Here is a 55,059-nt window from a genome sequence, read left to right on the forward strand (position 1 = left end):
GCCGACCCGACGAAGGGCAGCCCGGTGCTCAGCAGAGCACCGGGCTGCTGGTGGTTCGGTGAACGGATTGGACTACCTGGCCGGGGCGACCGACGACGGGATCTGGCTGGGGCCGGGGGCGCCGGGGGTCGCCGACGCGGGTCCGCCCTGCTGGACGCCGGCCGGTCCGCCGGCGCCCGGGCCGCCCGGACCGCCCATGCGGTGCGGGTGCATGAACGCCGCGTGGTGCTTGTGGTGGTGGTGACCGTGGTGGCCGCCGCGGTGGCCGAGGATGAAGCCGGTGAAAAAGACGACCGCGACGATGAACACGATCCCGGCGACGATGGCGACCCATGCGGCGAACTGGAAGACCCGCGGGGCGCGGTATGCCGCCGCGGCTTCCGCGGCGACCGGTGCAGTTGCGGTGGCGGACCGCACAGTGGGGGTTTCAGGTGTTTCACTCATGAGACAAATGATGAAGCCGTTAACACTAGTTGCGGCTATGCGCTCCTTATGTAGCAGCTGTGAGGTCAAACCCGGTCTTCAGCTGGTCAAACGCGCCGATCTCACACCCGGATACGCGGTTACCCACCCGCGCCGGCCCGAGCGGGCTCGGACAACATGAAGCGGTGCCCTTCGGGGGACCTCAGCCCCATCTCCCGCCTGCCCCACGGCTCGGTCCGCGGGGGTTTGATGACCTCGGCGCGCTCCGCCAGGGCGCGCCGGTGGTAGTCGTCCACACCGACGACGGTCAGGTACGCCAGGTAACTGTGGTCGCCGAGCTCGCACGCGGGTAGGGCATCTGGGCATCGGCCGAGCCGGAAGGTCACGGGTCCCGCGGTGCAGAAGATCCAATTGCCGGGGTCCGGCTCGGTGATCGTGCACCCGAGCACCTTGCGGAACCACCGGGCGGCCTTGTCGAGGTCGTGCACGGCCAGGACCGGGTCGGCGCTGACGAATTCCATGGCAGCAGTGTGACCCCACGATTGGCGTTCCGCGCCGCGGACCCACTAATTTCCCTGACGTGATGTTCTCAGCTGCCGGCGCGGTCGCGCGGTGGATCGGCCCCCTGCTCACAGTTGCCGCCATCGGCCTTCTCGCCGGCCCGCCGCACGCCGGCCCCGCGCCGGCGGTGCGCCTGGCCGACGATGCGAACCCGTTGGCCGGCATGCCGTTCTACGTCAACCCCAACTCGGCGGCGATGCGCGCCGCGCAGCACACCGACCCGCCGAGCCCGGAGTTGACCGCGATCGCCAACACGCCGCAGGCGTACTGGATCGTCCCCGGCTCCTCCGCGGCCACGATCGCGAAGTACACCGGCGACGCGCAGGCCGCCGGCGCGATCCCGGTGCTGGCGATCTACGGGATCCCGCACCGCGACTGCGGCAGCTTCGCCGCGGGTGGGCTCGCGACCGCCGACGACTACCGCGGGTGGATCAGCGGCATCGCCAACGACGTCGGCGGCACCCGAACGGCGATCATCCTGGAACCCGACGCGCTCGCCATGGCCGACTGCCTGTCCGCCGACCAGCGCCAGGAACGCTACGACCTGATCCGCTACGCCGTCGACACCCTGACGCGCAACCCGGCCACGGCCGTCTACGTCGACGCCGGCCACCTGCGCTGGCACAGCCCCGAAGACATGGCGGCCAGGCTCAACCAGGTCGACGTCGGCCACGCGCGGGGTTTCAGCGTCAACACCGCGAACTTCTACACCACTGCGGATGAAATCGGTTACGGCGAAGCGATTTCCGGGCTGACGAACGGTTCGCACTACGTGATCGACACGTCGCGCAACGGCGCCGGACCGGCGCCCGACTCCAGGCTCAACTGGTGCAACCCCAGCGGCCGAGCACTGGGCACCCCGCCCACCACGGCGACCGCGGGCGCGCACGCCGACGCCTACCTGTGGATCAAGCGTCCCGGTGAATCCGACGGAACATGCGACAACGGTGACCCGCCGGCGGGCACCTTCGTCAGTCAGTACGCCATCGACCTGGCCCAGAACTCGGGCCACTGATCACGGCTGGAACGGGTTGACCGCGAACCCGCGTTGAACGGGTAGCACTTCGTGGCACTGAGACGCGCGGGCGCAGCGCCGCCGGCGGCTCCGGCAGCATTTGAAATTGGCGCGCAGCACCCCCCGGTCGGTGACTTAGGATGGCACTTGGTAGCGGCCGGCGCGCCACTGCACCGCCCGCATGACCGGCACGACGAGAGGGATGGTCAGTGGCTGCACTGTGTTTGGCCGCTGGTTGCCGGAGGGTCGTGTCCACCCGCGAACATCGATACTTCGCGGCGTCACCGGTTGCCGACCCGCCAGATTGCTGTGCCGCTTCCACCAGCCGCGGAAATGCCCACGAACAGTCGCCCCCCTGGACATGACGCAACCCGCGAGAGTCGCTTCAGCACAAGGAGATTGAGCCGATATGACGCAGACGCTGAACGTCGAATATCAGGAACTCATCGCGCGCGCTGACGAACTCGAGCAACCGCTGCCGACCGTCCCGTCCACCAACCCTTCAGGGCCGTGCAACCTTTCGTTCATCCACGATACTGCTGCACGACTCGCACTCACCGCCGACACCTTTCGGACGTACCTCAAAGGGTGCGAACGGGAATGGAAGGCTTTGGCGAAATCGCTGAGGAACGCGGCAAAGGCGTATGAGGAGGTCGACACCGGGGCCGCGGAGGACATCAACAAGATCCTGACCGACGGCGCTCCCGCCGCGGGCATTGCGCCGGCGAAGCTGGCCGCGGAGGAGGAGCCCTGGACGCCGCCGGGGCCAGCGGCAGCGGCGGCGCCATTCGAGTACCCCTATTACGAAGTCAGGCAGGCGGCGGCCGACATCGAGGCCGGTGATCAGGGAACCTCGTTCAGGGCGTTCGCACAGGAATGGGAAACGTTTCAACGGGCGTTTCGGGAGGAAACCAATCGGTTCCGGCTCTTCAACACCTGGGAGGGCGAAGCGACTGCGCAGGTCGAACAGAATTTCCAGCGGCAAAAAGAGTGGATCTATTCGATGGCGAAATTGTGCGGTGACCTGGCGCAGCAGGCCAACAGGGTTGTCGACGTGCACAAGAAAGCCACCGCGACCACCGGGTACAACAAGCGCGCAGTGGACGGTGCGCATCCCAGCTCGTACGAAGTGTCGCAATGCGACTATTGGTATAGGCGCTACGTGGAATCCAACAACCAATACTACGTTTCCGTCGCCATTCAGTGGTATGAAAGGCTGCAGGCTCAGTCGGAATCGGCGTTGAAATACTACGTGCAGTATGCCAATTTGCCGCTGAAGGTGCTTACTCCGGATGCGCCGCCCAAGGCGATGGTCATCAAGCCGCCAGACACAACGCCGAAGCCCAACCCGGATGATCCCAACGCGGGGACTCCCAACCCGGACGGTCCCGACGCGAGTCCCAAGCCGGAGCCGACGCCCACACCGGGCGGGACGACGCCGGCGCCCATCCCGACCCCGGCGCAGATCGGTCAGCTCGCGGGAAACCTGTCGGACGGTGTGCAGGGTCTGTCACAAGGCATGCAGGGGGTGCAGGGCATGATGCAGGGCGTCCAGGGCTTCGCGCAGGGCGGCGGCTCGATGCCGGCTTCACTCGCCTCGGACACCACCGCGATCGACCCGCAAGTGGACGAGGAAAAGAAGGACGACGACAAGAAGGACGATGAGGAGACGCAGGACCCGGCGACACTCGTCGACGGCGCGGCCGCGGGCGATCAGGCGTCGGGAAGCGCCCCCACCGGGCCGCCGGCCGCCGGCGGCCAAGCGGGCGCGGCGCCTTCAGAAGTGGTGCTCTGACAAGGTCGCGACACCCGCGCGCCGGTTCGTCGAGCCGGCAGCGTCAGGGTTTGAACGGGTTCACCGCGAACTGGATCACCCGGTACGGCGCCGTGACCCGGGCCCGAGTGTCCCACTGGCTCACGAAGATTCGCAGCTCGTCGAGGGTGGAGCCGGGCGAGATGTACCCGCCGTACGGTTGCGCGAGCCGGTTGTCGTAGGGCGGCGGCAGGCTCTCCGCGGGATCCGGCCACTCGTCGTGCTGCACCACCGTGGTCACCGGCGCGTCGCCGAGCCCGGTCGGATCGTCGGCGACGCGGACCTCCATGTTGCCGGTGACGGCGTTGAAGTACGACAGCACGGCCTTGCCGTCGATCTGCCGGATGCACAGCTCGCCGACGGCGTCCGGCCACAGCGGGGTGGGCGGCTTGCCCCAGCCACCGTGCGGGCCGGCCGCCCAGCCCTGCCAGCGGGACCGGTCGGTGAACGTCTGCGGGGTGGCCCGGTACAGCACGACGGGGTCCCTGCGGGTGAAGCTGTCCGCGACGATGTACACCCACCCGGTGGGCGAGTCCGGGGTCGGGATCGGGTCGTAGTAGCCGCTGATCTGCGTCTGCGAGCCGCCCTGATACGAGGCGGCCCGTCGCGATCCGGCGATGGTCTGCCACCCCGCCCGCGCGGGCTCGGCCGTCACCAGCCGTGAGCTTTGCGGCTCAAGGTTTTTCGTCGTCGTCACCATGACGTAGTTGCGCCGGTTGATCTGGACCACCCCGGCGGGCAGCTGCGAGGCGCCCGGCGGGGTGGGGTCGGCGAGCAGCGGATTGCCGATCCCGGTGACGCCGGTGTAGCGCACGCCGGCCGGGTCGTCGACGGACGCGGTGTCCACGTGCAGCGCCACCGGCGCGTACCAGCCGCCGAACCCGACGCCCTGGCCGGCGAAACTGTCGCCGCAGACCTGCAACAGTTCGGTGGGGAACTCGACGAACTCACAGAGGTCGGTCGCCCCGATGCCGTAGTCGCCGGTGGGCGTGCCGGTGCCCGCCGTGGGGCCGATCCGCAACACCTGACCGGGTGCCAGCGGACCCACGATGGGCTCGGGGGCCGGTGCCGGCGGGTCGGCGCGGGCAACCGAAAACCATTGCGGCGCAAACAGAGTCAGTGCAAGCGAGCACCGCGCGACCAGCCGGGTATGCGCGGTCCTCACCCGCGGATCACAGCTGGGCGGCCAGCAGCTCGGCGATCTGGATGGTGTTCAGCGCCGCCCCCTTGCGCAGATTGTCCCCCGACACGAACAGGGCCAGGCCGCGCCCGTCGGGCACGCCCGGGTCGTGCCGGATGCGGCCGACCAGCGACTCGTCGACGCCGGCGGCCGCCAGCGGGGTCGGCACGTCGACCACCTTCACGCCGGGCGCGCCGTCAAGCAGTTCCCGCGCGCGCTCGGGCGACAGCGGCCGGGCGAATTCGGCGTTGATCGACAGCGAGTGGCCGGTGAACACCGGCACCCGCACGCAGGTCCCGCTGACCGCCAGCTCGGGGATGCCGAGGATCTTGCGGCTCTCGTGCCGCAGCTTCTGGTCCTCGTCGGTCTCGCCGGATCCGTCGTCCACCAGCGAGCCGGCCAGCGGCACCACGTTGAACGCGATCGGCGCGACATACGTTGTGGGAGCGGGGAACTCGACCGCGGAGCCGTCGTGCACCAACCGCTCGGCGTCGTCGATGACCGCGCGCGCCTGCGTCGCCAGCTCCGCGACCCCGGCCAGGCCGCTGCCCGACACCGCCTGATAGCTCGACACCACCAGGCGCACCAGCCCGGCCTCGTCGTGCAGCACCTTGAGCACCGGCATGGCAGCCATCGTGGTGCAGTTGGGGTTCGCGATGATGCCCTTGGGCCTGCGGTGCGCGTCCCGCTCGAAATTGACCTCGGACACCACCAGCGGCACGTCCGGGTCCTTGCGCCAGGCCGACGAATTGTCGATCACCGTCACCCCGGCCGCGGCGAACCGCGGCGCCTGCACCAGCGACATCGTCTTGCCCGCGGAGAACAACGCGATATCCAGCCCGGTCGGGTCCGCCGTCGCCGCGTCCTCGACCTCGATCTCCTGACCGCGGAACTCCAGCTTGCGCCCCTGCGAGCGCGCGGACGCGAAGAACCGCACCGACGTGGCGGGGAAGTCCCGCTCGTCGAGCAATTTGCGCATCACCTGGCCCACCTGGCCCGTGGCGCCTACAACGCCTATTGACACCCGATTAGCGCCCATATCTACCTACCGGTCCCCGCATACACCGTCGCCTTCTCGTCCCCGCCGAGCCCGAACGCCTCATGCAACGCCACGACGGCCTTGTCTAGTTCGGTGTCGCGGCACAGCACCGAGATGCGGATCTCGGAGGTGGAGATCAGTTCGATGTTCACGCCGACGGCGGCCAGGGCCTCACAGAACGTCGCGGTGACGCCCGGGTGGCTCCGCATCCCCGCGCCGATCAGCGACACCTTTCCGATGTGGTCGTCGTAGAGCAGCTGGGTGAAGCCGATCTCGTCCTTGAGCGCGTCCAGCTTGGCCACCGCGGTGGGCCCGCTGTCCCGCGAGCAGGTGAAGGTGATGTCGGTCTTGCCGTCCTCGACCTTGGAGACGTTCTGCAGCACCATGTCGATGTTCACGTCGGCGTCCGCGACGGCCCTGAACACCCGGGCCGCGTAGCCAGGGATGTCGGGGATGCCGACGACGGTCACCTTCGCCTCGCTGCGGTCGTGCGCGACTCCGGTCAGGATGGGGTCTTCCATGGCTATGTCCTTGATCGATCCGACGACGACGGTGCCCGGCTTGTCCGAGTACGACGAGCGGACGTGCACCGGAATGTTGTAGCGGCGGGCGTATTCCACGCAGCGCAGCATCAGCACCTTGGCGCCGCACGCCGCCATTTCGAGCATTTCCTCGAAGGTCACCCTGTCCAGCCGGCGCGCGTTGTGCACGATCCGCGGGTCCGCGGTGAAGATGCCGTCCACGTCGGTGTAGATCTCGCAGACGTCGGCGTGCAGCGCGGCGGCCAGGGCCACGGCGGTGGTGTCCGAGCCGCCGCGGCCCAGCGTGGTGACGTCGCGGGTGTCCTGGCTGACGCCCTGGAATCCGGCGACCAGCACGATGCGCCCCTCGTCGAGCGCCTCCTGCAACCGGCCCGGCGTGACCTCGATGATCTTGGCGTTGCCGTGGGTGCCGGTGGTGATGACGCCGGCCTGTGAACCGGTGAACGACCGCGCCTGCGCGCCCAGCGATTCGATCGCCATGGCCACCAACGCGTTGGAGATGCGCTCCCCGGCGGTCAGCAGCATGTCGAGTTCCCGCGGCGGCGGGGCCGGGCACACCTGCTGGGCGAGGTCCATCAGGTCGTCGGTGGTGTCGCCCATCGCGGAGACCACCACGACGACGTCGTTGCCCTGCTTCTTGGTCGCGACGATGCGCTCGGCGACGCGGCGGATCCGGTCGGCGTCGGCCACCGAGGATCCGCCGTACTTTTGCACGACGAGCGCCACGTTATTGTTCCCGCATTCTTCCCGCCCTTGGGCACGTTCTGGGTCCAGAACAGAATACGTGGCTGCACATAGCGGTTTACGCCGCGATACCGGCCGCCCCGACCTGCGGTTTTCGCCGAGTTGTCGCGCAATTTTCGCTCGGGGTGCCGAGCGCGGTAGAGTTTTCGGCGTGCAGCGGGTGCTCCTCCTCGGACGCCGCGACGGGGTCTGATCCAGACCGGCTTCCCGTCGCGGGTGTTCGCGATGCGCCGGTCTGAGGTTCCTTCTGACACCCCCGGAGCAACTACCGTGACTTCCAACCCCGACGCCTACACCTCGGCGCGAACCATCACCCAACCCGCGGGACCGCCCCGGCCGGGCCAGCCCGCCTGGAATCCCCAGCGGGGCTCGGCGATGCCGGTCAACCGGTACCGGTCCTTCGCCGAAGAGGTCGAACCCATCCGGCTGCCCGACCGCACCTGGCCAGACCGCGTCATCGACCGCGCGCCACTGTGGTGCGCGGTGGACCTGCGCGACGGCAACCAGGCGCTGATCGACCCGATGAGCCCGACCCGCAAGCGGCGCATGTTCGACCTGCTGGTGCGGATGGGCTACAAGGAGATCGAGGTCGGCTTCCCGTCGGCCAGCCAGACCGACTTCGATTTCGTCCGCGAGATCATCACCGACGGCGCCATCCCCGACGACGTCACCATCCAAGTGCTGACGCAGTGCCGCCCCGAACTCATCGAGCGCACCTTCGCAGCGTGCGAGGGCGCGCCGCGGGCGATCGTGCACTTCTACAATTCGACGTCAATCCTGCAGCGCCGCGTGGTGTTTCGCGCGGACCGGGCCGCGGTGCAGGCGATCGCCACCGAGGGCGCGCGCAAGTGCGTCGAGGAAGCCGCCAAATACCCTGGCACACAATGGCGTTTCGAATATTCGCCGGAGTCCTACACCGGAACCGAGCTGGAATACGCCAGGCAGGTGTGTGACGCCGTCGGCGAGATCATCGCGCCGACCCCGGACAACCCGATCATCTTCAACCTGCCCGCCACGGTGGAGATGGCCACCCCCAACGTCTACGCCGACTCGATCGAGTGGATGAGCCGCAACCTGGCCAACCGGGAATCGGTCATCCTGAGCCTGCATCCGCACAACGACCGCGGAACGGCCGTCGCCGCAGCCGAATTGGGCTACGCCGCCGGCGCCGATCGCATCGAGGGTTGCCTGTTCGGCAACGGCGAGCGCACCGGCAACGTGTGCCTGGTGACGCTGGGGCTCAACCTGTTCTCCCGCGGCGTGGACCCGCAGATCGACTTCTCCAACATCGACGAGATCCGCCGCACCGTGGAGTACTGCAACCAGCTGCCGGTGCACGAGCGTCACCCCTACGGCGGGGACCTGGTCTACACCGCGTTCTCCGGCAGCCACCAGGACGCCATCAACAAGGGCCTGGATCAGATGAAGATCGACGCGGACGCCGCGGACTCCGACGTCGAGGACATGCTCTGGCAGGTCCCGTATCTGCCGATCGACCCCAAGGACGTCGGGCGCACCTACGAGGCGGTGATCCGGGTCAATTCGCAGTCCGGCAAGGGCGGGGTGGCCTACATCATGAAGTCCGACCACGGCCTGGCCCTGCCGCGGCGGCTGCAGATCGAGTTCTCCCAGGTGGTCCAGAAGATCACCGAGGGCGAGGGCGGCGAGGTGTCGCCCAAGGAGATGTGGGACGCGTTCTACGAGGAGTACCTGGCCCCGGTGTGGCCGCTGGAGCGGATGAAACAGCGGGTCGAGGCGTCGGAAGAGGACAGCGGCAGCACCACGATCGTGGCGACGGTGAAGGTCAACGGGGTCGAGTCCGAGATCAGCGGCACCGGCAACGGCCCGCTGGCGGCGTTCGTCCACGCGCTGGGTGACGTGGGGTTCGACGTCGCGGTCCTGGACTACTCCGAGCACGCGATGAGCGCCGGCGACGACGCGCAGGCGGCGGCTTACGTCGAGGCCTCCGTCGACGGCAAGACGGTGTGGGGCGTCGGCATCGCGCCGTCGATCACCACCGCGTCGTTGCGGGCGGTCGTGTCCGCGGTCAACCGCGCGTCGCGTTAGACCTCCGCGCCCGACGCCTGGCGCTTCCGCGGCGCGGCGGAGCGGGGCGGCCGGGCCCGCATGTGGTCGCGGGTGCGGCTCATGATGTCGCCCAGCGTGCGCACGTCCCGGTCGGACAGCGGGTCGAACAGCAGGCCGCGCACGACCTCGATGTGCCCGGGCAGGACCGCAGCGAGCCGGGCCCGGCCCGCCTCGGTGATGCTGACGACGGTGGCCCGCTGGTCGTGGGGGCTGGCCGCGCGGGTGATGAGCCCGGCCCTTTCCAACAGCCCGGCCTGATGGGTGAGGCCGCTGCGGCTGTAGACCACGCCGTCGGCCAGGTCGGTCATAGTCAGCTGGCCGTCGGCGTCGGCGAGTTGGGCCAGGATCTCGAACTGCACGTAGCTGAGATCGCCCTCGGCCTGTAGCTGCTGTTGCACGGCGTACTGCAGCAGGCTGACCGCCTCGGTGAGCGCGAAGTACGTGCGCATCTGCTCGGGCTTGAGCGCTTCGGCCATGCCCCGATCCTACTGCTTCGAAATCGAAGCAATGCGACGACGGTCACGCCCCGTTTCGGGATTGCTTCGATATCGAAGCAGGTTACTCCTCGCGTAACCGCTTCGACATCGAAGCAAAAACGGATGGAGGACATCATGAAGACAGTGCACTATCACCGGTACGGCGGCAGCGAGGTGCTTGTGTACACGGACGTCGAGCGCCCGACGCCGGGCCCGGGACAGGTCCTGGTGAAGGTGGCCGCGACCTCGTTCAACCCGGTCGACGCGGGCATCCGCGGGGGCTACCTGGCCGAGGTGTACGCGATCACTTTTCCCCACACACCCGGCATCGACGTCGCGGGCACGGTCGCCGAACTCGGCGACGGCGTGACGGGCTGGAGCGTCGGCGACGCCGTGGTGGCGTTGCTCCCGCTGGATGCCGACGGCGCCGCCGCCGAATACGTGCTCGCGCCGGTCGGGGCGCTGGCCGCCGCACCGCGGTCGGTGGCACTGGCCGACGCGGCCGCGCTGCCGGAGGCGGGATTGACCGCGTGGCAGGCCCTGTTCGAGATCGCCGGGTTGGCGGCGGGCCAGACGATCCTGATCAACGGCGCGGGCGGGGCGGTCGGCGGGTACGCCGTTCAGCTGGCCAAGCAGGCCGGCGCCATCGTCACCGCGACCGCCTCGGCGCGCAGCGCGGACCGCCTGCGCGACTACGGCGCCGACCGGCTCATCGACCACATCGACTACGCGACGACGCCGCTCGCCGTTGCGGGACAGCCTTTCGACGTCGTGTTCAACCTGCTGAGCACCTCACCCGAGGAAACCGAAGCCCTCGTCGGCGTGGTCGCCGACGGCGGTTTCCACGTGGGCACGATGACGCCGGGAACTCAGGACGCCGCGCGCGGGGTGCGCACGCAACGGGTGTTCGTCCGCAGCGATGCCGAGCAGCTGACCGGCCTGGTGGGCCGCATCGACTCCGGGCAGCTGCGCATCGACGTCGCCGATCGCCGCCCGCTGAGCGAGGCGGCCGCGGTGCACGACGCCGCCGACGCCGGCCGGCTGCCCGGCAAGACGATCCTGATCCCCGCCGATTAACGGTCCGCAATGTCTTCCCGCCGGGCGACGTCCGGCGGGAAGACGCTGTCGGTCAGAACAGCGCGAGCTGCTGATCCACCGCGGTGGTGTCGGTGAATTCCTCCATGCTGGTGCCGCCGACGACCGCGCGGATGGAGTCCATGAACTGGGTGTCGGAGATCACCGGGATGCCCAGCTGGCGGGCCAGGTAGCCCTTGCCCTGGTCGGGGGCCGGGTCGTTGCAGATCACCAGCGACGTCTCCCCGTCGACGGCGTCGCTGTAGGCCAGCCCGGCGTGCAGGATCCGCTCGACGAGCTCCTCGTGGGTCCGCCCGACCTCGGCCGCCAGGGCCACCCGCATGCCCTGCACCAGCGGCCTGCCACAGACGTAGTGGCCGGGGTTGAGATACGGGCAGGGCATCCGCGAGGCCAGCACCTTCAGCGGGCGCAGCTCGTCATGGGTGACGCGGCCGTTCGGCCACCGGCGCCGGGTCACCGGATGCACCGGCAGCCAGATGTCGCGCTCACGCGCCCGCTCGAGCGCCGACGCCAGCACCCCGGTGAGCACCAGTGCGTCGTCGAAGGCGTCGTGCGGCCGTTCCTGGGTGACACCCCAGTGCGCGGCGAGGGTCTCCAGCCGCAGGTTGTCGGTGCCCAGGTCCAGCCGCCGGGCCAGCTCGACCGTGCACATCACCGAGTCGACGGGGAGTTCGGCCTCAGCGAGCTCGGCCTCCGCGGCCAGGAACGCGTAGTCGAACGCGACGTTGTGGGCCACCAGCGTGCGGCCGTCCAGCACCTTGACCACGTCGTCGACGACGTCGGCGAACTGCGGTTGGTCTTCCAGCATGGCGACGGTCAGACCGTGCACGTGGGTGGGGCCCGGGTCCACGCCGGGGTTGAGCAGGCTGACGACCGACTGCTCGACGCGGCCGTCGGAATCGAGGCCCAGCACCGCCAGGCTGATCACCCGCGCCTGACCCGGCCGGAAGCCCGACGTCTCGACGTCGATGACGGCCCACCCCCCGACCGGCTCGGCGGCCGGCCGACCCCAGGACATGCCGTTCATGACTTGAGAATGGCACGTCCGACCGACATCGCCGGGTCGCTTCGCGGCCGTGTCGGTCGATGAATTCGATGAGGGCGACCCGCAGCGCCCGGCGCTCTGCGCCGCGCTTGCGATCGCCCTTATTCGATGAGGGTGACCCGCAGCGCCCGGCGCTCTGCGCCGCGCTTGCGATCGCCCTTAAACTGCGCGGGTGATCACCACCCGCGCACGCCTGGCCCTCGCCGCGGGAGCGAGCGCGCGCTGGGCGTCGCGGGTGACCGGACGCGGAGCCGGGGCAATGATCGGCGGACTGATCGCCATGACCCTGGACCGATCGGTGCTGCGCCAGCTCGCTGCCGGACGGCGCACCGTCGTCGTCACCGGCACCAACGGCAAGTCCACCACCACCCGGATGACCGCGGCCGCGCTCGGCACAATGGGCCCGGTGGCCACCAACGCCGAGGGCGCCAACATGGACGCCGGCCTGGTCGCGGCGCTGGCCGCCAATCGCGAGGCGGCGCTGGCGGCCCTCGAGGTCGATGAGATGCACGTGCCGCACGTGTCAGATGCCGTCGACCCCGCGGTCGTCGTGCTGCTGAACCTGTCGCGCGACCAGCTGGACCGCGTCGGCGAGATCAACGTCATCGAGCGCACGCTGCGGGCGGGGCTGGCGCGGCACCCGAAGGCGGTCGTCGTCGCCAACTGTGACGACGTGCTCATGACGTCGGCGGCCTACGACAGCCCGAACGTGGTGTGGGTGGCCGCGGGCGGCTCGTGGGCCAACGACTCGGTCAGCTGCCCGCGCAGCGGCGAGGTGATCGTCCGCGAGAAGGGCCACTGGTATTCCACCGGCGCGGACTTCAAGCGGCCCAGCCCGCAGTGGTGGTTCGACGACGAGACGCTGTACGGGCCCGACGGGCTGGCCCTGCCGATGCGGTTGGCGCTGCCCGGCGCGGTGAACCGCGGCAACGCCGCCCAGGCCGTCGCCGCGGCCGTCGCGCTGGGCGCCGACCCGGCCCGGGCCGTCGCGGCCGTCAGCCGGGTCGACGAGGTCGCCGGGCGCTACCGGACCGTCCGCATCGGCGACCACGAAGCGCGCATCCTGCTGGCCAAGAACCCCGCCGGATGGCAGGAGGCGCTGTCGATGGTGGACAAGCACGCGGCCGGGGTGGTCATCTCGGTCAACGGCCAGGTGCCCGACGGGGAGGACCTGTCCTGGCTGTGGGACGTGCGGTTCGAGCACTTCGAGAAGACCGCGGTCGTCGCCGCCGGGGAACGCGGCACCGACCTCGCGGTGCGCCTGGGGTATGCGGGCGTCGACCACACCCTGGTGCACGACACCCTGGCCGCCATCGCGTCCTGCCCGCCCGGGCGGGTCGAGGTCGTCGCCAACTACACCGCGTTCCTGCAGCTGCAACGAGCGTTGGGGCGTCATGGCTGACACATCGTCTTTTTCCAAGGTGCGCATCGGCCTGGTGCTGCCCGACGTGATGGGCACCTACGGTGACGGCGGCAACGCGCTGGTGCTGCGCCAGCGGCTGCGGTTGCGGGGCATCGCCGCCGACATCGTCGAGATCACGCTGGCCGACCCGGTGCCGGACTCGCTGGACCTCTACACCCTGGGCGGCGCCGAGGACTACGCGCAGCGGCTGGCCACCAGGCACCTGATCAAGCATCCGGGGCTGCAGCGGGCCGCGGAACGCGGCGCGCCCGTGCTGGCGATCTGCGCCGCGGTCCAGGTGCTGGGCCAGTGGTATGAGACGTCGGCGGGCGAACGGGTCGACGGCGTCGGCCTGCTCGACGCGACCACGTCGCCGCAGGAGGCCCGCACCATCGGCGAACTGATCACCAAGCCGCTGCTGCCCGGCCTGACCCACCGGCTCACCGGTTTCGAGAACCACCGGGGCGGCACCGTGCTCGGCCCCGCCGCGTCGCCGCTAGGCGCGGTGACCAAGGGCGCCGGCAACCGGGCGGGCGACGGCTTCGACGGCGCGGTGCAGGGAAGCGTGGTCGCGACCTACATGCACGGCCCATGCCTGGCCCGCAACCCGGAGCTGGCCGACCTGTTGCTCGGCAAGGTGGTGGGCGATCTCGCGCCGCTGCAGCTCCCGGAGGTCGACCTGCTGCGCCGGGAGCGACTGGCCGCCCGCTGACGGCCGGCCACTCGTTCCCGTTGCTCCACGACGGTCCCCCGACCCCAAGGATCCTTTGAGGGCCGTCGCTCAGCCTTGGCCCATGGCAGACACCAGCACCAAGATCGCCATGGCGCTCGGCGCGGCCGCCGCGGTGGCCGTCGCGCTCGCCGGCCCCGCCCACGCCGCCCGCGACGGGATGCACGGCGACCCGGCCGCCGCCGCGCCCTACTGGCGCTACCAGCAACAGGATTTGGACTGCGGGGAAATGGCGGTGGCCGACGTGATCGGCCAGCTCAGCGACCACCAACCCACCGAGGACGAGATCACGGCCGCCGCCGGCAACATCCCCAGCGTGAGCCATTCCGGGCCGATCTACCGCCCCGGCGGCAGGACCAGCAACAGCGACCTGGCGGTGCTGCTGGCGCACTACGGCATACCGGCCACCGGGGTGCACACCGACACCGATGCCCTGGCTCAGGACCTGGACCGGGGCCAGCGGGTGATCGTCGGACTCAACGACAAGATCATCTGGGACGAACCCGGCAACCGCACCCGGGAGAACCACTTCGTCGTCGTCACCGGCATCGACACCACGGCTCGGGTGGTGCACCTCAACGACAGCGGCATCAAGGCCGGCCGGGACGAGCAGGTAGCGCTGACGACCTTCGAGCAGGCGTGGGCCACCAGCGACAACTTCGCTGTCGTGACCGCGTGACGGTCCGTGTGCGACCGCGCTCCAGGCATGTGGTCAACGCCGGATTTGATAGCGCATGCGCTATCAAATTTGACGGTCACCTATCCCTACCGAGAGCTTCCTGACGGGCTGTGCGTCAGACCATCGCCCGGCGGCCGGCGAGGGCGCGGCCCAGCGTCAGTTCGTCGGCGAACTCCAGGTCGCCGCCCATCGGCAGGCCGGAGGCGATCCGCGTCACGGTCAGCCCGGGGATATCGCGCAGCATCCGCACCAGGTAGGTGGCGGTCGCCTCGCCCTCGGTGTTGGGGTCGGTGGCGATGATCACCTCGGCGATGTCCACGTCGTCGACCCGCTCCCCGATCCGGCTCAGCAACTCGCGGATCCGCAGCTGCTCGGGCCCCACCCCGGAGAGCGGATCCAGCGCACCGCCCAGCACGTGGTAGCGGCCGCGGAACTCGCGGGTGCGCTCGACGGCCTGGACATCCTTCGGCTCCTCGACGACGCACACCAGGGAGCCGTCGCGGCGGGGGTCTGAGCAGATCCGGCAGCGCTCGTTGTCGGAGATGTTGCCGCACACCGCGCAGAACCGCACGCCGTCGCGGACCTTCCCCAGCGCGGCGGTCAGCCGGTCGATGTCCGGGGGTTCGACGGACAACAGGTGGAACGCGATGCGTTGCGCGCTCTTGGGCCCGATGCCCGGCAGCTTGCCGAGCTCGTCGATCAAATCCTGGACGGGTCCTTCAAACATGTCGGCGGAGTGTCTAGAGCTCCGGCGCCGGGGCCGGAGGCTGGCCCGGGGGCGGGCCGCCCAAGCCGCCGGCCAGCGCGCCCAGCCGTTCCTGCGCCATGCGGGTGACCTGCGTGGAGGCGTCGGCCATGGCGCCGACGATCAGGTCCTGCAGCGTCTCGACGTCCCCGGGGTCGACGACCTGGGGATCGATCCGCACCGCGACCACCTCGCCGCTGCCTTTGACCGTCACGTTGACCAGGCCCCCGCCGGCCTGCCCGTGGATCTCGGCGTTGGCGAGCTGTTGCTGGGCTTCCATCAACTTCTGCTGCATCTGCTGCGCCTGGGCCAGCAGCGCCGACATGTCGCCTCCGGGTTGCATGACAGTCCCCTCGCATCTTGGTCTCGAGTTGGTTTCGCCTGCGGGTGTCCGGCGATTCGAAACACCCAGCGTAGACCGCGCGAGGCTACCTTTGCGCCGTGGACCTACGAGTGAGCAGGCGTGTCGGCGTCAGGTTGGTCATCGGTGTGCTGGTCGCCGCTTCGACCGCGATCACCCCGGCCGCGTGGGGTGTCCCCTCCAACATCGCCGGGATGGTGGTCTTCATCGATCCCGGCCACAACGGCGCCAACGACGCGTCCATCAGCCGTCAGGTGCCCACCGGCCGCGGCGGCACCAAGGACTGCCAGGCGAGCGGGACGTCGACCAACAGCGGCTATCCGGAGCACACCTTCACCTGGGACACCGCGCTGCGGGTCCGCCAGGAGTTGAACGCCCTGGGCGTCCGGACCGCGATGGCGCGCGGGAACGACACCGGGCTGGGGCCGTGCGTCGACGAGCGCGCCAACATGGCCAACGCGCTGCACCCCAACGCGGTCCTGAGCATCCACGCCGACGGGGGGCCGGCGTCGGGCCGCGGATTCCACGTCAACTACTCGGCCCCGCCGCTCAACCAGGTGCAGGCCGGGCCGTCGGTGCAGTACGCGCGGATCATGCGCGACCAGATGCAGGCCTCCGGCATCCCACCGGCCAACTACATCGGCCAGGGTGGGCTGTACGGGCGCTCGGACCTGACCGGCCTGAACCTGGCGCAGTACCCGTCCATCCTGGTCGAGTGCGGCAACATGAAGAACCCCGCGGATTCGGCGCTGATGGAGTCGGCCGAGGGCAGGCAGAAGTACGCCGACGCGATGGTCCGCGGCGTCGCCGGCTTCCTGGCCTCGCAGGGCCAGGCGCGCTAGTTAGGCCGAGCCTTCCAATTCGTTCTTCAGGTTGGCCAGCACCTCGCCCTGAATCCTCTTCAGCCCCAACGGCGCAAAGGTCTTCTCGAAGAACCCCTTGATGCCGCCCGCACCGGTCCAGGTGGTCTTCACGGTGACGCTGGACCCGGGTCCGGCGGGGGCCACCGTCCAGTTGATGATCATCGACGAGTTGGCGTCCTTCTCGATGACGGAGTGGCCGGCGACGTCGACGTCGACCTGCACGTCGCGGACTCGGGATTTGGTCGCCTGCAGCTTCCATTTGGCCACCGTGCCCGCGCCCTGGCCACCCTGCAACACCTGGTAGTCGCTGTACTGAGGGGACAGAATCTTCGGGCGCACCGTCTGATAGTCCGCGACGGCCGCCAGGGTGGCGGCCGGCTCGGTATTGACCAAAATCGTGCTGGCAGCACTCACCTGTCCCAAGACAAACTCCTGAAGCTATGCCGCCCGCGCGCGGGTGCACGGGCTGTGGTCGAAGACTAGGGTATATGTGGTGCCTGCCTCAGGATCTGCACTCTCGGCGCACAAGTCGGGCGTTGACCGGTTGATGGCGAGTTATCGATCCATCCCCGCAACGTCCGCCGTCCGGCTCGCCAAGCCGACCTCAAACCTGTTCCGCGCCCGCGCTAAACGCGACTCCCCTGGCCTCGACACGTCGGGGCTGACCGGCGTGCTGAGCGTCGATCCCGAATCCCGCACCGCCGACGTGGCCGGCATGTGCACCTACGAAGATCTGGTCGCGGCGACGTTGCCGTACGGCCTGTCGCCGCTGGTCGTCCCGCAACTGAAGACCATCACCCTCGGCGGTGCGGCCAGCGGCCTGGGGATCGAGTCGGCGTCGTTCCGCAACGGCCTGCCGCACGAATCGGTGCTGGAGATGGACATCCTCACCGGCGCCGGCGAATTACTCACCGCGTCGCGCACCCAGCATCCCGACCTGTTCCGCGCCTTCCCCAATTCCTATGGCACGCTTGGTTATTCGACCCGGCTGCGCATCGAGCTGGAGCCCGTCGCGCCGTTCGTGGCGTTGCGGCACATCCGGTTCCGCTCGCTGCCGGCGCTGATCGCGGCGATGGAACGCATCATCGACACCGGCGGGCAGGTCGGCACCCCGGTGGACTATCTCGACGGGGTGGTGTTCGGCGCCGACGAGAGTTACCTGTGCATCGGCCGGCGAACCACCACCCCGGGCCCGGTCAGCGACTACACCGGGAAGGACATCTACTACCAGTCGATCCGGCACGATTCCCCTGGTGTGGAAGCCACCAAGGACGACCGGCTGACGACGCACGACTACTTCTGGCGCTGGGACACCGACTGGTTCTGGTGCTCGCGCGCGTTCGGCGTGCAGAACCCCCGGATACGGCGGTGGTGGCCGCGGCGCTACCGGCGCAGCAGCGTCTACTCGAAGCTCGTCGCCATGGACCAGCGCTTCGGTGTCGCGGACCGGATCGAGAAGCGCAACGGCCGGCCGCCGCGGGAGCGGGTGGTGCAAGACGTCGAGGTGCCGGTCGAACGGACCTGCGAGTTCCTGGAGTGGTTCCTGGACAACGTGCCCATCACCCCGATCTGGCTGTGCCCGCTGCGGTTGCGCGACGACGAGGGCTGGCCGCTGTATCCGATGCGGCCGGACCACACGTACGTCAACGTCGGGTTTTGGTCCTCGGTGCCGGCGGGCGCCACGGAAGGTGAAACCAATCGGACGATCGAAGCGAAGGTGAGCGGACTCGACGGGCACAAGTCGCTGTATTCCGACTCCTACTACACCCGCGAGGAGTTCGACGAGTTGTACGGCGGCGAGGCCTACAACACCGTCAAGAAGACCTATGATCCCGATTCCCGTCTCCTCGACCTCTATGCAAAGGCGGTACAGCGGCGATGACGACCACCCAAGAACCCCACCGCGCCACCACCGGAAAAATGAGCATGGCGGAGATCCTGGCGGTCTTCGCCGCGACCGGGCGGCATCCGTTGAAGTTCACCGCCTACGACGGCAGCATCGCGGGCAACAAGGATGCCGAACTGGGCCTTGACCTTCGGACCCCGCGGGGCGCCACCTACCTGGCGACCGCTCCCGGCGAACTCGGCCTCGCCCGCGCGTACGTGGCGGGCGACCTGGACCTGTACGGCGTCCACCCCGGAGACCCGTACCAACTGCTCAAGACGTTGACCGACCGCGTCCAGTTCAAGCGGCCGCCCGCGCGGGTGCTCGCCAACGTGGTGCGTTCGATGGGTCTGGAGCGGCTGGTGCCGATCCCCCCGCCGCCGCAGGAGACCCCGCCGCGGTGGCGCCGGATCGCCGACGGGCTCATGCACACCAAGACCCGCGACGCCGAGGCGATCCATCACCACTACGACGTGTCCAACACCTTCTACGAATGGGTGCTCGGCCCGTCGATGACCTATACGTGCGCGGTCTATCCCGACGCCGACGCGACGCTGGAAGAGGCCCAGGAGAACAAGTACCGGCTGGTCTTCGAAAAGCTGCGGCTGCAACCGGGCGACCGGCTGCTCGACGTCGGCTGTGGCTGGGGCGGCATGGTGCGCTTCGCCGCGCGACGCGGGGTCCGGGTGATCGGTGCCACCCTCTCGGGTGAGCAGGCGAAGTGGGCGCAGCGAGCGATCGAAGACGAAGGGCTCACCGACCTTGCCGAGGTCCGCCATTCGGACTACCGCGACATCGGCGAGCGCGGCTTCGACGCCGTGTCCTCGATCGGGTTGACAGAACACATCGGCGTCAAGAACTACCCGGCCTACTTCGGGTTCCTGAAGTCCAGGCTGCGCACCGGCGGCCTGTTGCTCAACCACTGCATCACCCGCCACGACAACAAGTCGACCTCGTTCGCGGGTGGCTTCACCGACCGGTATGTCTTCCCCGACGGGGAGCTCACCGGTTCCGGGCGCATCATCACCGAGGTGCAGGACGTCGGGTTCGAGGTGCTGCACGAGGAGAACTTCCGACATCACTACGCGATGACGCTGCGGGACTGGTGCCGCAACCTGGTCGAGCACTGGGACGAAGCGGTCGAGGAGGTCGGGCTGGCCACCGCCAAGGTCTGGGGTCTCTACATGGCGGCCTCGCGGGTGGCGTTCGAGCAGAACAACCTGCAACTGCACCACGTGCTGGCGGCCAACGTCGATTGCCGGGGCGACGACCAGCTGCCGCTGCGGCCGTGGTGGACGCCCTAGCCCACTAGCCCCCGTCGATCCGGCGCGCGCCCAGCTCGTTCTGTAACAGCTCCAGCGCGACCTCCTCCGGATCGCGCCGCGGCCCCGACGCCTCCGTACGTCCGGCCTCGGCGAGCATGTGTTCCTCTTCGTCGTCGCGCCGGGCCACGTCGGGCGCCGGCTCCTCGACCCGCGTGGGCGGGGGCGCCGACTCGACCGGGGCGGCGGCGCCGACCTCGCAGCGCACCCGCCAGTTGACGCCCAGCGCGTCCTTGAGCGCTTCGGCGATGACGTCGGCGTTGCGCTGTTCGCACAGCCGCTTGGCCAGCGGCGCCGACGAATGCGTCAACACCAGCGTGTTCTCCTCGAGGGCGCGGACGGTGGCACCCGCCAGCATGACCTCGGTGGTGCGGCTGCGCTGGCGCACCTTGTCGCGCACCGTGGGCCACATGGTTCGCACGGCGGCCGCGTTGAGTTCGCCCGCGGCGGCGGCCGGTTCGGCGATCGGCGCGGCGGCCGGTTCGGGCGCCGGGGGCGCCGGGACCGGTTCGGGGACCGCCTCCGGCCTGGGAACGGGCGGAGCGGACCTGGGCGGGACGTGCTCCTTGGGCGGGGCCGGCTCCCTGCGCGGCCGCGCCGGCGTGGCCACCGCCGGGTGCGGCGGGTGCGCGGCGGCCGCCTCCGAGGCGGGGATGGACATGTCGAGGCGGGTCTCGATCCGCTCGACGCGCTGCAGCAGGGCCGACTCGGTGTCGCTGGCCGAGGGCAGCAGCAGCCGCGCGCAGACGACTTCGAGCAGCAGGCGGGGGGCCGTCGCGCCGCGCATCTCGCCGAGTCCGGCCTGCACGACCTCGGCGTAGCGGGTCAGGGTGGCCGGCCCCAGGCGGGTCGCCTGGTCACGCATGCGGTCGAGCACGTCCTCCGGCGCATCCACCACCCCGCGGCTGACCGCGTCGGGAACCGCCTGCATGAGAAGGAGGTCGCGGAACCGCTCCAGCAGGTCGGTGGCGAAGCGCCGCGGGTCGTGGCCGGAATCGATCACCGACTCCACCGCACCGAACAACGCGGCGGCGTCGCCCGCCGCGAGGGCGTCCACGGCATCGTCGATCAGCGCGACGTCGGTGGCGCCGAGCAGCCCGAGCGCCCGCGGGTACGTCACGTGGGCGCCCTCGGCACCCGCCAACAGCTGATCGAGCACCGACAGCGTGTCGCGCGGGGAGCCGCCGCCGGCGCGGATCACCAGGGGGAACACCGCGTCGTCGACCGCGACGCCCTCCTGCTCGCAGATCCGCCCGATCAGCGACCGCATGGTCTTCGGCGGCAGCAGCCGGAACGGGTAGTGGTGGGTGCGCGAGCGGATCGTCGGCAGCACCTTCTCCGGCTCGGTGGTGGCGAAGATGAAGATGAGGTGCTCGGGCGGCTCCTCCACGATCTTGAGCAGCGCGTTGAACCCCGCGGTGGTCACCATGTGCGCCTCGTCGATGATGAACACCCGGTAGCGCGACTGCGCCGGCGCGTAGAACGCGCGGTCCCGCAGCTCCCTCGTGTCGTCCACGCCGCCGTGGCTGGCTGCGTCCAGCTCCACCACGTCGATGCTGCCGGGGGCGTTCGGAGCCAGCGCCGTGCAGGACTCGCAGACGCCGCACGGGGTGGCCGTCGGCCCCTGGGCGCAGTTCAGCGACCGGGCCAGGATGCGCGCCGACGACGTCTTGCCGCAGCCGCGCGGACCGGAGAACAGGTAGGCGTGGTTGATCCGGCCGGCTTCCAGGGCGATCGACAGCGGCTCGGTGACGTGCTCCTGCCCCACCACCTCGGCGAAGGTTGCCGGTCGGTACTTGCGGTAGAGGGCCACGCTCAGCAGGCTACCGGCGCCGGCCGACCAGAGCTCGGCTGGCAGGGCCCGCTGTGGGGCACCTCCCGCTTGCGGGGAAACGTCGGACCGAAAACGTGGTGACTAAAGCGCGGCGGCTTTTGAGGGTGCATCAGCGGCTTCGAGTGTGCGGGCAAGGCTTTGGGCGTGCGTCCAGGGTGGGATTTCGCCAGATTCTCCGCCCTCAGCGCACACAGAAAGCCGTCAGCTCACGCTGGATGCGGCGGAGACGAGCAGCGACTCCGACGCCGCCAGCAGCGCGCAGGTGGCCAGCCCGTCGACCGCGTCGCGCAGGTCGGGCAGCGACGGGAAGGTGGGCGCGATCCGGATGTTCTTGTCCTCCGGGTCTTTTCGGTACGGGAAGGACGCTCCCGCCTCGGTCACGGCGATGCCGGCGTCCTTGGCCAGGGCCACGGTCCGGCGCGCCGTTCCGGGCAACACGTCGAGGCTGATGAAGTAACCGCCCTGAGGTTCGGTCCAGGACGCGATCTTGGAGTCGCTCAGCCGCTTGTCCAGGATGTCCAGCGCCAGCTCGAATTTCGGCGCCAGGATCTGCTGGTGACGCAGCATGTGCAGGCGCACCCCGTCGGCGTCGCGGAAGAAGCGCAGGTGCCGCAGCTGGTTGACCTTGTCCGGGCCGATCGACTTCTTCCCCGCGTATTGCAGGTACCACGCGATGTTGCCCAGCGAGCCGCCGAGGAAGCTCACGCCCGCACCGGCGAAGGTGATCTTGGAGGTGGACGCGAACACATAGGGCCGGTTGGGGTTGCCGGCCTTGGCCGCAAGCCCCAGCACGTCGATCTGGCGGATGAACTCGTGCGTCAGGGTGTGCACCGCGTACGCGTTGTCCCAGAACAGCCGGAAGTCGGGCGCCGCCGTGCGCATCTGGACCAGCCGGCGCACCGTCTCCCACGAGTAGGTGATGCCGGTGGGATTGCCGAAGACCGGCACGGACCACATGCCCTTGATGGCGGGGTCGACGGCGACCAGCTCCTCGATCAGGTCGACGTCGGGGCCGTCGGCCAGCATCGGCACCGGGATCATCTCGATGCCCATCGTCTCGGTGATCGCGAAGTGCCGGTCGTAGCCGGGAACGGGACACAGGAACTTGACGCTCGGTTCGTCCTTCCAGGGGCGCTGGGAGTCGACACCGCCGTAGAGCATCGAGAAGGCGACCAGGTCGTGCATCAACTCCAGGCTGGAGTTGTTGCCGGCGATCAGGTTGGGCACGCCGATGCCGAGCAGCTCGCCGAAGATGGCCCGCAGCTCGGGCAGCCCGTGCAGGCCGCCGTAGTTGCGGGTGTCGGTGCCCTCGCTGTCGCGGTAGTCCTCGCCGGGCAGGCTCAGCAGCTGGTTGGATAGGTCGAGCTGCTCCGGCGCGGGTTTGCCGCGGGTCAGGTCGAGGGCCAGCTTCTTGGCCTGCAGGTCGGCGTAGTCCTGCTGGTTGCGCGCGTGCAGGGCCGCCAACTCTTCGGGGCTGAGGGAATCGAAAGACACCACGGGCCCTTTCGCTGCTCATAGTGGCGATCGCAAGCGCGGCGGAGCCGGGCGCAGCGGGTCGCCACTGATCGAACCTAGTGCGATCGCAAGCGCGGCGGAGCCGGGCGAAGCGGGTCGCCACTCTATGGATATAGGGGACCCCGCGCACCCGACAGAGCCCATTGACCCTTGCTGCCTTCCGGCCCTGGGGGAGTTCACAGGATAGACGCCGCGCGGGGTCCATCGCGAGTGTAATACCCGGCGCGACGGTGCCGCCGAGCGCGTGGCGGCGGCTACGGCGGCCTCGGTTACCATGGCCACGGAGGATTCGCCTAGTGGCCTATGGCGCTCGCCTGGAACGCGGGTTGGGTTAACAGCCCTCGCGGGTTCAAATCCCGCATCCTCCGCAATTGGTCCGCCATGCGGACGTGCACGAATTGGTTGGGATTCGGGTTGGCCGCCTTTAGGCTGGCGTGAACTCACCAGCACGAGGAGGGGTATGGGGCGCAAGATCGCCGTGCCGTGGCACCTGCTGTTCTCCCTCGCTGCCGGCGCCCTCTACTTCTTCTTCGTGCTGCCCCGCTGGCCGGAGCTGATGGGTGACACCACGCGGACGTTGGGGACGGCGCTGCGGATCACGGCGGGTGCGCTGATCGCGCTGGCCGCCCTGCCGGTGGTGTTCAACCTGTTGCGGGTGCGCAAGCCGGAGCTGGGGACGCCGCAGATGGCGCTGAACCTCAGGGTCGCCTCGATCGTGTGCCACGTGCTGGCGGGCGTGCTGATCATCGGCACGGCGATCAGCGAGATCTGGCTGAGCCTGGACGCCGCCGGCCAGTATCTGTTCGCGATCTACGGCGCAGCCGCCGCGATCGCGCTGCTGGGATTCTTCGCGTTCTACCTGTCGTTCGTCGCCGAGTTGCCGCCGCCACCGCCGAAACCGATCAAGGCGAAGAAGCCCAAGAAGCGCCGGCGCCGCAACGAGGGTGACGAGGCAGAAGACGCCGAAGCCGAGGCCGAAGAGCCGGAGGAGACCGAGACCGTCAAGGCCGAGGGCTCCGAAGCCGCGGAGGAAGAGCCGGCGGCCGCGCCGGCCGCGTCCCCCGCTGAGTCCGAGGACGCGGGAGCGGCACAGGCCGGGCTGCGCAACCGCCGCCCGACGGGCAAGGGCTCGCATCGGATGCGGCGGCGCACCCGGGGCGGCGTGGCCGTCGAAGACGCCGTCGACGAGGACTGATCAGCCGCGTCGCCGCAGTCGCTCGACGTAGGCGGCGATCCGGTGCAGCGTCTCCTCCGCGCCCCACATCCGGCGGACCTCGTCGTCGATAGCCCGGCCCTCGCGGATCCGCGCCATCGTCGGGGCCCGCAGCTGGGTTTTTGTCTGGCGGTACGCGCCGGCCGGGATGCCGGCGAGATCGGACGCCTCCGCCAGGGCCACCTCCACGAGGTCCTCGGTGACCACCCGGTGGGCGAGCCCGCGGGCCACGGCGTCGGGCCCCCGGTAGCTGAGCCCGCCCAGCAGCACTTCCTCGGCGGCGTCGCCGCAGGCGTAGCGCATCACCTCGAGCGCGGCGACCGGGAAGGGCACCCCGACGCGCACCTCGGCCGCCCCGATCTGCGCCTGCGGGCCGATCAGGCGGCGGTCGCAGGCACACGCGAGCACGCATCCCCCGGCGATGGCGGCGCCGTTGATCGCGGCGACGGTCGGGCCCGGGTAGGCGAACATCGCCTCGAACGCCGCGGACAGCGCCGGGACCAGCCGATCGGTATAGCCGGAGCCGCCCTCCACCACCCGGTTGAGGTCGACGCCCGCGCTGAACGCCCGGCCGGCTCCGGTGACGACCAGCGCGCCGGCGTTCGAACGCCCCAAGTCACGCACCGCCAGGGTCAGCTCGTCGAGCAGTTCGACGTCCTGGGCGTTGACGGGACCCGACGACAGGGTCAGCACCTGAACGGTTCCCACCGTCTTGATGTCGATCATGGTCGCCTCCCGGTCAGCGGCTCACGGCCGCGATGACGACCGGGATGTCGGTGTTCTCGTCGGTGTGATAGCTCGCGCACACGCGGTGGTAGCCGTCGGCGATCTGTAGCGGGACACCGGTCGCGAAGTCGCCGCGCACCAGCAGGATGGGCGACAGCGGTTGGCCTTTCTCGATTTTGGTCAGGTCGGCGGCGACGTGGGGGTTGTCGGGCGGCAACAGTCCCAGCTGCGCCGCGCGCAGGATGTCTTTGGCCTTCCTGTGCGTGACCGTTCCGGCCTTCAGCTTCTTGAGGACCTTCTTGACGGTGTTCGCGTCCGCGAGCATGGTGAGGTAGTCGGCCGCCGCCGGAAAGTCATGGGCCTCAGGCTTTTCCAGCCACTTCACGCTCAGCATCGCGTGTCTCCCTTCCTCAGCGCCGACCTCGACGCAGCCTACCGGCTCGGCGCCGCCGAATTTGGGATCGGTAGCGAATCCGGCGTCCTGTACTTGCGCCATGGCGACGCCATCGGGGCGGCGCATGAAGGAAGGGAACCGGAAGTGAAACGTCTTCTCGCGGCTGCGATTGGGACACTGGGCGCCGCATCGGTGCTGGTGGGGTGCTCCAGCGGCGGCCACACGACCAGCCCGGCATCCAGCACGGCCCCCAGCGTCGCCCACGGCGGCGGCGCCCAGGTCAAGGTCGGCGGCGCCGACCTGGCGGGCCTGGACCCGGCCTCGGTGACGTGCGTCCGGACGGGCGGCAAGATCGACATCGGCAGCGGTTCCGGCGGCGGGCGGCAGGCGCTGGCGGTCGTGATGACCGACGAGGCCACCCCGAAGGTCGAGTCGCTGGCGATGGTCGTCGACGGCAACGCCCTGTCGGTCAGCAACAACATGGGCGCGAAGGTCGGTTCGGCCGACGTGGCGGTGGACGGTAAGACCTACACCATCACGGGCCAGGCGCAGGGCGCCGACCTGAAGAACCCGATGGCCGGAATGATCACCAAGGACTTCAACATCAAGGTGACCTGCGGCTGATGGTTGCGGCCGGGCGGCGGACGTGCCTGAACCACGCGTCCGCCGCTCGCCGCTTTCGCATGTCGGGACGACATCGGCGGACTTATGATGCAGCCGTGTCGATCCCCGAGGAGTTGGACAACGCGCGCCGCCTGGCGTTCGCGTCCGACGAAGCCGGGGCCCGCGACCTGTTGCTGTCCCTGATTCCGCGCATACAGCGGGAGGACCGCGACGATCTGATGCTGGAAGTCCTCGCCCAGCTGGGCGAGATCTACCTCGGCCGCGGCGCGAATGACGGGGTGCGCGAATCCATTCGGCGCATCGAGGACTGCGTGGCGATCTACGCGGGCATGCCCGGCGACGCCGGCATCGCGCAGATGATCCGGCGGTACTCGCGGCGGGCTCGGTTCCTGCAAGCCGGCCTGGCCGCGGCGATCGGGGACCACGAGGGCGCGGCGGCCGCGCTGGCGGTGCTGAATGACGAATCCGACACGGACTTTCCGTCGCTGGCGGACGAACACGCGCGACTGCGCATCCATGCGGCGGTATTGTGCGCGACCGCGCTGTGCGACGACGACCTGCATGTCCGGTCGGTCCCGCTGTGGGACAACGTGGTTCGCGCCGTCGAAGACCATGCCGGCAAGGGTGAGGCCGCGGACCACGTTCGGGTGGTCGCCGGCATCGGCTACGGCAGGTTCTGCGTCGAGACCGGCCGGCTGTCGGAGGCCGATCCCTGGTTACGGCGCGCGGAAGCCCGCGCCCAGGCCAACGGTTGGGCACTGTCCACGGCGCGAGCGCAGTTGGAGCGGGCGACGGCGTGCTGGGCGGCGAGCGACCACGCCGGCACCGAGCGGCTGGTGTCGGAGGCCTACCCCGTGATCGCCCGCCACGCCCGCGCGCACGACGTCGCCCGCTGCTGGCTGTACCTTGGCCTCGCCCGGCTGGGGGCGGGGGCGCTGGAGGCCGCCGACGAGTGCTGGGAGCACGCCGAACGGCACTGGCGGGAATTGGGAAAGCCGCTGTACCTGCACCGTATCTTGTTGCAGCGCAGCTGGATCGCGATCTTCTGGAGCCGCTTCGCCGACGCGGTCGAACTGATCGCCCAGGCCCGCGAACTGCTCGACTCGTCGCCGCGCAGCAGCTGGCTGCAGTACGCGCTGCTGGACAACCATCTGGGCACGGTGTGGCGCGCGGACGCGTTGGCGGACCTGGGTTTCGACAGTTCGGGCGATCCCGACGAGACGCTGCAGGAGACCGAGGCGCGGCAGGCGCAGGGACTCGGCATCCTGCACGGCGAGATCGGCACCGAAAAGTATTGGCGCGGCATGGCCAAACTGCAGCAGGCCGCCGAACTCAAGGTGCCGGCGGCCCTCGCGGTCGACTCGGTGCGGTATTCGATCGCCGACGCCGACGCGCGATCACGATGGGCGCGCAGCATCGCGGCGCCGGTCCTGGCCGGCGCCTTCGCCGTCGCCTGGGAATGGGAGAACACCGAACTGATCAGTGAGCTGGTCGAATACCACAGCGCGCGAGGGACGTTCGGTACGGGCGCCGAGCGGCCACAGGCCGGCGAATGGGCTTCGACGGCCACGGCGCCAATCCCCGTCGACACCGAGCTGGAGCCGGACCCGGCGCTGGCGGCGGCCGGCTCGTCGCCTCCCGGTGGCGCATCGCTGACCCGGCTCGGGCCGCTGCCGCCGTTGCGCATGCAGCCCGACGCCGGGCCGATCCTGAGCCACTATCGCGCGCTCGCGCAGCAGCGCTATGGCCGCGACGTCACGGCGGCCGAGCCCGCCTGGTCGACCTGGCCGTGAGCGCCGGCCGGACCACCCTGATCCTGCGGTACGCCGACGTGGGGATCGCCACCTACGCCAGCTTGCGGATCGTCGGGCAGCCGTCGCGAACCGTCAACTGGGTCATCGAAGAGCCGCTGCTGCTCGCCGCGCTGGAAGAGCTGGCGAATGCCTTGCCGGAGCCGCACGGCTCCGAGGACCGGCGGGACGCGATCGAACGCGCCCTGACCACCGGTCCGTTCGCGGCGGCGGAGGCCGAGCTGACGCTCGCCTACATCCTCGGGGTGTTGCTGATCGGCGCCCCCGGCTGGCAGCTGCTGACCGAGTGCGTCGCCACGCCGCGCGCGGTGCTGTTCGTCTCGCCCAGCGCGCGGCTGGCGCGGGTCCCGTGGGGGCTGCTGGCGCTGCCCAAATCGGGGCCCAGCAAGGAGGAACTGGTGCGCGCCCGTCAGGAGGCGATCACCGCCAGCGGCCGCGCCGCGGCCCGGATCCCCTGGCAGCTCGCCGACATCGCTCAGCACACCGACGGCCACCGGCTGATGGAAATGGTCGACGTCCTGATGGCGGTGCCGCCGAACATCGTGCACTCACCGCGCGTCCCGGCGGCGTGGGAAGCCAGGAAGGCCGGCCCGCCGCTGCTGGTCCTCGACCCCCGGGTGCCGGGGCAGCGCCCGGACTCCGCGCTGGGTTCGGTGCTCGGCAGGCCGTCCCCCGAGACCCCGTTGGCGCGGCACTTCACCGAGTTGCTTCGGCACCGGCCCGTGCTGCCGGTGATTGAATCCCCGGCCGCCGCCATCGACCTGTTCCGCCGCCGGGACGCCGATCGCACGTGGCTGGCCAAGCTGCTCGCCCAGGCCCCGAGCCGGCTGCTCTACGTCGGGCACGCGAGTTCAGCCGACGGCCAGGCGGATCGCGCCGCGCTGCACCTCGCCGACACCGCAGAGGTCCCCGGCGACGCCGACCCGATCGGTGATCACCGCCCCCTGACCGCCTCGGATTTGATGGCCCTGCAACTGCCGATGCCGCCGCGGGTGGCCCTGCTCGCGTGCGGGTCGGGCGGGGACTATCGATTCGACGAGGCCACCGGGCTAGTGGCGGCGACGATCCTGGGCGGCGCACAGCTGGTGACGGCCACCCTCTGGTCGCTGCCCACCACCGCCGCGTATCGCCAATTCGCCCAGGCGGCCGCCGATCCGATGGCCGACATCGTGGCCGCCGTGGACCGCGCCCACGACGCCGAGACCGACGCCGGCTGCGCGGTGAACCGCTGGCAGCGCGACCGGATGCGGCGCTGGCGCGACGGCGACGCGACGGCCAGCCCGCTGTACTGGGCCGCGGTGGTCAGTTTCGCCGTGGACGGCGCGCGCTAGCGCTCACCGCGACCCCACGAACGCCGCGTGCACCGCCAGCACGTCGTCGGGCAACGAAAGCTCTTCGCGCGCAGCGGGATCGAACGCCACCAGGACGACCAGGCCGGGGCGCAGCATCGACACATCGAAATCCTCACCGCAGCGCGCCAACTTGCCGATGAACGTCTCCCCGGACACCGCGACCACCTCGATGAACACCTGACGCGCGACCGTGCGGACCGTGCCGACCCCGACCGCGGCGTCCGCGGCGCCCCGGGTCCGCGGACGGCCGAGCCGGTGCACCAGTGCCAACAGCTTCTTCATGCGCCCAGGGTGGGACGGCCGGCAGGCTACCGAACCCAAGTTTTCCGCTGCCGCGCTTCGCGCGATGCCCCTATTCTGTGCAGATGAGCGCGGATTCGCAGCTGGCCGTCGCGGTCGGCCAGCCTCGCCGGTCGGTGATCGACGCGGCCTGGCGGGCGATCGGCCCCGGCGTGGAGGTGCTCAGCAGCGACGACGGCGGGCCGTTGACCCGCACCGTCAAACGCATCATCGATCCGCTGGTGCTTCGGCTGCGCTCGAACCCGCAATACTCCGCCCCCGTCGTCGCGCCCGAGACCGCCGCGGCCATGCGTGACCTGATTGTCGCCAGTGCCGACGAATTACGTTCGGCCGCAGCATGGTTCGAGGCTCTCAAACAGGAGCGCCGCAGGCAACGCATCCGCAGCGGAAACGCCCAGGAACTGTACTTCCCCGTGTGCTTCGAGCTCGCGGTGACGAAAGGCCCACCGGCACCGCAGGATCGCGAGACGGCGGCCGCGGTTCTGGCCGACATTCACCAGGGTCGCGACCGCACCGCGATCGAGGTGCTGCACCGGTACGTGGCCGATCCCGAAGCGGTCGCCAAGCTGGCCGACCAGCTCGACCGCAGCTGGCGCGACGTGCGGGCCGCCGGTGACACCGTCATCGAGCCGTTCCTGGCGGAGCTGGCCACCGTGCTCGGACCGGCCAACAGCCACCGCACCGCGACGGCCCGGCAACGCGTCTGGTCGGCGATGATCGCCGACGCCACCCCGTACAACCTGGGGGCGTTGGCCCGGGTCCAGGCGGCGGAGCTGCCGTGGTCAATCGTGGGTCTGGGCTTGAGCGCGGTTGCGCCGCAACGGCCCCCGCAGGTGGTCGGCGGCGCCGACGGCGACCGCCCGCTGGACCGCAGCGTGGTGGACCGGGTGCGTGCGACGTTGCGCCGCGCGCTGGACCGCGACGCGCTGCCCGATATCCCCTTGCTGTGCGAGGAGGAGGTCGACCGGGCCTGCGCGCCGTGGGGGTTGCTGGCCGAGGACAAGCAGGCCACTCTCGTGGCGGGCATCGAGGTCGCGGTCGAGCTGGCCCCGCTGGACCCGTCCGCCGCCGGCCGCTATGCCCTGGCGGCGCAGATCCAGGCGCGGCTGCGCAAGGAGGCCTATGTGCTGCACGCCCGGCGCTACCTCGCCGAGGGCGGCCCGATCCATCCGCGCCAACGGCAGGTGGTCGACGACCTCGCCACGTACGCGCAGCCCTACCTGAGCCGGCTGTGGGCGCGGCTGCACGGCCGCGACGTGTGGCAGGAGCCCTGCGACGACGTCGATGACGTGCGGTCGCTGCTCGAGGGCGTGGCGCGGTCGGTGAGCCTCGATCACCGGCAGCGGATCAAGGCGATGCTGGAACTGCAGGTGGCCGGATGAGATTGGTCGCCGATTCGGGGCTGTGGAGCACCGGACCCGCCAGCGAGGCCACGCCGCTGGCCGCGGTGCTGGAGGTCAGTGGCGCGGTGCTGTCGTGGACCCTGGACGCACCGGGCGAGCCCGACGGCGCCGCCCCGCACATCACGTTCACCGATGTCGGCCGCGCCGACTGGCTTTGGCGGGTGGTCGGCGAATCCGGCCATGTCGCGCTGGCTTCCGCGGTGGCGTCGGCGGACGAACCGCGCGGCGTCGACCTCGCCGGCGTGGACATCCTGCCGGGCTCGCTGGAGACGCTCCGCAGGCTGGCCGTCGGCCATTGGCTGCGGCGCTGGTGGCCGGCCAGCCGGCACGAGGGCATCGTCGGGCTGGACCGCGCACTGTTGGATCTCGAGGTCGCGGTGCTGACCGCGGGCGCGCAGGGCTTCTTCGCCGACGACACCTTCGATTCCGATGTCGCGGACCTGCTGGCGCCGCACGCCGCCGCCCTGGCCGGGCACGCCGCGGAAGGCGACCCGCGGGCGCTGGACCTGATCCGGGCCGGCGCCGCGCTGGCCGACGAGGTCGGGGTGGACGGCCCCGGCTGGCCCGAACTGTCTGCCGCCCTTGATGATTCGGAGCCGTTTTGGGTGCCGTCGAGTGGACGCCGAGACGACTACGCCCTGGCCGCCGGCGCGGGCGCGGGCCCGCGCGCCGCGGCCCCGATCGCCGACGGCGTCGCGTCCGTCAACTGGGGTGGCGTTCCGCCAGGCATCTTCGACGCCGGCGAGGACACCGTCGACTGGACGGTGGAGGCGGCCGGAACGGAGGTCGTCGCCCGCGTGCGGGTGGCGGTCATCGGCCCGGACGCGCCCACCGGCGTCGCGGTGCGGCTGACCTCCGGGAGCATCTCCGGCGCGGGCGCGCTGGACGCCGGCGGCCGCGCGACCCTCGCCCTGGCCGACGGCACCCAACGTCCGCTCACGGAATCGGCGGCATGGAACCACGATTGGTCGGCGACGTCGGTCCTTGTCGGGGCCGTGACGATGGAGTCGGCCGAAACCCGGGAGCGCGTGCGGCGCTGGGCGCGGGCACGGCTGGACCGGCCGGCCGTCGACGCCTACCTCGCCGAGATCCTGGCCGCCGAATCCGCCTACTAACGGCAGCACCCATTCCCTATGCTGAGCGAGTGCCAAACACCTATCGAGTGGTTCAGTGGAACACCGGCAACGTCGGCAAGAGTTCGCTGAAGTCGGTCGTCGCCAACCCCACGCTGGAACTGGTGGGCTGCTATGCGTGGTCGGCCGAGAAGGTCGGCCGCGACGCCGGCGACCTCGTCGGGATCGCGCCGCTGGGCGTGGCGGCCACCAACGACGTCGGCGCGCTGCTCGCGCTGAAACCCGACTGCGTGGTCTACAACCCGATGTGGATCGACGTCGACGAGCTGGTCCGCATCCTGTCCGCGGGCGTCAACGTGGTGACGACGGCGTCCTTCATCACCGGGGGCAACCTCGGCGACGGGCGGGACAAGATCGCTCAGGCCTGCGAGAAGGGCGGCGCCACCATCTTCGGGTCCGGGGTGAGCCCGGGTTTCGCCGAGCTGCTGGCCATCGTGTCGGCGATGGTGTGCAACCGGATCGACAAGGTCACGGTCAACGAGGCCGCCGACACCACGTTCTACGACTCACCGGAGACCGAGAGGCCGGTGGGCTTCGGGCAGCCGATCGACCACCCGGGGCTGCAGGCGATGGCGGCGAAGGGCACGGCCATCTTCGGCGAGGCCGTCCGGCTGGTGGGCGACGCGCTGGGCGTCGAACTCGACGACGTCAAGTGCGTGGCCGAGTTCGCCCAGACCACGGCCGACCTCGAGATGGCGTCCTGGACCATCCCCGCCGGGTGCGTGGCGGGGGTGTACATCAGCTGGCAGGGCATCGTCGGCGACACCACCCTGATCGACCTGAACGTCCGGTGGCGCAAGGGCCAGACGCTCGAGCCCGACTGGAAGATCGACCAGGACGGCTGGGTCATCCAGATCGACGGGCAGCCGACGGTCACCACCAAGGTCGGCTTCCTGCCGCCGCCTTACTTCGAGGCCACCACGATCGAGGAGTTCATGGACCTCGGCCACATCATGACCGCGATGCCCGCGATCAACGCGATCCCGGCCGTTGTCGCCGCGCCGCCGGGCATCGTCACCTACACCGACCTTCCGCTGACGCTGCCCCGTGGGAACGCCTGTGTCAGCATGAAGCGATGAGTGTGAAGCGCATCGTCGTTGCCGTTGTGGCCGTGGCGAGTTGGGTGGTGCTGGGCGGGGCGCTCGACAACCCGGCCGCTCATGCCGACCCCTGCCCCGCCGTCGAGGTGGCGTTCGCCCGCGGCACCGGCCAGCCCCCGGGGGTCGGCAGTGTGGGCCAGGCGTTCATCGACTCCCTCGGGCCCCAGCTTTCCGGGCGGTCGATGGGTGTCTACCCGGTCAACTACCCCGCGACCGAGGCCTTCGCCGCGAGCGCCCAGAACGGTGCCGACGACCTGGTTGCCCACGTACAGGACATGATCGGTCGCTGCCCCAACACCCGAATGGTGCTCGGCGGGTTTTCGCAGGGTGCCGGCGTGATCGACTTGGCCACGCCGGCCATGCCACCCCGGGCGGTCGACCACGTCGCGGCGATCGCCGTCTTCGGCAACCCGACGAGCGCCCTCGCGAATCGGTTGTCCGGCACCGTGTTCCCGCCGATCGCCCCGCCGTACGCCGCGAAGACCGTCGACATGTGCGCCGCCGGCGACCCGGCGTGCTCGGATGGCTCCAACATCAACGTCTTCGCCCACGCCTCGTACGTGCAGTCCGGCATGACGACCCAGGCCGCGAACTTGGTCGCCGCGCGATTGTAGGGCGGCCCGCCCCTAGCCGGGCGGCTCCGGGGGCTCGGGTCCCGGCGGTGGCGCGGTCGGCGAGTCCCTCAGGTACCTGCGCAGCCGCAGCAGCTGGTTGATCACCATGCCGATGCCGAGCAGCATCAGCCCCACCACCACTGCCACCACGATCGCGGCGCTCACAACCACCATGATGGCAGGCTCGGGGTTTCAACTGCTCCCTTTGCTGGGTAGCCACACCGGCATGAGTAACGAGGACAAGCTGAAGAACAAGATCGAGGACCTGGGCGGCCGGGCCAAGGAGGCCATCGGCAAGGCGACCGGGGACCACGAAACCAGGGACGAGGGCCGGGCGGACCAGGCGAAGTCCAGCCTGAAGGACGCCGGCGAAAAGGTGAAAGACGCCTTCAAGAAGTGAGCAAGCTTGCCCCGCTGCGTCGGCTGCCTGCGCTCGTCGGACTGGCGGCGCTGGCGACCGGCGCGCTGGTCTCCAGTGCGCCGAGTCCGTCCGCGTCCGCGGACCCGTGTCCCGATGTCGAGGTGGTGTTCGCCCGCGGATCGGGTGAGCCGCCCGGTGTCGGCGGCATCGGCGGGTCCTTCGTCGACGCGCTGCGCTCGCAGATCGGCTCCCGATCGTTGAGCGTCTACGCGGTCAATTACCCTGCCAGCACGGACTTTTCGAACCCCAACTTCCCGCAGACGGTCGTCGACGGCATCCGTGACGCCAGTTCGCACGTCGAGGCCACCGCCAAGAACTGTCCCAACACCCGCGAGGTGCTCGGCGGGTATTCGCAGGGTGCGGCGTTGGCGGGTTACGTCACCTCGGCGGCCGTACCGTCGGGCGTGCCGGCGTCCGCCGTGCCGTCACCGATGCCGCCCGACGTGGCGAACCACGTCGCCGCGGTCACCCTGTTCGGGACGCCGTCGGGCGACTTCCTGCAGAAGTACCACGCCCCGCCGCTGGCCATCGGCCCGCTGTATCAGCCGAAGACGCTGGAGCTGTGCGCCCAGGGCGATCCGGTGTGCGGCACCGGCACCGGGAACGACTTCGCCGCGCACGTGTCCTACGGCGTGAACGGCATGACCGGCCAGGCCGCCAACTTCGCCTCCAGTCACCTGTAGGCCGGACGGCCCTGCAAAGATCGCACCATGCGCGTTCTGATCACAGGCGGTACGGGATTCGTCGGCGGGTGGACGGCAAAGGCCATCGCCGACGCGGGGCACTCCATCCGGTTCCTGGTGCGCAACCCCGGCAAGCTGCAGACTTCGGTGGCCAAACTGGGCGTCGACGTGTCCGACTTCGCCGTCGCCGACATCACCGACCGGATGGCGGTGCGTGAGGCGCTGGACGGCTGTGAAGCCGTCGTGCACAGCGCCGCCCTGGTCGCCACCGACCCGCGCCAGACCACCCAGATGCTCACCACCAACATGCAGGGCGCGCAGAACGTCCTCGGCCAGTCGGTGGAGCTGGGCCTGGATCCGATCATCCACGTGTCGAGTTTCAGCGCGCTCTTTCATGCCGGCCTGGAAGAGCTGTCGGCGGACCTGCCGGTCGTCGGTGGGGCGGACGGGTACGGCACGTCCAAGGCGCAGGTCGAGATCTATGCCCGCGGCCTGCAGGATGCGGGTGCGCCCGTGAACATCACCTACCCCGGCATGGTCATCGGCCCACCGGTGGGTGACCAGTTCGGCGAGGCCGGCGAGGGCGTCAAGGCCGCCCTGCAGATGCACGTGATCCCGGGTCGGAGCGGGGCCTGGTTGATCGTCGACGTCCGCGATTTGGCGGCGTTGCACGCGGCGCTGCTGGAGCCCGGCCACGGCCCGCGCCGCTACATGGCGGGCGGCCATCGTGTTCCGGCGGCGGAGTTGGCGAAGATGCTCGGCGAGGTGTCCGGGTCGGCGATGGTCTCGGTCCCGATTCCCGATACCGCCCTGCGCGTCGCCGGCGCGGTGATGGATCGCGCCAGCCGTTTCGTACCCTTCGATACGCCCTTCACCTGGGCCGGGATGCAGTACTACACGCAGATGCCGGCGTCCGACGATTCACCGAGCGAACGCGAACTCGGCATCAAGTACCGGGATCCACAAGAGACCCTGGCCGACACGTACGAAGCCCTTCGCGCGCTGAGCTGAGCGGGCGCCTCGCGGCTGAAAGAGCCGGCACCCGCGGGTCCGAATTCGACCACCGTGTAGGAGGATCGACGGATGAAGAGCGTGACCTGCACCAACGCAAAGCTCGAAGTAGTCGACGCCCCGACGCCGACCCCCGCCAAGGGGCAGCTGTTGGTCGAAGTCCTCAGGTGTGGCATCTGCGGATCCGACCTACACGCTCGTCACCACTGCGACGAACTCGCCGACGTCATGGCCGAATCCGGCTACGACGCGTTCATGCGATCGGACCAGCACGTCGTCTTCGGTCACGAATTCTGCGGCGAGGTATTGGATTACGGGCCGGGCACGCGCAATGCCCCGCGACCCGGCACCCGGGTCGTGGCCCTGCCGCTGCTGCGGCGCGGCAAAGAGGTGCACGGGATCGGGCTGTCGACCATGGCACCCGGGGCCTACGCCGAACAGCTCCTCGTCGAGCAGTCGCTGACGTTCGCGGTGCCGAACGGGTTGTCCCCGCAGATCGCCGCGCTGACCGAGCCGATGGCCGTCGCGTGGCACGCCGTCCGACGCGGCGAGGTGAAGAAGGGGGACGTGGCGATCGTGATCGGCTGCGGGCCAATCGGTCTGGCCGTGATCTGCATGCTCAAGGCGCACGGCGTGCGCACGGTGATCGCCAGTGACTTCTCTGCGGGCAGGCGCGCGCTGGCGACGGCCTGCGGCGCCGACATCGTCGTCGACCCCGCACACGACTCGCCCTACGCGACCCGGGCCGGCCGCAAACATCTGCAAGGGATTCTGGAGGCGTTCGACCTCGCGGTCGGCACGATCGAGAAACTGCAACGGCTGCGGCTGCCGTGGTGGCACGTGTGGCGCGCCGCCGAGGCCGCCGGCGCGGCAACCCCCAAGCACCCGGTCATCTTCGAATGCGTCGGTGTCCCAGGCATCATCGACGGCATCATCGCCGGCGCACCGCTGTTCTCGCGCGTCGTCGTCGTGGGTGTGTGCATGGGCGCCGACCACATTCGGCCCGCGATGGCGATCAACAAGGAGATCGACCTGCGGTTCGTGCTCGGCTACACCCCTCTCGAGTTCCGCGACACCCTGCACATGCTCGCCGACGGCAAGGTCGACGTCACACCGCTGATCACCGGAACGGTAGGGTTGTCCGGCGTCGAAGCCGCGTTCGATGCGCTCGGCGATCCCGAGGCGCACGCGAAGATCTTGATCGATCCCAAGAGCGACGCTAGCCAGCCGGTCTGATCTCGAGCCCCACGTGGACCTTGTCGATGCCGCCCCGGACGATCGAGTGCGCATAGAACCACCAGGCGTGGTACCAGTAGCGCCTGAGCACGGCGTTGTAGACCCGCCGCGTCTCGGCCTTCGGCAGCACCCGGGCGACGCCCTCGACCTCTTCGCTCTTGGTTTTCCCCAACGCGGCGCTCTTGGCGATCGTCACCCGGGGCGTGTTGTTGATCCGCCTGGTCTTCCACGACCCGTCGTCGGTGATGACCAGCAGTTTATCGCCCTCGGGCACGCCCCAGATCGGCGTGGGCTTGGGGCGGCCGTCCTTGGTGAACGTCGTCAGCAGCAGGTACTTGGATTGGATGACGTCGGAGAAACTGGGAGCCATGGAAGATATTGTTCCTTCACTTTCTGAACGGTTCCCGTGAACCATTCCCCGCACCTCAATCGTCTAACCAACAGCCTTTGTTGATTCTTGGCGACCGCCCAAATTAGGGTCCGGTGATGGCCAGGGACTCGACGACCCGGGACCTGCTGATCGACGCGACGGTTCACGTCATGGTCGAGGAGGGGTACGCTGCGGCGACCTCACGCCGAGTGGCCGCCCAAGCCGGGGTCAAAGCCGCGCTGGTGCACTACTACTTCCCCACGATGGATGAGCTATACCTCGACGTCTTCAGGCGCGGGGCGGCCGCTTACCTCGATCGCCAGAAGGCGGCGCTCGCGTCCGACCGCCCCCTGCACGCCCTGTGGGACACCCTCGTCGCACCCAAGGATGCCCGGTTGCTGCAGGAATTCATGGGACTTGCCAACCACCGCAAAAAGATCCGCGCCGAGATCGCGGCCTGGTTCCAGCGGTGGCGCGACATGCAGATCGCCACGCTGGACGAGATCGTCCGCGAGAACGGCCTCGACGCAGCCGAATTCCCGCCGGCGGGTCTCGCGGTGGTCATCGCCGCGATCGGCCGCACCGTCATCTTGGAGGATTCCCTCGGTGCGACGCGCGGTCACGCCGATGCCATCGCGCTGGTCAACCGACTCATCGACCGATACGAGGCGCCCGCCTGACTCAGGGCAGCACCACCTGTAGCCGCTCCCAGCCCCTGACCGTCGACGTCGGCGCCAATCTCGCGGTCTCGTAGTCGATTCCCCATTCCGGCCATCGGTTGAGGATTTCGTCCAGCGCGACGCGGCCCTCGAGCCGGGCGAGGTTGGCGCCGAGGCAGTAGTGCACGCCCTTCCCGAACGTGATGTGCGAGATGTTGTCACGACGGATGTCGTAGGTGTCCGGATCGGTGTAGCGGCGGTGGTCGCGGTTTGCGGCACCGAAGAGCAGCAGCATGGCACTACCGGCCGGAACCGTGGTGCCGTAACACTCGAAATCCTTTGCCATCCAGCGGGCCACGTGCGGTCCCGTCGGTTCGAATCGCAGCGTCTCGTCGACCGTGCGGGTCAGCAGCGACCGATCTTCGTAGACCGCGCGCCGCTGGTCGGGATGCTCGGCGAGCACCTTGGCCAGCCAGCCGATCAGCCGGCCCGTCGTCTCGTTGCCCGCCCCGGCGACCACCTGCGTGTAGTGCAGCACCTCCTTGCGGGTCAGCTTCCGGTGCACACCGTGCTCGTCGTCGAACTCGACGTTGAGCAGCGTCGTCATCAGGTCGTCGGAGGGATTCTTGGACCGCCATTCCACGTAGTCGGCGTAGATCCGGCCGTCGGCGATCGAGTCGGCGTCGGCGACCTTCAACGGTGCACCCGGTTTGGTGCGCAGGTTGGCGTCGTTGGCGTCGCGCACCGAAACCTGCTCGGACTCGGGGATTCCCAACAGCATGCCGATCACCCGCATCGGCATCATCGAGGCCAGCTCGGCAATGATGTCGAAGCTCCCGGAACCGACCAGCGGATCCAGACACCGCACGCAGTATTGGCGAATCTGGTCCTCGAGCGCGGCCATCCGGCGCGGGGTGAACACGCGCGACATCAGCCCGCGCAACCTGGTGTGCTCCGGCGGATCCTGGAACATCATCACCCCGCCGGGCATGTCGAACTTCGACTGGATGAGCTCGAGGATGTCGCTGCGCTTGTTGGAGAACGTCTCCCAGTCGGCCAGCGCCCGATCGACGTCGGAATACCGTGACAGCGCCCAGAAGTCGTAGCGCTCGTTGTAGTAGATCGGCGCCTCTTCGCGCAGCCGCGCGTAGGTCGGGTACGGGTCGGCGATGATGCCGGTGTCATAGGGGTCGTAGTAGACGTCCGTGCCGCTGGTGGCCGTCATTTCACCTCCACTTTGGGCGATCGCCCAAATCCATGACGCACCCATGTCTAGCAGCGCGAAGCCTGGCAGTCAAGACGCCGCCGCGCCCCGACCTCACGCCCAGTGTTCCGAATCTGTGAAGATTTGCCCCCCGGGTGTGAAGGCTTCGTTAAGAGCGCGGCACGCCGGCGATCCGACCGGCACCGTGGAGGGATGACGCTCTTCGAGCTGCTGCCATCGCTGAGGCACGGGCTGAACCCGCACCTCGATCGTGCGGTCTGGCCGCTGAGCGCCTACGTCGACGACCGGGGCCGGCTGTGCGTGGGCGACGTGGCCGCCGACGATATCGCCGCCGAGTTCGGCACCCCCACCTACGTGGTGGATGAGGAGGACTTCCGGGCCCGCATCCGCTGCTACCGCGCGACGCTCCCCGACGCCGAGCTGATCTACGCGGGCAGGGCGCTGTTGAGCGTCGACGTCGCACGCTGGGCCGCGGACGAAGGGGCCGGCGTGAATGTGTGCTCGGCCGGCGAGCTGGCCACCGCGCTGGCCGCCGACGTCCCGCCGGCACAGATCATCCTGGACGGCGTGATCACCGCGGCCGAGCTCTACGACGCGGTCGCCGCCGGCGTCGGACGGATCGTCATCGACACCCCCAGCGAGGTCTCGCTGCTCGCCTGCCGGGTGCGTCAGCCTCAGCGTGTCCTGGTCGGTGTCATCCCCGATGTGGGGGCCATCGACCAGAAATTCGGGTTCGCACTGTCGGGAGGCCAGGCTGCCGGCGCCCTCAGGCGCGTCCTGGACCAGCCGTGGCTGAACCTGGTGGGGCTGCACTGCCGGCTGGGGTCACAGCTCACCGACGCCTCGCACTACGGTGAGGCGATCCGCCAGATGATCGGCGTGATGGCCAAGGTCCGCGACCGCCATCAAGTCGTGCTCACCGAACTCAACCTCGGCGGCGGACACGCGGTCCCCTACCTTTCCGGTGACCCGGAGCTAAACCTCCGCTCGCTTGCGGCCACCATCGGGGCTGCACTGGAATCCGCCTGCGCGGAGCACGAATTCCCGCGCCCGACGATCGTGATCGAACCGGGCCGGGCTATCGCCGCGCGGGCCGGGATGATGCTGTGCCGCGTGATCGCCGTCAAGCGCCAGCCGGGCGGGCACACCTTCGTCGCGGTGGACGGCGGCACCGGCGACATTCACAGCCCCGAGCGGCCCGACACGAAATACACGGTGGGATTGGCCAATCGGCACGTGCCGACCGCGACCGCACCCGTCACCGTCGTGGGCCGGCATGGCGACGGCGATGAGATCGCCCGCGACGTCGAGTTGCCCGCGGACGTCCGGCCCGGAGACCTGCTGGCGGTGGCCTGCACCGGCGCCTATCAGCACTCGACGGAGTCGAGTCGCAGCCTGGTGGGCCGCCCGCCGCTGGTCGCGGTCTCCGGCGGCCGGTCCCGCGAGCTGGTGCGCCGGGAAACCGTGGCCGACCTCCTGGCCCGCGACCGCGGCTGGAACGGCCGATGACGGTATCCGACACCCCCGGTCGGCTGCGCGCCGACCGGTTGCGGGTCACGGCGGCATACACCGTCCTGCTGCTCGCCGTCTCGGTCACCCTGACGGCCCTGGGTTCACACACCCGCGCCACGGTCGTCAGCGAGATGAGCACCAACCTGCACAACCTGGCGCACGGCCACCTGGGCACCTTGGTCGGGAGCGCATTCGTCAGCGACGGCGGTGACGTCTATCTCTGGTTGCCGGGGCTGGTGTGCTTGCTGGCGCTGGGCGAACTCATCTGGCACGGCCGGGGTTTGCTGATCACCTTCGCGGTCGGCCACATCGGCGCCACCTTGATCCTCGCGGTCGGGCTGGTCGCCGCGGTCGAGACCGGTTGGCTGCCGTTCTCGGTTGCGCGCGCCACCGACGTGGGGATCAGCTACGGCGCGGCATGCGTGCTGGGCGCCTTGACCGCGTCGATCCCGTTGCGCTGGCGGGCGGCCTGGGTGGGGTGGTGGCTCGGCATCGCGATGGTGGCGACTTTCGACGCGGACTTCACCGCGTTCGGTCACGTCCTGGCACTGCTGCTGGGCATGGGCCTGTCGTTCCGGCTGCCGTCGATCACGCGGTGGACGCCCCCGCACGCGGCGTTGCTCGCCGTCGGCGCCACGTTCGGCTATTTCGTGCTCTCGGGGTGGTCGTCGCTGGTGGCCCCCGTCGGCGGTGTGACGGGCGTGGTGATGGCACTCCTTGCCACCCGGGTGATGCGGTCCGCCGCCGTCTAGCCGGTTGAACCGGACAGTGTTTCGACCTCATAGCGGCTCGCCGTCCAGGGCGGGGAGTCGGGCGCAGGCGTCAGGGTGACCGTCAGTTGCGCTTTGCCCGCAGTTTCCGCAGGCGGCAACAGGTAGGTGTCGTCGAGCCAGCGGTGAAAAGCGTTGGCGCGCGGCTGCAGCCAGGTGCCGACCGGGACGCCGTCGATGGCGACGTCCGCCGATTGGAAGCCGTCGGCCTGATCCGACGTACGGCGCAACAGGATGCCGCGGTTGCCCGGGTCGGTGTCGACGTGGAACGTGATCGCGGCGCTGGTGGCGCGGACCGACCCGATGACCGGATGGGTGTCTTCGGCGCCCTCGTACTCGCTGATCAGCAACCGGTCCGATGCGTCGGCGTCGGCGTAGCCGTGCAGCAGCCGGCTGACCGGATCACCCGGGCGGACGTCGTCGCCGGGCGCGAGAGTCTCATTCGGTTGGGCGTAGAGGAAAGCGGTTGAGCTGTAGTCGGGTTGGACCATGTTCCGCTTTCCGTGCTCGATGCCGAAGCGGATCGCGGAGTGGTAGTCGATGGCGTCGGCCAGCATGAGCCGATAGACGGCGACGCAGTAGTCCGCGCAGCCGCCGGTGGCCGTGCGCCGATCGGGTTGTCCGGTGAGCGGGTCGCTGAAGCGGGTCCCGTCCTTGAAATACCAGCCGCCCTCGTAGAGGTCCTCGGTCCCGGTGCCATACCACTGGGGCGACGCGGCACCGTCGGTGTACACGCGCTCGGCCCCTTCGAGAAAGTACGGGGCGGCATCGCTGAACGCGGTCTTGATCCGGAAGCCGCGAATGGTGTGGCTGACACCCACGAATTTCCCGTGGCCTCGTTCTTCGGCGAAGAGCCAATCCTGGCCGGGGATCGTCGGCGCGGCATGCGAGCGAGCGGTGAAGTAGCCGGCGCGTCCGGCGGCCAGCGCGGACGCCCACCGGGCGTCGGGGGCGATCGTCACGTCGCTCTCGATCCCGCCTACCTGGTCGTCGGTGGTGTTCACGAGGGTGATGCGGGCGTCGTGGGCGAATGGCATCGGCCACCACGCGTACAACGACAACGATCCGCCAGGATCGGAGACCGCGGCGAACATCAGCGAACGCACGCTGTCGACGCCCAGTCCGGCGCCGAAGAACTCGCCGAGTGGGGAGTCGACGGTGGTCTGGCCATCGAACTCCATCTGCAACCGTAGGCCGCTCAGGAGTTGGTCCGTGGGTTCGGGGAGTTGCAGGTGTATCGCCGAAACGCTGCCCGGGCCTGCCATTTCCGCGATCGTCACCCCTGCGCCGGCAGGAGGCGCGACTGTCCGCTTGTCGTGAGCGGCGGCGGGGCCGGCCGGCTTCGGATCGACCGTGCCCGCGTCGCGCAGCGTGGCGAGCACGTCGAGCGCGCGATCGGAGGGCGAGAAGGTGGTGACGCCCTCCGGCGTCGAGAATTGCCGGTAATCGACATGGTAGTACTCGAGATTCGATGCCACGCTGATGCGCATCGACTGCCGGTAGGGCATCGGCACCTTGACGTACACTCCACCCGGCGACTGAGTCGCGTCGGCCACCAGGGGCCATTCGAACGGCGCACCCAGTGCGCCATTGACGACCGATTGCAGGGGAGCGTCCAATACCGTGCGGCCGTCCAGTTCGACGCGAATGTTTCCGATCTTGGTCACCTTGCCACCGTCACGGGTGAGCCAGATCGAATCCACCTCGCCGGCACCGCGATCTTCCGCGATGACGCAGCCGGCACCGCCGTCGGCCAAACACCCGCCCGTGCCGTTGCGATTTCCGGTGGAGAGGTCGAAATCGCCGCCGCTGCGATCAAAGCTCGAAACCTGCAAGGCTTGGGTGTCGCTGCGCAAGTAAGGCAACAGATCGAGCCGGCGGTAGGTGTCCCAGCCGGTCAGCCGGTCACCGGCGCCGGTGCCGACCGGCTCGGCCGGTGCTTGCGCCGCCGCGGTGACGCCGACGGCTGCCGACAGCGCCAAGGCCGACACCACGCACCACGCACGAGTTGCGACCTGCACAGCGACAAAGCTTACTTTTCCCGGTCGGGTTGACCGAATTTGGAATCTCACTCCGGATCGCTGCGCCGTGGCACACCCGAAATGCATTCAAGCTATTGGGGGTAGCCAAGGCGAATTCGATCGCGGCGCCCGTGGCGCATACCGAAAGACGCCGATGTGATCATTTTCGAGACCTATAGTACGTTTCTCTGCTCTGGCGAAGATGCTTGGAACGTTGCAACGTCATTTAGATTCGGGTCGGATCGTATGCGCCTGCCGTCAGACCCGTTGCCCGCGTGGATTTTTGCCGCGAGATGAATGCCAATACGCCAAAACCCGCTTACCGCCGCGGATTTAACCCACGAGGTGGGACGGTTCAGCAGAGGGCTACGCGCCGCTTTCAAACTGTTGCCGCGTGGCTCACCGGAAATTTGGTGAATCCCATCATGTTCCGCATTGCACTCACGTAATATTGCTCACCTCGGGCGTACATCTTCCCTCTAACGGATGGAGTGGTTCATGTCACGCATGAAGTACAAGGTTGCCCTCGGCCTGATCCTGGCCGCTACCGCGTTGGCCAGCTCTGGTTGCACGATCCCGTTGACCATCGACTGCAGCACTGCATCCACCGGGATAACCTGCTCGCCGTAGGGCAGGCCGGCGGCCTTCGGGGGTTGCGCTACTGGCACGCCCTACTTGACATGGTCCGTTCTTGGACCTGCCGAGGGGCACCGCAGTTTGCCTAAGCGTGCCAGTCAGCGCACCCGATGGGCTGTTGCAGTGAATTCGTGAAGATGCTTGGTAATCAAGCGTTTTCCTGCATTGGCAGGGCACCGGGTTGTTGGTTGTCGCCCTGCCGTATATAGGCGGGCGTTCCGTTGCTCTGCGCGCTCGAGCGTCCGCGCGGGCTCGTCGGTCACTGTGACGAATCTCCTCCAGCCTTGTGGCACAAGGGAATCAAGCCTGCGACGTTTCACTGAAAGGACTGTCATACCGTCAATCAGTCGACGTGATCGCCTCAAATTTGTTGAATCACACATCATTCCGCGTTGTACTCACGTACTATAACTTCCCTCGGGCGAAACATTTCTTCATCGGCGAACGGAGTGTTCATGTCTCGTTTGAAGTACAAAGTCGTTCTCGGCGTGGTCCTGGGCTTCACCGCATTGGCGAGCTCCGGATGTACGCTGCCCACCATCTCGTGCACCAGCACCGGCACCTCAATCAGCTGCACGCCGTAGAACTGGCCGCAAGGGCGGCCGGTCACCCGGCCGCCTGGTCATAGCCCAATGCATGCGTTGGGTCACCAGTTTCACGTACGGTTGGCCGCCGTTGCGCTCTCGCCGTAGCGGCGGCCAACCGTCGCAGCACGGCCCCGACGCGTCGAAGTGACTTGTGCCTCAAGGCTTCCCGATGGCCGGTGTTCAGTCCTCGGTCGCACCTTGTGGCGCGGGATATCGGCGGTCCGGGTACTACGCTGGTCGCGGCAGCAGGAAATCTCCTCAATCTGCCCGATGGTCTCGCCAGCGCAGGCAGTCAGCAGTAGAGTTGTGCTGAAAGTTGTTGCCCCAGAAGCGTCAGGTTCGCCAGGTGACTTCGAGGGGTCGTTTCTGGGGCACAACACATTCTCCGCCCGGTCAGCGGCCGCCATCCTTCTTCAGGTCTGTATCCCGGCTGGGTTGAACGCGTTTCGGTTCGCCGGGCATTTTCGGGTAGTTCGGCGGATACGGCATGTCCCCCAGGCCGCGCGCCTCGTCATCGTCGGCCATCTCCAGCAGGGGCACGATCGACTGCGCCGCGTCGTCCATCGCTGCCCACGGGTCTTCGCGGCCCTTCACGAGGCCGGGGACGGACGCAATGGTGTAGTCGTCTGGTTCCGCGCCGGCCAGCTCGTCCCAGGTGAGCGGCGTCGACACCGTCGCGATCGGGGTGGGCCGCACCGAATAGGCCGACGCCATCGTGCGGTCCCGGGCGTTTTGATTGAAGTCGATGAAGATGCGCTCGCCGCGCTGCTCTTTCCACCACGCCGTGGTGACGGCCTCGGGCGCGCGGCGCTCCACCTCGCGGGCCAGCGCGATACCGGCGCGGCGTACCTCGATGAAGTCCCAGTCCGTGGCGATCCGCAGGAAGACGTGGATCCCCCGGCCGCCTGAGGTCTTGGGGTAGCCCACCAGACCGAGCTCGTCGAGTAACGGCCGCAACACGTCGACGGCGACCGTACGCGCGTGCTCGAAGGCGACACCGGGCTGCGGGTCCAGGTCGATGCGCAACTCGTCGGGATGGTCGGTGTCGGGGCACCGCACCTGCCAGGGGTGCAGTGTGATGGTGCCCATCTGGGCCGCCCAGACGATCGCCGAGGGGTGTGTGACCTTGAGCGCGTCCGCGGTGCGTCCGGAGGGAAAGGTCACCCGGCAGGTCTGCAGGTAGTCGGGATGGTGCTGCGGGATGCGTTTCTGGTAGATCTCCTCGCCGTCGACGCCGTCCGGGAAGCGCTGCAGATGGGTCGGCCGGTCGCGGAGCGTGGCGAGCATCGGTCCGGCAGCCACGGCGCGGTAGTACTCGACGAGTCTGCGTTTGGTGCCGTTGGAGCCCAACTTGGGGAAGTAGACCTTGTCCGGGTTGGTCAGGCGCACCGCAATACCGTCGACGTCGAGCTCTTCTGCAGCAGCCATACCGACGATTCCAGCACAATCGGCCTATGGACCTACCTGTCATGCCCCCGGTGTCGCCGATGCTGGCCAAATCGGTGCGGTCGATCCCGCCGGACGCGTCGTACGAGCCCAAATGGGACGGGTTCCGGTCCATCTGTTTCCGGGACCGGGACGAAGTGGAGCTGGGCAGCCGCAACGAAAGGCCCATGACGCGCTACTTTCCCGAGCTGGTGGCCGCGGCCCGCGCGGAGCTGCCGGGGCGTTGCGTGATCGACGGGGAGATCGTCATCGCTACCGGCAACGGTCTGGATTTCGAGGCGCTACAACAACGCATCCACCCGGCGGACTCGCGCGTGCGGATGCTCGCCGAGACGACGCCGGCGTCCTTCATCGCGTTCGACCTGCTCGCCCTGGGCGACGACGACTACACGCGGCGGCCGTTCAGCGAGCGCCGCGCGGCCCTCGTCGAGGCGCTAGGGGGCTCCGGCCCGTCAATCCATGTCACGCCGGCCACCACCGACATCGACCTGGCGCGGCGCTGGTTCGACGAGTTCGAGGGTGCCGGCCTGGACGGGGTCATCGCCAAGCCGCTGACCGTCACCTATCAGCCCGACAAACGGGTCATGTTCAAGATCAAGCATGAGCGGACGGCAGACTGCGTGGTGGCCGGCTACCGCGTGCACAAGTCCGGCGGCGACTCGATCGGCTCGCTGCTGCTCGGGCTCTACCAGGACGACGGACAGCTGGCGTCCGTCGGCGTCATCGGCGCCTTCCCGATGGCCGAGCGACGGCGCCTGTTCGCCGAACTCCAGCCACTGGTAACCGATTTCGAGGATCACCCGTGGAACTGGGCCGCCCACGAGGCCGGCGAACGAACGCCGCGCAAGAACGAGTACTCACGCTGGAACGCGGGCAAGGATCTTTCGTTTGTGCCGCTGCGACCCGAGCGCGTGGTCGAGGTCCGCTACGACCATATGGAAGGCCGGCGTTTTCGGCACACCGCGCAGTTCAACCGGTGGCGGCCGGACCGCGACCCGCGCTCGTGCACATACGAACAACTCGAGCAGCCGGTCACCTTCAGCTTGGGTGACATCGTGCCCGGACTCGGACCGGGCTAGAAGGGCGGCGGCTGGTTGCGTTCGGCGATGTGGGCGGCGTTGAGCGCGCGCTCGGCATCGATGCGGCGGGCTCGGTCTTGCCGTCGGGTCCGCCGGCGCGTGGGCATCATGACGCCGCGTTCGCCGCGGGGACGATAGTTCCTTGGGACACTGGACAATTCGCCCGTCGGGGCGCACAGTGCGGGAAACAACAGCCGACTGCCCGGACGGGTGGTGTACGTCCGAGCGGTCGGTGACGTCCACACCACGGTGCCGTCCGGCCGTTGCTGATCGCGCCAACCCGTCCAGAAAGTCTTCAGCAGGTGGTGCTTCCTGCATAAGCACTTGAGGTTGGACGCGTGAGTGGGGCCCAGCGGGTAGGGCACCGTGTGGTCGATGTCGGTGAACTCGGCGGGTCGATCACAACCGGGGAACCGGCACGTCATGTCCCGGCACCGGATGAACCGCTCCAGCTCGGCCGACGGGCGGTAACCCGGCTCGGCCTCTGCGATGGCGGGATGGCGCACCGGCCGGACTTTGGCCCCACCACGGATCAACTCGGCGACCTGCGCCGGCGAGATCACGCCGCCGCCGGGAATCAGCGCGGGCGGCCGGGGATCGGGGACGTCGGGCTCGGGATCGGGGGCCAGTGCCTCCGCCAGGGTCGTCTGGTCGGTGATGCGCCGCGACCGCCGCTCTCCCGACATGTGCGGGTCGGGGTCGGCCTGCAGCGTCGACGCGTCGGCGACGACGTGGATCACCACGCCGGCCGCCCGCTCGTCCGTCTCGGCGCCGGCCGGGCAGTCCGCGTTGCCGCAACCACAGGCGAGCCGGTCCGAACCGGCGGCCAAGGCGCCCAGCGCGTCGGCACGCCGCTGCGCGACGGTGCGCGGATCGTCTGCACACACCTCCCCGGCCATCTGCAGCAGGCGCCGGTCCAACATGGCCGCATCCTGCGCATAGAGCCGGCCCCACATGGCGGCGGTGCCCGACTCGTCGTCGGATTGGTCGATGACGACGTCACGACTGCGGCCCGCGGCGCGAGTGCGCCGCAGGGCGCCGGGATCGTATCGGTCCACCACCACGTCGACGGCCTGCGCGGTCTTGCTGGCCGACATCGGCCCGAACCGCGCGGCGTCTTCGGCCAGCGTGGTATCGATCAATCGCAGGGTGTCGGGGTCCTTCACGAGGTCGGTGTGCCACACGATGGTCGCCGCCAAGCGGGCGCTGATGATGCCCTCGCCAAAGAGAGCCGCGACCCGAGGCAGCCGGTTGCGCAACGCCGCCGCCAGATACATCTGCCCCGAAGCCATGGCGTGGCTGATGTTTTGCGCCGCGGCGACTTCGGCTGCCATGGCATCCCAGTTGTCGCAGGACCAGTGGGCGGAGCTGGTCGGCCCGTCGGCCCGGCGGTGCACCAGCTCCGCGATGGCCGCCAGCCTGCGCGCCGAGGCCGCCGCCTCCACCCGCGCGCACTGGGCGATGGCGGCCGCCAGTTCCGCATCCTCGGCGCGCGCCAGCTCCTCGACCGTCGGCAACCTGACATCGAACATGCTTTCGATAGTAGGCCCGGCCGGCGACGCGGAGCACCGCTCGACCGCCAGGCTGTGGAGAAACTTCCAACTGTGCATAACCCGCGGTCCCGACGCGTTTAACGCCCGCTGCCGGCGGGCACGCGAACGACATGTCAGTAACAGCGTTTCAAGACCTGCCGGTGGCCGATCGCGACCGCAAGTGGGATGGTGACGCCGCCGAGAAGCGGGTCCGCAAGTGGGCCGGCGCCGAGGAGCAGCCGAACGAGAAGTACCGCGATGCCCACGTCTGGTACGACAACGGCAAGAAGGACAACTTCACGGCGTACAAGCTCCTGATCGCCGACGTCGTCGGCGGCGACCTTCAGGCGGTACCGCGCGGGGTGATGGCCGCGGGCGCCATCATGGACGGCGCGCGCGGCGGCATCGACCTGCCGAAGACGGACGTCGATCGGGTCAAAAGCCACCTGGCCAAGTACTACAAGAAGATGGGTGAAAGCCCGCCGTGGGAGCGCGGCTGAGCACAGCGCGGCTGAGGCACAGCGCGGCTGACCTAAACCGTGACTTGCAGGCGCGACAGCCCACGCAGCGTGACGTTGGCCTTGTATTGCGGCTCACCGTCCAGCCGCGCACCCGGGAATCGCGCCGTCACCGCCGACAGCGCCACGCCGGCCTCCAGCCGGGCCAGCGGCGCGCCCAGGCAGTAGTGGGCTCCCCGACCGAAGCCCAAGTGACGCAACCCCTTCCGGTCCGGATCGAACACATCGGGCCGCTCGAATTCCGCGGGATCACGATGGGCCGCGGCGAGCAGGAGCATCATCACGTCGCCCGCCGGTACCTCGACCCCGCCAATCGTCATGTCCGCGAGAGCGATTCGGCCGACTAACTGCACGGGCGGGTCGTAGCGCAGCGTCTCTTCCACGATCGCCGGCGCTCGACCGGGGTCGGCACCCAGGGCGCCCCACTGCACGGGGTCGCGCAGCAGTGCCAGCATGGCATTCCCGATGAGGTTCACCGTCGTCTCGTGTCCGGCGATCAGGAGCAGGTTGCAGGTGGAGACGATCTCCTCCTCGCTCAGTTGATCGCCGGACTCCTCCACCGCGATCAGCCCCGACAGCAGGTCGTCTCCAGGTTGTGAACGGCGGCGGTCGATCAGCCCGTGGAAGTATTCGCGCAACCAGGCCCCGGCCTGTTGTCGTTCGTTCGCGATCTCCGCCGGCACGCCGGTGATCGTCGAAAACGGGTCGAGCGCCTGAGCCAGCGACGCCGACGCACGGCTGAACTGCGGCTCGTCGTCCAGCGGCACACCGAGCAACCGGCAGATCACCGCCACCGGCAGCGGGTAGGCGAAATCCTCGACGACCTCGAAGTGGCCCCTCTCGGCGACCCGATCGAGCATCCCGTCGACCAGCGCACGAATGTCGGGCTCCAGCGCGCTCACCACCTTCGGCGCGAACGCCTTGCTGACCAGCCTGCGCAGGCGGGTGTGGTCGGGCGGATCGAGGAACAGGAAGCCCGGCGGTCCCTGCCGGCGCGGTGCCGTCCCGGCCTCGGCCTGGCGCTTCGCGACGGTCGAGTTGATGTTGTCGCTGCTCGACAACGGGTGCCGCAACACCTCGTCGCAGTCTCGGTAACTCAAGAACACGGCGAGGGTGGCGTCGGGCAGCTGCAAGGCTCCGCCGTCGCGAAACTGCGCGCAGAGCCGATACGGGTCGGGTCGGTTGGCCGGGTCCAGCAGCTGCAGCAACAACCCCTGGGAGTCGGTCGGCGCGGTCGTCATGCGGCCATTCTGCCCGTCGGCCGACGCCCCGGCCGCAACGTCAGGTTCCTTCGTGTAAGCCCGTCAAATCCGGATGCGCCATCAATCGGTCCAGAAACCCGAGCTGGCCCTTCAACAGCTTGACTCGCGCCTGCGCCACCGGAAACCAGCCCACCCGGTCGACCTCCGGGAACTCCCGCATCGTGCCAGACCCCTTCGGCCACTCCAATTCGAAAGTGTTGCTGCGCGCGTCGGTCACATCGAGGTCGCCGCCGACGGCGAAGGCGGTGACCACCTTGCCGCCGGACTGCTTGAGTTCTCCGAGGTCCAGCCGGGTTCCATCCGGCACCGTAAGCCCGAGCTCTTCGAAGAACTCGCGTTGCGCGGCAACCCACGGATCCTCCCCGCCGGCGTACTCGCCTTTGGGAATCGACCAGGCCCCGTTGTCTTTTCGCGCCCAGAACGGGCCGCCCGGATGCGCGATCAGGACCTCGACGACGCCGTCGCGGGTCCGGTACAACAGCACACCCGCACTGAGTCTCGGCATCCGCTCAGGACCCGACCGAACGTTCCAGGTCCTTGAGCGACGACTCCAGGTGCGTCAGCAGTCGCTGCAGGTGCGGCACGCTCCGCCGGCATCCCACCAGGCCGAAGTCCAGATTGCCGGCGTTGTTGGCGAGGGTGATGTTCAGCGCCTGGCCGTCCAGCGCGATGGACAGCGGGTAGTTGCCGTCGAGGCGGGCGCCCCCGTAGTAGATCGGCTGAGTGGGCCCGGGCACGTTCGAGATGATGATGTTGAACGGCGGCGACGTGGACGCCACCCAGCCCGGGACGGCCGCCAGAGCCAGCGCCGACGTGTTGGCCGCGGACAGCGCCAGTGCCTGGAAGCGGGGCAGCTGCGAGAACACCGTCTTGTTGCGGCGCATCGAATCGCTGATGGCCTGCAGTCGCTGCGCGGGATGGTCGGTATCGGTGGCGAGGTTGCACAGGATGGCGCCGACGAGGTTGCCCCCGGCGTCGGCCTCGTCCTCGGTGCGCAGGCTCACCGGGACCATCGCGATCAGCGGGGTGTCCGGCAGCGCGTTCTGCTCGAGCAGGTAGTAGCGCAGGGCGCCCGAACACATCGCCAGGACGACGTCGTTGACGGTGACCCCGGCCGCCTTCTTGACGGCTTTGATGCGGTCCAGCGACCATGACTGCGCCGCGCAGCGGCGCGCGCCGCCGATCTTGACGTTCAGCATGGTGCGCGGGGCCCCGAAGGGCAACGTCAACTGCTGCTCGAGCAGCGCCGCGCGGGCCAGCGAGACCGTCGACGGGCCAAGTGCCGCAAGCGATCCCGCCGCACGCACCGCGGAACGCAACGGGCTCACCGGACTGTTCTTGCGCTTACTTCTGGGCAGGCTCCACGGCGCGCGAATCTCGGTTTCGGCGGGGTCGGTCGACAACGCGCGCTGCATCAGTTTCTGCGCGGAGACGCCGTCGATCAGGGCGTGGTGAACCTTGGTGTAGATCGCGAACCGGCCATCCTTGAGGCCCTCGATGATGTGCGTCTCCCACAGGGGGCGGTGCCGGTCCAGCAGGCTGCTGTGCCAGCGCGACGTCAGCTCCAGCAATTCACGGATCCGACCGGGCGACGGCACCGCCGAACGCCGGACGTGGTAGTCGACGTCGACGTCATCGTCGTAGGACCAGCCCAGGTTCGCGATTCCGCCGACGAACGTCGCCGGATGCTTGCGGAAGGTGGGCTGAAAATCCTGCTGCGCGACCAAGCGGTCATAGAGGTCCCGGACGAAGCCGGGACCGGCGCCTTCGGGCATCTCGAACAACTGCAAGCCACCGACGTGCATGGGGTGTTCCCGCGACTCCCCCAGCAGAAATATCGCGTCTGTGGGCATCATCAGGTCCATCCACCCATTAGACCCCGACCGGCGCCGGGGCGACGGCGCTCTTCAGAACATCGCCGCCGAGCCGATGTCGGGATGACTGCGCATGAAATCCACGAGTCGATCGACATAGCTGCGGAACGCGGGCGGCTCGATACCGCTGCCGGCGAGATCGGCCCGACAATGATCGGTCAAGTAGAAGGTGGGCTGGGCGAAGTAATCGACCGCCTCGGGAGGGATGCGCATCAAGCGGTAGAGCCCCGGAACGTGCGCCAGTGCAGCTTTCGTCAATTTCAGCGGCAGCCGGATCTTGAGCAGTTCGCGACCCGTCGCCTGGGCCAGCGTATCCGCCATCTCGTCGACTGTAAGCGGTCGCGGATCCGCCAGATGATAGGTGCGCCCCTCCGAGACGGAGAGGCCGCTCAGATATCCGACGGCGTCAACGATGAAGTCTCGCGGGACCACGTTGACGCGCGTCTTCACGGGATCACCCACCATCGGCAGGATCGCGTAGCGAGGCTGTCGCAGCAGCCACTGCATGACGAAGTAGGGGCCGTCGAATTTTTGTGTCTGCCCGGTACGGCTGTCGCCGACGACAATTGAGGGGCGATAGATCGTGGCAGGCATGCCCGCGGACATACGCCAACGCACCTCCGCCTCGGCGAGGTGCTTGGTCTCTTCGTAGTAGTTGTTGAACGGCGCACCGACTTCGAGGTCATCCTCGCTGAATGGGCCGGCGTAACGGCCGCTGACGTAGCAGGTGCTGAAGTAATGCAGCCGCGTCAGGCTCCGACAGCGTTCGAGCGCGTCCAGGACGTTTCGGGTGCCATTGAGGTTGACCCGAACCGCCACGTCGCGCGGCACCGCCAAGTCATACACGGCGGCCAGGTGCCACGCCTCGGTGACCTCGGCGAAGGTCTCTGGTGCAACGCCGAGACCGGGTTGGGTGATGTCGCCCTCGACCAGCCGGATCCTCCCATCGAGAAACGGTTCCGCACCGCTCAGCTCGTCCACGCGTCGCCGTGCCAGCGTGCCGAACTTGGGCTGCACCAGACAGATGGCCGACTCGCCGGTGCGGCCGAGGATGCCCGGCAGCAACGCGCTACCGAGAAAGCCGGGAAACCCGGTCATCAAGACGGTCATCGCCGCACTCCCGACCCGGTGGTTTTGTTGCCAAAGTGGTTGCGGTGGGCAAGTTCTACGGTCGCGCGGCGCACCCTCAGACGGAAACTCCACTGTGCGGCCTGATCAAACGGCACGCGCACGTGGCGTCTTTCCTCGATGAGATCGAGCAAGGCGTTCATCGCTCTTTCCCCTGCTTTAACGGGCCGGTCGAAGAGAGACGCTATCGGCTACCGGCGGCGTTAGGACGGGTCTTTTGAACCCAGCACACAAGTCATTGGTCCTCAGTTGGGCCGACTGGCAATGAGGCGGCTAAGAAGTCTTTCGGGCGACCGTAGCCGGGTGGCAGCATGGGCTGGTGACGACAACATCGCTGACGTGGGATGTGGTGGCCGTTGACAAGCCCGAGGATGTCAACGTGATCATTGGCCAGGCGCATTTCGTCAAAACCGTCGAAGACCTGCACGAGGCGCTGGCCGGAGTGAGTCCGTCGCTGCGGTTCGGGGTGGCCTTCTGCGAGGCGTCGGGACCGCGGTTGGTTCGCCGCAGCGGCAACGACGGCGAGTTGGTTGACTTGGCGACGCGCACGGCGCTGGCCATCGCGGCCGGACATAGCTTCGTGATCTTCTTGCGTGAGGGCTTTCCGGTCAACGTCCTCAATCCCGTGAAGTCGGTGCCCGAAGTCTGCGGGATCTACTGCGCTACAGCCAACCCGGTTGATGTCCTGGTTGCTGTTTCTCCGCGCGGTCGCGGCATCGTTGGCGTCATCGACGGGCAGACGCCCGTCGCGGTGGAAGGCGACCGTGAGGTGGCCGAGCGCCACGATCTGCTGCGCGCAATCGGCTACAAGCTCTGAGTGTCAGTCGCCCGCGACTGACCACACCGACGTGGCGATCAGGTCACCGCGCTCCAGGCCGGCGGCGCGGTGTTGGTGAACCTCGGCGTACTCCGGCGTGCTCACCATGTCCATGAATGCCTGCGGCGTCGGATACTCGACGACGAGAATCGCATCCCACCAAGGCTTTTCATCGTCACCGATCACATAGGCCGGTGCGGTTCCCGCGTAACGGACGGTGGCACCCACCCGCCGCAGGTGCGGCG

The 55,059-nt window shown here is 69.0% G+C and carries 57 protein-coding genes, 1 tRNA gene and 1 other RNA gene (1 of these 59 only partly in view); 29 read left to right on the forward strand and 30 right to left on the reverse strand.

What is annotated here, in order from left to right; translation table 11 throughout:
- Positions 1-72: 72 nt before the first annotated feature.
- Together A5713_RS11425 and A5713_RS11430 are read right to left on the reverse strand one after the other, a co-directional pair.
- The gene (locus A5713_RS11425) at positions 73-444 is read right to left on the reverse strand and encodes a hypothetical protein (RefSeq protein ID WP_231980368.1); all 372 of its coding nucleotides are present in this window, start codon (positions 442-444) and stop codon (positions 73-75) included.
- Positions 445-563: 119 nt separating this feature from the next.
- A complete protein-coding gene (locus A5713_RS11430) occupies positions 564-944 on the reverse strand; it encodes a VOC family protein (RefSeq protein ID WP_068095560.1) in 381 nt (126 codons plus the stop codon).
- A 59-nt stretch (positions 945-1,003) separates the two neighbouring features.
- Between A5713_RS11430 and A5713_RS11435 the strand changes: the two genes are divergently transcribed.
- Entirely contained in the window at positions 1,004-1,999 is a 996-nt protein-coding gene (locus A5713_RS11435; RefSeq protein WP_067922302.1) for a glycoside hydrolase family 6 protein, read from the forward strand.
- 409 nt (positions 2,000-2,408) lie between these two features.
- On the forward strand, positions 2,409-3,794 hold the full coding sequence (locus tag A5713_RS11440) for a hypothetical protein (protein WP_068095562.1): 1,386 nt from the start codon (positions 2,409-2,411) through the stop codon (positions 3,792-3,794).
- 43 nt (positions 3,795-3,837) lie between these two features.
- On the opposite strand, the gene A5713_RS11445 is transcribed toward A5713_RS11440, so the two are convergent.
- The 3 genes from A5713_RS11445 to A5713_RS11455 are packed head-to-tail and all read right to left on the reverse strand — an operon-like array spanning position 3,838 to position 7,299.
- Positions 3,838-4,977 carry a DUF4185 domain-containing protein gene (locus A5713_RS11445; RefSeq protein ID WP_068095565.1) on the reverse strand — a complete coding sequence of 380 codons (1,140 nt, stop codon included), beginning with the start codon at positions 4,975-4,977 and terminating at the stop codon, positions 3,838-3,840.
- Positions 4,978-4,984: 7 nt separating this feature from the next.
- On the reverse strand, positions 4,985-6,031 hold the full coding sequence (locus tag A5713_RS11450) for an aspartate-semialdehyde dehydrogenase (protein WP_068095567.1): 1,047 nt from the start codon (positions 6,029-6,031) through the stop codon (positions 4,985-4,987).
- A gap of 2 nt (positions 6,032-6,033) precedes the next feature.
- A complete protein-coding gene (locus tag A5713_RS11455; RefSeq protein ID WP_067922291.1) occupies positions 6,034-7,299 on the reverse strand; it encodes an aspartate kinase in 1,266 nt (421 codons plus the stop codon).
- A gap of 243 nt (positions 7,300-7,542) precedes the next feature.
- On the opposite strand from A5713_RS11455, the gene leuA reads away from it, so the two are divergent.
- Positions 7,543-9,384, forward strand: coding sequence for a 2-isopropylmalate synthase (leuA, locus tag A5713_RS11460; protein WP_197516356.1), 1,842 nt, complete (start codon positions 7,543-7,545; stop codon positions 9,382-9,384).
- Here leuA and A5713_RS11465 read toward each other — a convergent pair.
- Positions 9,381-9,881: a MarR family winged helix-turn-helix transcriptional regulator gene (locus tag A5713_RS11465; protein WP_068095571.1), complete on the reverse strand. Its 501-nt coding sequence runs from the start codon at positions 9,879-9,881 to the stop codon at positions 9,381-9,383. The two genes, leuA and A5713_RS11465, sit on opposite strands and share 4 nt — an antisense overlap.
- A gap of 135 nt (positions 9,882-10,016) precedes the next feature.
- Here A5713_RS11465 and A5713_RS11470 point away from each other — a divergent pair, with 135 nt between their 5' ends.
- Entirely contained in the window at positions 10,017-10,958 is a 942-nt protein-coding gene (locus A5713_RS11470) for an NADP-dependent oxidoreductase (protein ID WP_068095757.1), read from the forward strand.
- A gap of 52 nt (positions 10,959-11,010) precedes the next feature.
- Here A5713_RS11470 and A5713_RS11475 read toward each other — a convergent pair whose 3' ends face one another.
- Positions 11,011-12,003, reverse strand: a complete 993-nt coding sequence (locus A5713_RS11475; RefSeq protein WP_082972905.1) for a DEDDh family exonuclease — start codon at positions 12,001-12,003, stop codon at positions 11,011-11,013.
- Between the two features lie 190 nt (positions 12,004-12,193).
- On the opposite strand from A5713_RS11475, the gene A5713_RS11480 reads away from it, so the two are divergent.
- From A5713_RS11480 to A5713_RS11490, 3 genes are all read left to right on the forward strand, one after another.
- Positions 12,194-13,423, forward strand: coding sequence for a Mur ligase family protein (locus A5713_RS11480; protein WP_068095573.1), 1,230 nt, complete (start codon positions 12,194-12,196; stop codon positions 13,421-13,423).
- Complete coding sequence (locus tag A5713_RS11485) at positions 13,416-14,135, forward strand: type 1 glutamine amidotransferase (RefSeq protein WP_068095575.1); 720 nt, start codon at positions 13,416-13,418, stop codon at positions 14,133-14,135. Before A5713_RS11480 ends, A5713_RS11485 begins: the two co-directional genes overlap by 8 nt.
- Positions 14,136-14,217: 82 nt before the next feature.
- On the forward strand, positions 14,218-14,832 hold the full coding sequence (locus A5713_RS11490; protein WP_068095577.1) for a C39 family peptidase: 615 nt from the start codon (positions 14,218-14,220) through the stop codon (positions 14,830-14,832).
- A gap of 115 nt (positions 14,833-14,947) precedes the next feature.
- Here the strand turns inward: A5713_RS11490 and recR are convergent, their stop codons facing one another.
- Together recR and A5713_RS11500 are read right to left on the reverse strand one after the other, a co-directional pair.
- Positions 14,948-15,559, reverse strand: coding sequence for a recombination mediator RecR (recR, locus tag A5713_RS11495; protein ID WP_068095579.1), 612 nt, complete (start codon positions 15,557-15,559; stop codon positions 14,948-14,950).
- A 13-nt stretch (positions 15,560-15,572) separates the two neighbouring features.
- Positions 15,573-15,920, reverse strand: coding sequence for a YbaB/EbfC family nucleoid-associated protein (locus A5713_RS11500; protein WP_067922271.1), 348 nt, complete (start codon positions 15,918-15,920; stop codon positions 15,573-15,575).
- Between the two features lie 98 nt (positions 15,921-16,018).
- On the opposite strand from A5713_RS11500, the gene A5713_RS11505 reads away from it, so the two are divergent.
- Complete coding sequence (locus tag A5713_RS11505; protein WP_067922268.1) at positions 16,019-16,780, forward strand: Rv3717 family N-acetylmuramoyl-L-alanine amidase; 762 nt, start codon at positions 16,019-16,021, stop codon at positions 16,778-16,780.
- On the opposite strand, the gene A5713_RS11510 is transcribed toward A5713_RS11505, so the two are convergent.
- Positions 16,781-17,224, reverse strand: coding sequence for an SRPBCC family protein (locus A5713_RS11510; RefSeq protein ID WP_068060588.1), 444 nt, complete (start codon positions 17,222-17,224; stop codon positions 16,781-16,783).
- Between the two features lie 124 nt (positions 17,225-17,348).
- Between A5713_RS11510 and A5713_RS11515 the strand changes: the two genes are divergently transcribed.
- Entirely contained in the window at positions 17,349-18,683 is a 1,335-nt protein-coding gene (locus A5713_RS11515) for an FAD-binding oxidoreductase (RefSeq protein WP_369804411.1), read from the forward strand.
- The gene (locus A5713_RS11520; protein WP_197509186.1) at positions 18,680-19,990 is read left to right on the forward strand and encodes a class I SAM-dependent methyltransferase; all 1,311 of its coding nucleotides are present in this window, start codon (positions 18,680-18,682) and stop codon (positions 19,988-19,990) included. The genes A5713_RS11515 and A5713_RS11520 overlap by 4 nt, the downstream gene beginning before the upstream one ends.
- A gap of 4 nt (positions 19,991-19,994) precedes the next feature.
- On the opposite strand, the gene A5713_RS11525 is transcribed toward A5713_RS11520, so the two are convergent.
- From A5713_RS11525 to ffs, 3 genes are all read right to left on the reverse strand, one after another.
- A complete protein-coding gene (locus A5713_RS11525) occupies positions 19,995-21,821 on the reverse strand; it encodes a DNA polymerase III subunits gamma/tau (RefSeq protein WP_068095584.1) in 1,827 nt (608 codons plus the stop codon).
- Between the two features lie 222 nt (positions 21,822-22,043).
- Entirely contained in the window at positions 22,044-23,336 is a 1,293-nt protein-coding gene (locus tag A5713_RS11530) for an aminotransferase class I/II-fold pyridoxal phosphate-dependent enzyme (protein WP_102420053.1), read from the reverse strand.
- A gap of 132 nt (positions 23,337-23,468) precedes the next feature.
- Positions 23,469-23,563: signal recognition particle sRNA small type (gene ffs / locus A5713_RS11535), an RNA gene on the reverse strand.
- Between the two features lie 76 nt (positions 23,564-23,639).
- On the opposite strand from ffs, the gene A5713_RS11540 reads away from it, so the two are divergent.
- Positions 23,640-23,725, forward strand: a tRNA-Ser gene (locus A5713_RS11540).
- 92 nt (positions 23,726-23,817) lie between these two features.
- Positions 23,818-24,552, forward strand: a complete 735-nt coding sequence (locus A5713_RS11545) for a hypothetical protein (RefSeq protein ID WP_068095588.1) — start codon at positions 23,818-23,820, stop codon at positions 24,550-24,552.
- Here A5713_RS11545 and A5713_RS11550 read toward each other — a convergent pair whose 3' ends face one another.
- Entirely contained in the window at positions 24,553-25,296 is a 744-nt protein-coding gene (locus tag A5713_RS11550) for an enoyl-CoA hydratase/isomerase family protein (protein ID WP_068095590.1), read from the reverse strand.
- 13 nt (positions 25,297-25,309) lie between these two features.
- On the reverse strand, positions 25,310-25,690 hold the full coding sequence (locus A5713_RS11555) for a hypothetical protein (RefSeq protein ID WP_067919291.1): 381 nt from the start codon (positions 25,688-25,690) through the stop codon (positions 25,310-25,312).
- Positions 25,691-25,834: 144 nt separating this feature from the next.
- On the opposite strand from A5713_RS11555, the gene A5713_RS11560 reads away from it, so the two are divergent.
- The 3 genes from A5713_RS11560 to A5713_RS11570 all read left to right on the forward strand — a co-directional run bounded on the left by A5713_RS11560 (position 25,835) and on the right by A5713_RS11570 (position 29,456).
- Positions 25,835-26,314 carry a lipoprotein LpqH gene (locus A5713_RS11560; protein WP_067919302.1) on the forward strand — a complete coding sequence of 160 codons (480 nt, stop codon included), beginning with the start codon at positions 25,835-25,837 and terminating at the stop codon, positions 26,312-26,314.
- A gap of 95 nt (positions 26,315-26,409) precedes the next feature.
- Entirely contained in the window at positions 26,410-28,107 is a 1,698-nt protein-coding gene (locus tag A5713_RS11565; RefSeq protein WP_068095592.1) for a hypothetical protein, read from the forward strand.
- Complete coding sequence (locus tag A5713_RS11570) at positions 28,098-29,456, forward strand: CHAT domain-containing protein (protein WP_068095761.1); 1,359 nt, start codon at positions 28,098-28,100, stop codon at positions 29,454-29,456. The genes A5713_RS11565 and A5713_RS11570 overlap by 10 nt, the downstream gene beginning before the upstream one ends.
- Positions 29,457-29,459: 3 nt before the next feature.
- On the opposite strand, the gene A5713_RS11575 is transcribed toward A5713_RS11570, so the two are convergent.
- Complete coding sequence (locus A5713_RS11575; RefSeq protein ID WP_067919287.1) at positions 29,460-29,798, reverse strand: hypothetical protein; 339 nt, start codon at positions 29,796-29,798, stop codon at positions 29,460-29,462.
- A 44-nt stretch (positions 29,799-29,842) separates the two neighbouring features.
- Here A5713_RS11575 and A5713_RS11580 point away from each other — a divergent pair, with 44 nt between their 5' ends.
- The 4 genes from A5713_RS11580 to A5713_RS11595 are packed head-to-tail and all read left to right on the forward strand — an operon-like array spanning position 29,843 to position 34,027.
- Entirely contained in the window at positions 29,843-31,159 is a 1,317-nt protein-coding gene (locus A5713_RS11580) for a hypothetical protein (RefSeq protein ID WP_068095594.1), read from the forward strand.
- Positions 31,156-32,295 carry a hypothetical protein gene (locus A5713_RS11585; RefSeq protein ID WP_068095597.1) on the forward strand — a complete coding sequence of 380 codons (1,140 nt, stop codon included), beginning with the start codon at positions 31,156-31,158 and terminating at the stop codon, positions 32,293-32,295. The genes A5713_RS11580 and A5713_RS11585 overlap by 4 nt, the downstream gene beginning before the upstream one ends.
- 29 nt (positions 32,296-32,324) lie before the next feature.
- Positions 32,325-33,392 carry a dihydrodipicolinate reductase gene (locus A5713_RS11590; RefSeq protein ID WP_067919281.1) on the forward strand — a complete coding sequence of 356 codons (1,068 nt, stop codon included), beginning with the start codon at positions 32,325-32,327 and terminating at the stop codon, positions 33,390-33,392.
- Positions 33,389-34,027 (forward strand): cutinase family protein, encoded by a 639-nt coding sequence (locus tag A5713_RS11595; protein ID WP_082972906.1) that lies wholly within the window; start codon positions 33,389-33,391, stop codon positions 34,025-34,027. Before A5713_RS11590 ends, A5713_RS11595 begins: the two co-directional genes overlap by 4 nt.
- A 12-nt stretch (positions 34,028-34,039) precedes the next feature.
- On the opposite strand, the gene A5713_RS28730 is transcribed toward A5713_RS11595, so the two are convergent.
- Complete coding sequence (locus A5713_RS28730) at positions 34,040-34,201, reverse strand: hypothetical protein (RefSeq protein ID WP_197509096.1); 162 nt, start codon at positions 34,199-34,201, stop codon at positions 34,040-34,042.
- Between the two features lie 52 nt (positions 34,202-34,253).
- On the opposite strand from A5713_RS28730, the gene A5713_RS11600 reads away from it, so the two are divergent.
- From A5713_RS11600 to A5713_RS11615, 4 genes are all read left to right on the forward strand, one after another.
- Positions 34,254-34,427, forward strand: a complete 174-nt coding sequence (locus A5713_RS11600; protein WP_055403166.1) for a CsbD family protein — start codon at positions 34,254-34,256, stop codon at positions 34,425-34,427.
- Positions 34,424-35,131, forward strand: a complete 708-nt coding sequence (locus A5713_RS11605; RefSeq protein WP_369804408.1) for a cutinase family protein — start codon at positions 34,424-34,426, stop codon at positions 35,129-35,131. Before A5713_RS11600 ends, A5713_RS11605 begins: the two co-directional genes overlap by 4 nt.
- Positions 35,132-35,158: 27 nt before the next feature.
- Positions 35,159-36,142: an NAD-dependent epimerase/dehydratase family protein gene (locus A5713_RS11610; RefSeq protein ID WP_067919277.1), complete on the forward strand. Its 984-nt coding sequence runs from the start codon at positions 35,159-35,161 to the stop codon at positions 36,140-36,142.
- A gap of 72 nt (positions 36,143-36,214) precedes the next feature.
- A complete protein-coding gene (locus A5713_RS11615) occupies positions 36,215-37,378 on the forward strand; it encodes a zinc-binding dehydrogenase (RefSeq protein WP_068095599.1) in 1,164 nt (387 codons plus the stop codon).
- Here A5713_RS11615 and A5713_RS11620 read toward each other — a convergent pair.
- Entirely contained in the window at positions 37,362-37,748 is a 387-nt protein-coding gene (locus A5713_RS11620) for a PPOX class F420-dependent oxidoreductase (RefSeq protein ID WP_068095601.1), read from the reverse strand. The genes A5713_RS11615 and A5713_RS11620 overlap by 17 nt on opposite strands.
- A gap of 116 nt (positions 37,749-37,864) precedes the next feature.
- Here A5713_RS11620 and A5713_RS11625 point away from each other — a divergent pair, with 116 nt between their 5' ends.
- Positions 37,865-38,428, forward strand: coding sequence for a TetR/AcrR family transcriptional regulator (locus A5713_RS11625; RefSeq protein ID WP_082972907.1), 564 nt, complete (start codon positions 37,865-37,867; stop codon positions 38,426-38,428).
- Position 38,429: 1 nt separating this feature from the next.
- Here A5713_RS11625 and A5713_RS11630 read toward each other — a convergent pair whose 3' ends face one another.
- Positions 38,430-39,632: a cytochrome P450 gene (locus A5713_RS11630; RefSeq protein ID WP_068095603.1), complete on the reverse strand. Its 1,203-nt coding sequence runs from the start codon at positions 39,630-39,632 to the stop codon at positions 38,430-38,432.
- Positions 39,633-39,824: 192 nt separating this feature from the next.
- Between A5713_RS11630 and A5713_RS11635 the strand changes: the two genes are divergently transcribed.
- Positions 39,825-41,141, forward strand: coding sequence for a diaminopimelate decarboxylase (locus tag A5713_RS11635; protein ID WP_068095606.1), 1,317 nt, complete (start codon positions 39,825-39,827; stop codon positions 41,139-41,141).
- Positions 41,138-41,896, forward strand: a complete 759-nt coding sequence (locus A5713_RS11640; RefSeq protein ID WP_067919265.1) for a rhomboid-like protein — start codon at positions 41,138-41,140, stop codon at positions 41,894-41,896. The genes A5713_RS11635 and A5713_RS11640 overlap by 4 nt, the downstream gene beginning before the upstream one ends.
- Here A5713_RS11640 and A5713_RS11645 read toward each other — a convergent pair.
- The 4 genes from A5713_RS11645 to ligD all read right to left on the reverse strand — a co-directional run bounded on the left by A5713_RS11645 (position 41,893) and on the right by ligD (position 46,586).
- Complete coding sequence (locus tag A5713_RS11645) at positions 41,893-43,935, reverse strand: glycoside hydrolase family 172 protein (RefSeq protein ID WP_068095608.1); 2,043 nt, start codon at positions 43,933-43,935, stop codon at positions 41,893-41,895. The two genes, A5713_RS11640 and A5713_RS11645, sit on opposite strands and share 4 nt — an antisense overlap.
- Positions 43,936-44,414: 479 nt before the next feature.
- The gene (locus A5713_RS28735) at positions 44,415-44,603 is read right to left on the reverse strand and encodes a hypothetical protein (protein WP_067919261.1); all 189 of its coding nucleotides are present in this window, start codon (positions 44,601-44,603) and stop codon (positions 44,415-44,417) included.
- A gap of 350 nt (positions 44,604-44,953) precedes the next feature.
- Positions 44,954-45,181: a hypothetical protein gene (locus A5713_RS28740; RefSeq protein ID WP_068095610.1), complete on the reverse strand. Its 228-nt coding sequence runs from the start codon at positions 45,179-45,181 to the stop codon at positions 44,954-44,956.
- A gap of 370 nt (positions 45,182-45,551) precedes the next feature.
- Positions 45,552-46,586, reverse strand: coding sequence for a non-homologous end-joining DNA ligase (ligD, locus tag A5713_RS11660; protein ID WP_068095612.1), 1,035 nt, complete (start codon positions 46,584-46,586; stop codon positions 45,552-45,554).
- Positions 46,587-46,612: 26 nt separating this feature from the next.
- Between ligD and A5713_RS11665 the strand changes: the two genes are divergently transcribed.
- The gene (locus tag A5713_RS11665; protein ID WP_068095614.1) at positions 46,613-47,683 is read left to right on the forward strand and encodes an ATP-dependent DNA ligase; all 1,071 of its coding nucleotides are present in this window, start codon (positions 46,613-46,615) and stop codon (positions 47,681-47,683) included.
- On the opposite strand, the gene A5713_RS11670 is transcribed toward A5713_RS11665, so the two are convergent.
- Entirely contained in the window at positions 47,680-49,215 is a 1,536-nt protein-coding gene (locus A5713_RS11670; RefSeq protein WP_068095617.1) for an HNH endonuclease signature motif containing protein, read from the reverse strand. The two genes, A5713_RS11665 and A5713_RS11670, sit on opposite strands and share 4 nt — an antisense overlap.
- A gap of 131 nt (positions 49,216-49,346) precedes the next feature.
- On the opposite strand from A5713_RS11670, the gene A5713_RS11675 reads away from it, so the two are divergent.
- Complete coding sequence (locus A5713_RS11675) at positions 49,347-49,715, forward strand: hypothetical protein (RefSeq protein ID WP_068095621.1); 369 nt, start codon at positions 49,347-49,349, stop codon at positions 49,713-49,715.
- Positions 49,716-49,747: 32 nt separating this feature from the next.
- On the opposite strand, the gene A5713_RS11680 is transcribed toward A5713_RS11675, so the two are convergent.
- The 5 genes from A5713_RS11680 to A5713_RS28265 are packed head-to-tail and all read right to left on the reverse strand — an operon-like array spanning position 49,748 to position 54,140.
- The gene (locus A5713_RS11680) at positions 49,748-50,974 is read right to left on the reverse strand and encodes a cytochrome P450 (RefSeq protein WP_068095622.1); all 1,227 of its coding nucleotides are present in this window, start codon (positions 50,972-50,974) and stop codon (positions 49,748-49,750) included.
- A gap of 40 nt (positions 50,975-51,014) precedes the next feature.
- Positions 51,015-51,500 carry an NUDIX domain-containing protein gene (locus A5713_RS11685; protein ID WP_068095624.1) on the reverse strand — a complete coding sequence of 162 codons (486 nt, stop codon included), beginning with the start codon at positions 51,498-51,500 and terminating at the stop codon, positions 51,015-51,017.
- Positions 51,501-51,504: 4 nt separating this feature from the next.
- The gene (locus tag A5713_RS11690; protein ID WP_068095628.1) at positions 51,505-52,860 is read right to left on the reverse strand and encodes a wax ester/triacylglycerol synthase family O-acyltransferase; all 1,356 of its coding nucleotides are present in this window, start codon (positions 52,858-52,860) and stop codon (positions 51,505-51,507) included.
- Between the two features lie 42 nt (positions 52,861-52,902).
- Positions 52,903-53,979, reverse strand: coding sequence for an SDR family oxidoreductase (locus A5713_RS11695; protein WP_068095630.1), 1,077 nt, complete (start codon positions 53,977-53,979; stop codon positions 52,903-52,905).
- A complete protein-coding gene (locus tag A5713_RS28265; protein WP_156751854.1) occupies positions 53,976-54,140 on the reverse strand; it encodes a hypothetical protein in 165 nt (54 codons plus the stop codon). Before A5713_RS28265 ends, A5713_RS11695 begins: the two co-directional genes overlap by 4 nt.
- A 176-nt stretch (positions 54,141-54,316) precedes the next feature.
- On the opposite strand from A5713_RS28265, the gene A5713_RS11700 reads away from it, so the two are divergent.
- Positions 54,317-54,814, forward strand: a complete 498-nt coding sequence (locus A5713_RS11700; RefSeq protein ID WP_067919243.1) for an adenosine-specific kinase — start codon at positions 54,317-54,319, stop codon at positions 54,812-54,814.
- 3 nt (positions 54,815-54,817) lie between these two features.
- On the opposite strand, the gene A5713_RS11705 is transcribed toward A5713_RS11700, so the two are convergent.
- A protein-coding gene (locus tag A5713_RS11705; RefSeq protein ID WP_067919241.1) for a DUF1330 domain-containing protein crosses the window boundary here: on the reverse strand, positions 54,818-55,059 show its 3' portion. 145 nt of this gene lie beyond the right edge of the window; only the last 242 of its 387 coding nucleotides appear in the window; its start codon lies off the right edge, out of view; it ends in the stop codon at positions 54,818-54,820.

It is taken from the genome of Mycobacterium sp. E2497 (assembly GCF_001668695.1).
GTDB lineage: Bacteria > Actinomycetota > Actinomycetes > Mycobacteriales > Mycobacteriaceae > Mycobacterium.

What these genes read in the sequence shown, in the direction of transcription:
- A5713_RS11425 (WP_231980368.1), bottom strand. Translation starts at nt 444, where the DNA reads ATGAGTGAAACACCTGAAACCCCCACTGTGCGGTCCGCCACCGCAACT.
- A5713_RS11430 (WP_068095560.1), bottom strand. Translation starts at nt 944, where the DNA reads ATGGAATTCGTCAGCGCCGACCCGGTCCTGGCCGTGCACGACCTCGAC.
- A5713_RS11440 (WP_068095562.1), top strand. Translation starts at nt 2,409, where the DNA reads ATGACGCAGACGCTGAACGTCGAATATCAGGAACTCATCGCGCGCGCT.
- A5713_RS11450 (WP_068095567.1), bottom strand. Translation starts at nt 6,031, where the DNA reads ATGGGCGCTAATCGGGTGTCAATAGGCGTTGTAGGCGCCACGGGCCAG.
- leuA (WP_197516356.1), top strand. Translation starts at nt 7,543, where the DNA reads ATGCGCCGGTCTGAGGTTCCTTCTGACACCCCCGGAGCAACTACCGTG.
- A5713_RS11465 (WP_068095571.1), bottom strand. Translation starts at nt 9,881, where the DNA reads ATGGCCGAAGCGCTCAAGCCCGAGCAGATGCGCACGTACTTCGCGCTC.
- A5713_RS11470 (WP_068095757.1), top strand. Translation starts at nt 10,017, where the DNA reads ATGAAGACAGTGCACTATCACCGGTACGGCGGCAGCGAGGTGCTTGTG.
- A5713_RS11475 (WP_082972905.1), bottom strand. Translation starts at nt 12,003, where the DNA reads ATGAACGGCATGTCCTGGGGTCGGCCGGCCGCCGAGCCGGTCGGGGGG.
- A5713_RS11485 (WP_068095575.1), top strand. Translation starts at nt 13,416, where the DNA reads ATGGCTGACACATCGTCTTTTTCCAAGGTGCGCATCGGCCTGGTGCTG.
- A5713_RS11490 (WP_068095577.1), top strand. Translation starts at nt 14,218, where the DNA reads ATGGCAGACACCAGCACCAAGATCGCCATGGCGCTCGGCGCGGCCGCC.
- recR (WP_068095579.1), bottom strand. Translation starts at nt 15,559, where the DNA reads ATGTTTGAAGGACCCGTCCAGGATTTGATCGACGAGCTCGGCAAGCTG.
- A5713_RS11500 (WP_067922271.1), bottom strand. Translation starts at nt 15,920, where the DNA reads ATGCAACCCGGAGGCGACATGTCGGCGCTGCTGGCCCAGGCGCAGCAG.
- A5713_RS11515 (WP_369804411.1), top strand. Translation starts at nt 17,349, where the DNA reads ATGGCGAGTTATCGATCCATCCCCGCAACGTCCGCCGTCCGGCTCGCC.
- A5713_RS11520 (WP_197509186.1), top strand. Translation starts at nt 18,680, where the DNA reads ATGACGACCACCCAAGAACCCCACCGCGCCACCACCGGAAAAATGAGC.
- A5713_RS11545 (WP_068095588.1), top strand. Translation starts at nt 23,818, where the DNA reads ATGGGGCGCAAGATCGCCGTGCCGTGGCACCTGCTGTTCTCCCTCGCT.
- A5713_RS11550 (WP_068095590.1), bottom strand. Translation starts at nt 25,296, where the DNA reads ATGATCGACATCAAGACGGTGGGAACCGTTCAGGTGCTGACCCTGTCG.
- A5713_RS11555 (WP_067919291.1), bottom strand. Translation starts at nt 25,690, where the DNA reads ATGCTGAGCGTGAAGTGGCTGGAAAAGCCTGAGGCCCATGACTTTCCG.
- A5713_RS11580 (WP_068095594.1), top strand. Translation starts at nt 29,843, where the DNA reads ATGAGCGCGGATTCGCAGCTGGCCGTCGCGGTCGGCCAGCCTCGCCGG.
- A5713_RS11585 (WP_068095597.1), top strand. Translation starts at nt 31,156, where the DNA reads ATGAGATTGGTCGCCGATTCGGGGCTGTGGAGCACCGGACCCGCCAGC.
- A5713_RS11595 (WP_082972906.1), top strand. Translation starts at nt 33,389, where the DNA reads ATGAGTGTGAAGCGCATCGTCGTTGCCGTTGTGGCCGTGGCGAGTTGG.
- A5713_RS28730 (WP_197509096.1), bottom strand. Translation starts at nt 34,201, where the DNA reads ATGGTGGTTGTGAGCGCCGCGATCGTGGTGGCAGTGGTGGTGGGGCTG.
- A5713_RS11600 (WP_055403166.1), top strand. Translation starts at nt 34,254, where the DNA reads ATGAGTAACGAGGACAAGCTGAAGAACAAGATCGAGGACCTGGGCGGC.
- A5713_RS11610 (WP_067919277.1), top strand. Translation starts at nt 35,159, where the DNA reads ATGCGCGTTCTGATCACAGGCGGTACGGGATTCGTCGGCGGGTGGACG.
- A5713_RS11615 (WP_068095599.1), top strand. Translation starts at nt 36,215, where the DNA reads ATGAAGAGCGTGACCTGCACCAACGCAAAGCTCGAAGTAGTCGACGCC.
- A5713_RS11620 (WP_068095601.1), bottom strand. Translation starts at nt 37,748, where the DNA reads ATGGCTCCCAGTTTCTCCGACGTCATCCAATCCAAGTACCTGCTGCTG.
- A5713_RS11625 (WP_082972907.1), top strand. Translation starts at nt 37,865, where the DNA reads ATGGCCAGGGACTCGACGACCCGGGACCTGCTGATCGACGCGACGGTT.
- A5713_RS11630 (WP_068095603.1), bottom strand. Translation starts at nt 39,632, where the DNA reads ATGACGGCCACCAGCGGCACGGACGTCTACTACGACCCCTATGACACC.
- A5713_RS11635 (WP_068095606.1), top strand. Translation starts at nt 39,825, where the DNA reads ATGACGCTCTTCGAGCTGCTGCCATCGCTGAGGCACGGGCTGAACCCG.
- A5713_RS11640 (WP_067919265.1), top strand. Translation starts at nt 41,138, where the DNA reads ATGACGGTATCCGACACCCCCGGTCGGCTGCGCGCCGACCGGTTGCGG.
- ligD (WP_068095612.1), bottom strand. Translation starts at nt 46,586, where the DNA reads ATGGCTGCTGCAGAAGAGCTCGACGTCGACGGTATTGCGGTGCGCCTG.
- A5713_RS11665 (WP_068095614.1), top strand. Translation starts at nt 46,613, where the DNA reads ATGGACCTACCTGTCATGCCCCCGGTGTCGCCGATGCTGGCCAAATCG.
- A5713_RS11670 (WP_068095617.1), bottom strand. Translation starts at nt 49,215, where the DNA reads ATGTTCGATGTCAGGTTGCCGACGGTCGAGGAGCTGGCGCGCGCCGAG.
- A5713_RS11675 (WP_068095621.1), top strand. Translation starts at nt 49,347, where the DNA reads ATGTCAGTAACAGCGTTTCAAGACCTGCCGGTGGCCGATCGCGACCGC.
- A5713_RS11680 (WP_068095622.1), bottom strand. Translation starts at nt 50,974, where the DNA reads ATGACGACCGCGCCGACCGACTCCCAGGGGTTGTTGCTGCAGCTGCTG.
- A5713_RS11685 (WP_068095624.1), bottom strand. Translation starts at nt 51,500, where the DNA reads ATGCCGAGACTCAGTGCGGGTGTGCTGTTGTACCGGACCCGCGACGGC.
- A5713_RS11690 (WP_068095628.1), bottom strand. Translation starts at nt 52,860, where the DNA reads ATGGACCTGATGATGCCCACAGACGCGATATTTCTGCTGGGGGAGTCG.
- A5713_RS11695 (WP_068095630.1), bottom strand. Translation starts at nt 53,979, where the DNA reads ATGACCGTCTTGATGACCGGGTTTCCCGGCTTTCTCGGTAGCGCGTTG.
- A5713_RS28265 (WP_156751854.1), bottom strand. Translation starts at nt 54,140, where the DNA reads ATGAACGCCTTGCTCGATCTCATCGAGGAAAGACGCCACGTGCGCGTG.